The sequence below is a fragment of the Actinoallomurus sp. NPDC052308 genome (genome assembly GCF_040679195.1).
In the GTDB taxonomy this organism is placed as follows: Bacteria; Actinomycetota; Actinomycetes; order Streptosporangiales; family Streptosporangiaceae; genus Actinoallomurus; species Actinoallomurus liliacearum.
The window spans coordinates 56079-108242 of the sequence record NZ_JBFAUM010000026.1; the positions used below are offsets into that span (position 1 = coordinate 56079).

Sequence of the window (52164 nt, forward strand, 5' to 3'; positions counted from 1 at the left end):
GCCCGGCCGAGGAGCGCGGCGGCGTCGTCCATGAGCTCCTGGTCGACGCGGCCCTCCCCGAGCTCGACGAGCCGGTCGAGGGCGGCCAGGCGCCGGGTCAGCCCGGACATGTCGGGCGGCGCCGCCTCCGAATCCGGCGCGGGGTCCTGCCCGGGCGCGGTCGGCTGCTGCGGGGAGGTCTGCCGGGACGTGCCGGAGACGCCGGGGGTGGTCGTCGTCATCGGTCGCGATCCTCCTCGGTCACCGGGCGACCTCGAGGTTGTAAGTGGCCTGGTAGAGCTGGACGGGGGTGGTCTCGTCGGGCACCCCGGCGCCGTCGAGCACCTGCCCGAAGCGGATGGCCTCCTCGTCGAACAGCATGCCGGTGCGGCCGCGCAGGTCGGCCCGCGCCTTGGCGCTCATGCTGCGGAGGGACTCGGCGCCGAAGAGCGCCTTGAGCAGCCGCTGCGGCACGGCGCTGGTGCCGCCCTCGACCGCGATGTCGCTGGTGCCGAAGCCGAACAGACCGACCATCAGCACGAGTGCCAGGGCGTCGTCATCATAGGAGACGAACTTGGCCACCGAACGCTTCGTGACCCCCTCGGTGCGGATCAGGTCGGCGATGTGGTCCTGCCAGGCGCTGACGGCGCGGGTGACGCGCCGGGGCAGCTCCGCGGAGGCGCGGTCCAGCGTCTGGTCGCGCCCCTCCAGCAGCATGGCGCCGGCCGGGCGGCTCCGCCAGCGCTTCACGACCTCCTCCGCGGAGCGCTCCGCGCCGGCCACGATGAGGGACTCCAGGGCGCTGCGCAGGGCGGCCTTGAGGGCACGGACCCGGGTGGGCGTGCGCTTACGGCGGTTGCCGCGGTGCCCGGTCTGGCCGCGGCCGGCGTGCAGCGCGCGCTCGAGGTCGCCGGTGCCGGCGAAGTCCTGCCAGCGGGCGAGGACCTCGCCGCGCAGCAGGGAGCCGTTGCGGGTGGCCTCGTCAAGCTCGGCGAGACCGGTGGCGTAGGCGCCCTCGACCTCCTCGCGGAGCATCGTGCGCAGCGCGACCTGCTCCTCGACCTTCGCGGCCAGCTCGGGGACACGGATACGGAAGGTGTCGAGCACGCCACCCAGAGTAGACCTGATGACCTCGGCTCGGCCATCCTCGTCCTCGCTGATGCCGCTCAGCCAGACCTGGACCTCGTCGGCCGCCTCGGACGGCAGCATCCCGCCGGACACCGTGGTCTCGGGGATGACGAACTGCGCGGCCTGCTCGAGGCCGTTGTCCTTGAGCATCTCGGCGAAGTGGCCGACGATCTCCTCGCCGCCCTCCGGGACGCGCGACAGGACGACGCCGAGGGTGGCGCCGTGGTCGCGGGCGCGGTGCAGCAGGCGCCAGACGAGGGCGTCGGCGTAGCGGGCCGCGGTGGTCACGCAGATCCACACGTCGGCCGCCGCGAGGAACTGCGCCGCGAACTCGTGGTGCTCCTCGAACACCGAGTCGACGTCCGGGCTGTCGAGCAGCGCGAGCCCCTTGGGCAGCACGTCGCTCTTCATGATCACCAACTGGTCGCCGACCACGGCGTCCGGCGCCGGGCCGGGGACCCGTCCGAAGCCGGGCAGGACGTAGCGCTCGTCGAGCCACCAGTCCGCGTCGTCGGGATGGCAGACGAGGATCGGGCTGCTCGTCGTGGGACGCAGCACGCCCGTCGCGCTGACCCGCTCACCGACGAGCGTGTTGACCAGCGTGGACTTGCCCGCGCCGGTCGATCCGCTGAGCACCACCAGCAGCGGGGCGTCCTTGCGGCGCACCCGGGGCAGGAGGTAGTCGTCGAGCTGGTTCAGCAGGTCCTGTTGCATGACCCGGGCCTCGTCGACGCCGGGGGCGTCGAGCACGAACCGGAAGGAGGCGATCTGGTCCCGTAGATCGACCAGGGCCTCGTCGAGTGGAAGGGGTGTCGCCGCGCGTTTGATCGCGCTCTGGTCAGCCGGGGGTGTCACGGAGTCCGCCCCAAATCCGCGTTCAGCAGGTCGATCTGGCGCGCCACCTGCACGACGTCGCCCACGACGACGATCGCCGGCGGCCGCACGCCGGTGGCCGTCATCTCGTCCACAACCGTCGCGAGCGTCGCCATGAGGGCGCGCTGGGTCTGCAGCGTACCGTCCTGGATGACGGCGACGGGAGTGTCAGGCGATCGACCATAGCGCATCAGCGTGTCGGCGATGACCCCCATGCGTTCGACCGCCATCAGCAGCACGAGCGTGCCCTGGGCGCGTCCGAGGCCCTCCCAGTCGACGGTCGACGCGGGGTCCCCCGGCGCGACGTGCGCGGACACCACGTGGAACTCCTGCGACACGCCCCGGTGGGTGACCGGTATGCCGACCGCGGCGGGCACGGCGATGGCGCTGGTGATGCCGGGGACGACGGTGACCGGGATCCCCTCACGCGCGCAGTGCAGGACCTCTTCGGCGCCCCGGCCGAAGACGAACGGGTCGCCGCCCTTCAGGCGGACGACGAAGCGCCCCGCCTTGGCCTGCTCGACGAGCACCGCGTTGATGCGCTCCTGCGTGACGGAGCGACCGTACGGGATCTTGGACGCGTCGATGATCTCGACGTCGGCGGACAGCTCGTCGAGGAGCTCGCGGGGGGCGAGCCGGTCGGTGACGACGACGTCCGCCTGGGCCAGGAGCTGCCGGCCGCGTACGGTGATGAGCCCCGGGTCGCCGGGGCCGCCGCCGACCAGCGCCACGCCCACGGGCCGCCGCCGCGAGTGCCGTGCCTCGATGGTGCCGTCGCGCAGCCCGGCGACGATGACGTCGCGCAGGCCCGCCGCGTGGCGCGGGTCGCCGCCCGCGAGCACGCCGACGGTGGTCTCGCCGACCCGGCCGCTCGCCGGCGTCCAGGCCGGGGACAGCTCCGCGTCGTCGGCGCGCACGCACCACGTCCCCTGGCCCTCGGCCTCGGCGGCGACCGCGGCGTTGACCTCGCCGTCGTCGGTCGCGGCCTGCACGAGCCAGGCGCCGGCGCAGTCGCCCGGCCGGTACGCCCGGGGCTCCCACGTGATCTCGCCGCGGGCGGCCAGATCGTCCAGCATCGGCGTGGCCTCGGGCGCGATCAGCAGCACGTCGGCGCCGGCGGCCAGCAACGTGGGGACGCGTCGCTGGGCGACGCGCCCGCCACCGATGACGACGACACGGCGGCCGTCGAAGCGCAGGCCGAGAAGGTAGGGCGGCACGAAAGATCTCCTGGTCGAGATGTGGACGGTCTGGTCCGGCACCAAAGGTACCCGCGCCGGTCAGGCGCCATCCGGCGCGGCGGCGTCCTTGTCCGCGACGCCCGCCGAGTCGAACGTGGCGACCTCGTGCAGCACCCGTACGGCGCCGGCGATGAGGGGCAGGGCGAGGAGTGCGCCGGTCCCCTCCCCCAGGCGGAGCCGCAGGTCGACGAGCGGGCGCAGCCCCAGGGACGCCAGGGCGGCGGCGTGGCCCGGTTCGGCGGAATGGTGCCCGGCGAGGCAGAAGTCGCGGGCGCCCGGGGCGAGCGCGACGGCCACGAGCGCGGCGGCGCCGGCGATCACGCCGTCGAGCACGACGGGGACGCGGTGCGCCGCCGCGCCGAGGACGAAACCGGCGATCGCCGCGTGCTCCAGCCCGCCGACCTGCGCGAGGACCGCGAGGGGAGCGGCGGACGCCACCCGGGCGTCCGCGCCCGCCGTTCCGTCGTGTCCGGGCAGTTCGGTACGGGCGCGGGTGAGGGCGGCCCGGACGACCTCGACCTTCCGGGCGTGCGTGGCGTCGTCGATGCCCGTGCCGTACCCGGTGACGTCGTCGGGCGCGCGGCCGGTGAAGGCGGCGATGAGGGCGGCCGAGGCGGTGGTGTTGGCGATGCCCATGTCCCCTGTCAGCAGGCACCGGTGACCCGCCGCGACCAGGTCGCGGGCGGCCTCGATGCCGACCTCGACGGCCCGCCGGGCCTGCTCGGCGGTCATCGCCGGGCCCCGGGTCATGTCGGCGGTGCCGTTCGCGACCTTCCTGGCGAGCAGGCCGGGCGCCTCGGGCAGGTCTCCCTTGACGCCCACGTCGACGACGGTGACCTCGGCACCGACCTGCCGGGCGAAGGCGTTGACCACCGCGCCGCCCGCGAGGAAGTTGTGCACCATCTGGCCGGTCACCTCCTGCGGCCAGGGGGTGACGCCCTGGGCGTGCACGCCGTGGTCGGCGGCGAACACCGCCACCGCGGCGGGCGCGGGCGGCGGCGGCGGGCACACGCCGGCGACCCCGGCGAGACGGATCCCCAGCTCTTCCAGCTCGCCGAGCGAGCCGCGCGGCTTGGTCAACCGGTCGTGCCGTTCGCGGGCCGCCCCCATCGCCGCTTCGTCCAGCGGCCGGATCGCGGCGACCGTCTCGGCGATCAGCTCCATCTGCGTCTCCCTAGGAGGTCAGGTCGGTCAGCACGGACTTGAGCACGCCGGTGAAGGCGTCGTTGGTGGCGGCGTCCCGTACGGCGACGCGCAGCCAGTCGGGTCCCAGGCCGGGGAAGGTGTCGCCGCGCCGGACCGCGTAGCCGCGGTCGCGCAGCGCCGCGCGTACGGCCAGGCCGCCTGACGGTCCGGGGACCCGCACGCACAGGAACGAGGCCCGCGCGTCGGGCACGACGTGCGCGCCCAGGGCGCGGATCTCCGTCGCCAGCCGGGCCCGCTCGATCGCCAGGTCCCGCGCCCACGCGTCGGCCTCGGCGAGGGCACGGGGGCTCGTACAGGCCTCCGCGGCGACCAGCGCCGGGGTGGACACCGACCACAGCGGCTGCGCCTCGGCCAGCCGGGCGATCAGCGACGGCTCGGCGAGGACGTAGCCGACGCGCAGTCCCGCCAGGCCCCAGGTCTTGGTGAGGCTGCGGATGACGACCAGCCCGGGGACTCCGGTACGGGACGCGAGGCTCTCGGTCTCGCCGGGGACGCAGTCCATGAACGCCTCGTCGACCACCAGCGTCCGGCCCGGCCGGGCGAGCGCCGCGATCGCCGCCGCCGGGTGCAGCACGGACGTCGGGTTCGTCGGGTTGCCGAGCATGACCAGGTCGGTGTCCTCGGGCACCAGGCCGGCTGCGGACGTCATCCCGTCTCTGGACACCGCGCCGCCCCCGAGCACCACGCCGTCTCCAGGCACCACGCGGCCCCCCGAGACCAGGCCGTCTCCAGGCACCGCGCCGTTCCCGGACACCGCGCCGAGCCGGAAGTCGCCGTCCAGGATCACCCGGTCCGGCTCGTGTCCCGCCGCCCGCAGCGCGGCCTCCGGCTCGGTGAACTGCGGGTGCACGACGACCGGGCGCCGGGGCGTGAGGACGCGGGCGAGCAGGACGAACGCCTCCGCCGCCCCCGCTGTCAGCAGGACCTCCTCCGGAGAGCGGCCGTGACGGCGGGCCACCGCCGCCCGTGCGCGGGCGGCGTCGGGATAGGCCGCCAGCCCGGCCAAGCTGTCGCGCAGCAGCGCGGCGAGCCAGGCGGGCGGCGTCCCCGGGCGGACGTTGACGGCGAGGTCCACCAGGCCGGGCCCCACCTCCGTGTCGCCGTGGTGGCGCAGGTCGACGTCAGCGCACACGGGCACGGCTCGGATCGTCCGGATGGAGATTCGCGTGACCGTGCCCGTGCGCGGGGTCGTCCGGGTGGTGGTGCGGAACCTGCGGCGCTCCGACGCGGTCCTCGAAGCCCGGCATCGCGATGCGGTACACGCAGGTGTCGCAGTTCATCCGGATGTCGCCGGCCAGGGCCTCCTCGTAGCGTTCGAGGACCAGGTCGGCGAGCCCGTCGCAGTCGCCGATCACGTCGGCGCACCGGACCTCGACGTCCTCGTACGTGCGGGCCTGCGCCGCAACGCGGTCCGGCAGCACGCCGGGGAACAGGAAGTACGGCAGCACGACGACGCGGCGCGCGCCGAGCCGGCGGCAGCGGTCGAGCCCCTCGGGGACGCCGGGCCGGGCCAGCGACACGAACGCCGGCTCGACCATGCCGAGGCCCCGTCCCTCCCACAGCAGCCGGGCGACCTTGTGGACCTCGGCGTTGGCGTCCGGGTCGGTCGAGCCCCGGCCGACGAGCAGCACGGCGGTGTCGGCGCGCTCCGCCGGGTCGAGGACGGCGGACAGGCGCTCGTCCAGGAGGTCCAGCAGCTTGGGATGCGGGCCGAGGGGACGGCCGTAGACGTACGACAGGCCGGGCCGGCGCGCCCGCTCACGGGCCAGCGCGCCGGGGATGTCGCCCTTGCCGTGCCCGGCGGCGACCAGGACCATCGGCACGGCGGCGAAGTGCCGGTGCCCCGCGTCGTACAGTTCGGCGACGGCGTCGGTCAGCGGCGGGGGCGACAGCTCGATGAACCCTCCGGACACGTCGACCGGCAGCCGGCCCCGCAACCGCTCGACGAACCGGCCGAACTCCTCGGCTCCGCTCTCGTCGCGCGTTCCGTGCCCGACCAGCAGCAGCGGCGTCATGCGTTCCCTTCTTCTTCCTCATCGACCGTGCCCTCGTAGTAGAGGAGGGCGTTGAGGGCGGCGGCGGCCACGGCGGAGCCGCCCTTCTCGGAGACGTTGCTGACGGCGGGCAGCCCGCTCTCGCGCAGCGCCTCCTTGGACTCGGCGGCGCCGACGAACCCGACCGGCAGCCCGATCACGAGCGCCGGGTCGACGTCGCGCGCGATGATCTCCTCCAGGGCGGTCGGCGCGCAGCCGACGACCCAGATCGCGCCCCGGCCGACCTCGGCGTACGACAGGCGGATCGCCGCGGCCGAGCGGGTGATCCCCGCGGCCCGCGCCATCCGCGCGGCGGCCGGGTCGCCGACCGAGCAGATCGTCTCCCGGCCGGTGATGCCGGCGGCCACCATGGCCACGTCGGTGACGACCGGCGCCCCCGCGCGCAGCGCCCGCAGGCCGCGCCGCAGGTGGGCCTCGTCGGTGACGAGGTCGACGGCGTACTCCAGGTCGGCGCTGGCATGGATGACGCGCTCGGCGACCGCCCGCCACAGCGGCGGCATCGGGCTGAGGTCGACGCGCGACCGCAGGATCTCGTACGACTGTTCCTCGATGGGATGGATGGTCCTGGTGTTCAACTGCCGCTCCCGTAGCGCTGTTCGAACCGGCCCGCTCTCCAGAGGACGGCCGCGACGAGCCAGGAGATGACGAACACGGCGACGATTCCGTAGCCGAGGTACTCGAACCGGTCGGCGAGGGCGGCGTAGGAGTCGAGGAACGCCGCGCCGGCGTACTTGGCGAGCAGGTCGGCGAGGTAGACGCTGCCGATGAAACCGGCGATCAGCACCGTCATCGCGGTGGTCGCCATGTTGTAGTAGAGCTTGCGCGCCGGGCTGCGGAACGCCCAGGAGTACGCCCGGGTCATCAGCAGGCTGTCGCAGGTGTCCAGCGCGCTCATCCCGGCGGCGAACAGCAGCGGAAGGGTCAGCGTCGCCAGCAGCGGGAGCGCGCCCTGGCCCGCGCTCTGCGCGGCCAGCCCGAGGAGGGTGACCTCCGAGGCGGTCTCCAGCCCTAGGCCGAACAGCAGGCCGACCGGGTACATGTGCCAGGACGACTTGATCAGCGCGCGGGCCCGGCCGCCGAGCATGCGGTTCATCAGGCCGCGGTTGAGGAGCTGGATCTCCAGCTCGCGCTCGTCGAGGTCGCCGCGGGTCATCCGCCGCCACAGCCCGGCGACGCCGCGCAGCACCACCGCGTTCAGGGCCGCCACCAGCAGCAGGAAGCCCATCGCGACGACCACCGAGATGGCTCCGCCGACCTCCCGGAACGAGTCGATCTGCGCGGTCGTCGCCGCGCCCGCCGCCAGGGCGATCACGGTGGAGAGCACGAGCACGACCGTCGAGTGGCCCATCGCGAAGAAGAAGCCCACGCCGACGGACCGGCGGCCGCGCTGCAGCATCAGCCGGGTCGTGTCGTCGATCGCGGCGATGTGGTCGGCGTCGAACGCGTGCCGCATGCCGAGGACGTACGCCGTGACGCCGGCGGCGGTGAACGAGCCGGCCGCGGCGAGGTTGCGGGAGTAGTAGAAGTACAGCGACCAGCCGGTGATGTGCAGCAGCGCGATGATGCCCAGGATCCCGGACAGGCGCGCGCGTTCGGCGCGCGTCCAGGTCCCGACCGTCAGCGGCACGGGGGGTGTCGTCAAGGGGCCTCCTTCGACGGCCCGCCGACCCGGCCGGTGCGCCGGGTCACGGGAGTTCCTCGATGGCGTCGACCGGGCAGATCTCGGCGCATTCGCCGCATCCGGTGCACCGTTCGGGCAGGACCCGCAGCGGGTCGCCGCCGTGCGCGGCCCACCCGGCGTGCGGGCGGATGGCGTGTTCGGGGCAGGTGAGCAGGCAGGCTCCGCAGCCCTGGCAGCGTCCGGTGACGCGCACGGTCAGGCCCATCGGTACCCGCGCGGGGTGACGAACCGGCCGGCGACCGCGCGGCTGCGGCTGGAGCCGACGATGACGACAGTGAACATGTCGATCCGCGCCGGGTCCAGCTCGGCGAGGGTCGTCAGCGTCACGGTCTGGTCGGGGCGGGTGGCGTTGCGGACGTACCCGACCGGGGTCTCCGGCGGGCGGTGCGCGGCGAGAATCGCGAGGGCCTTCGGCAGTTGCCAGTCACGGGCGCGGCTGCGCGGGTTGTAGAAGCAGACCGTGAAGTCGCCCTCGGCGGCGGCGGTGACGCGGCGTTCGATGACCTCCCAGGGGGTGTGCAGGTCGGACAGGGAGATGTAGGCGTGGTCGTGGCCGAGCGGGGCGCCGAGCAGGTTCGACGCGGCCACCGCGGCCGTGACGCCGGGGACGCCGTCGACGTCGATGTCCGCGTCGGCGAACTCCAGCGCCGGGCTGGCCATGGCGTACACCCCGGCGTCGCCGGAGCCGACGAGCGCGACCGCGCGGCCGGCCGACGCCTCGGCGACCGCGGTGCGGGCGCGTTCCTCCTCCTGGCCGAGGCCGGAGGCGATGACGCGCGTGCCGGGCCGGATGAGGTCGCGGACCTGGTCGAGGTACTGGTCGAGGCCGACGACGACGGACGCCCGCTGCAGCGCGGCGATCGCGCGCGGCGTGAGCAGGTCCCGCGCGCCGGGCCCGAGCCCGATGATGGCGAGCCGGCCGCGCGGGGCGAGCCGGGCGACGGCGGCCGTGGCGTTGGCGGACTTGCGCTTCTCGACGACGAGTTCGGCGTCCCGGCCGTGCGTCCGCGCGCCGTGCAGCGCGGCGGCCTCGGCGACGCTGGGCGTGCCGACCTCGGCGCGGACCACCTCGGAGGGGTTGGGCACGGCGACGGCGGCGAGCGCCTCGGCCGGGTAGGTGACGACCTCCCAGCCGCGTGCCGCGGCCGCCTGGAGAATGCCCTCCTCGTCGGCCTTGAGGTCCACGGTCGCCAGGCACCGTACGGACGCGGGGTCCAGCGCGGCGGCGGCCAGGGCCTGGTCGACGAGCGTCCCGACCTCCTCGGCGGACACGCCGCGCGCCGAGCCGACGCCGACGACGAGGGACTTCGGCCGGTAGACGAGCGCGCCGCCGAACCACCCGTCGTGGCACATGCAGTCCATGGCGGCGTGGTCGGTGACGAGAATGCGGTGCGCGGCGTCCTCGGCGGCGGAGGTGACGTTGGGCGGCAGCGGGGGCAGCGGCCAGTCCTCGGCGCCCTCGATCCGCACCGGCTCGCCGGACAGCACGGCCGCGCCGACGTGCGCGAGCACGGTGGGGTCGTGCACGGTGAAGCCGAGGTCGGCGCCGTAGGAGTCGAGCGGGGTGACGTTGCTCCGGTCGCTGGCGGTGGTCACCACCGGCGTGCAGCCGAGCACCCCGGTCAGCCGGTGGGCGAGCAGGTTGCCGCCGTGGTGGCCGCCGAGGACGGCGACGGCGAACGCCATCGACTCGTCCACGCAGACGACCGCGGGGTCGGTGGTCTTGTGGCCGAGCAGCGGCGCGAGCACCCGGACCGTCGCGCCGACGGCGAGGAGGCTCACGATCGCGTCGCAGGTCCGCCACGCCTCGCGGAGCGCGTCGCCGGCCTTGTCTGCGGTCAGGACGCGGACCTCGTCCGGCCAGGCCGCGCGCAGCGTCTCGGCCGCGGTCCGGCCGCTCGCGGTCGCCGCGACGACACCGATCCGCCCCATCGTCTCCGTCACCGCGACCTCCCCGTCAGCACGAACACCGGATTCTGCGCCTCCAGCCGGAACGACCCGCCGGGCAGGTCGGCGAACCGCGACGCCGCCAGCTGTACGCCCTCGACCGCATAGGCGGCGTCGGCCAGCAGCCGCCGCGCGGCCGCCGCCCGGTCGACCGCCGCGAACGTCGCCACGACCGTCTCGGGACGGCGCGCGAGCGCACCGCCGAGCGCGTCGAGGCCGCCGCCGCCGACGAACACCGCGTCGGGGTCGGGCAGCCCGTCGTACGCCTCGGGCGCGGCGCCCGCGACGACCCGTACGCCGGAGGAGCGGGCGTTGCGGCGGATCAGCTCGCAGGCCGCCGGGTCCCGCTCGATCGCGATGACGGCCGCGTGGTGCTCGGCGCACTCGATGCCGACCGAGCCGCTGCCCGCGCCGACGTCCCAGATGAGCCTGCCGAGCGTGGGCCGCAGGCGGGACAGCACGACGGCCCGCACCTCCCACTTGGTGATCATCCCGGCGCGGTGCGCGTAGGAGTCGTCCGCGTGCGCCCAGCCGTCGGGCGGCGCGGCGGGCTGGTCGTGCACGCGGGCGGCGGCCGCGAGCCGGTCCTCGTCGAGGACGACCACGACGTTCGGGTCGGCCCAGTCGCCGGCCGCGGCCTCGGCCGGCGTACGGCGGACGACGCGCTCGCCGGGACCGCCGAGACGCTCGGCCACCCAGAGGGTCCGGTCCCAGCCGGCGAGCTCGGCCCCGAGCTCGCCGGGGCCACAGGCCGGGGAGGTCAGGACGGCGACCTTGGGCAGTGCCCGGCACGCGTTGAGGGCGGTGCGCGGGTCGCGGCCGTGCGCGCTCACCACCACCGCGTCGTCCCAGGGCAGGCCGATCCGCGCGAACGCGGTGGCCACCGAGGACACGGCGGGCAGCACCTCCGGGGCGTGACCGCGCCCGCGCAGCGCCCGCAGGATGCCGAAGAACGCCGGGTCGCCGCTGGCCAGCACGACGACGTCGCCCTCCGCCGCATCGATGTCCGCCAGCGCCGCCGGCACGTCGCCGAGCACGATGCGGCGGGCCCGCTCCGGCGGGCGTACGGACTCCAGGTGCCGCCGGCCGCCGACCACCAGAGAGGCGGCCTGGAGCCGGTCCATCGCCTCCTGCGACAGCGGAGAGCCGTCGCAGCCCACCACGGTGATCATCGGGCGAGCCGCCCGTACATCGCGATCATCCGCTTGCCGGTGAAGTCGACCAGCACGACCTGCGCCGCGATCCCGCTCGCGCCGGGCACCTGGGCCGCCTGGTCCTCGGCGAAGTGTTCCAGCACCCCGGCGACGCGGCGGCACAGCTCGCGGCCGGCGCGGCCGAGCAGCCCCGCCTCCTCCCACAGCTCGTACGCGTGGCGGGCGGTGTTGGCCTCCGCGACGCGCGCGGCCAGGTCCGCCGAGCCGCCCATGTCCCTGGTGATCTCCCCGAGCAGCGCGGTGTCGACCTTGGACCGGGTGTAGTGCGTCATCAGCACGCCGGACGCGAGCTTGGTCAGCTTGCCGGCCATTCCGACGAACACCACCTGCGTGACGCCGTGCTCCACGGCCCTGCGCAGGGCGGCGCCGGTGAAGTCGCCGACCTCGACGAAGCACACGTCGGGCAGTTTGGGCAGCAGCTTCATCGCGCCCTGCTCGGTACGGCCGCCGGTGCACAGGACCAGCGTTCTCTCCCCCTGCGCGGCCAGCACCGAGACCGCCTGCTCGACGCTCGCCCGCCACGACGCCGTCGAGAACGGCCGGACCACGCCCGTCGTGCCCAGGATCGAGATGCCGCCGAGGATGCCGAGCCGCCTGTTCGTGGTCTTGCGCGCCATCTTCTCCCCCTCGGGCACCGAGATGACGACGCGTACGCCCCGGGCGTCCACGTCCACCGACTCGCCCACCGCCTGCTCGATCATCCGCCGGGGCACCGGGTTGATCGCCGGGCCGCCGACCTCCAGGCCGAGGCCCGGCTTGGTGACGACCCCGACCCCGACGCCGCCGTCCAGCTCGATGCCCGGCTCGTTCCGCCAGGAGACGGTGGCGGTCAGGTGGGCGCCATGCGTGACGTCCGGGTCGTCCCCGGCGTCCTTGACCACGACCGCCTCGGCGCGCCCCTCCCCGAGCGCGCAGGAGTCCACCGCGAACGTCACCCGCCGGCCCGACGGCAGCGCCACCTCGACGACCTCCGGCGCGGTGCCCGTGGCCAGCGCCTCCGCTGCGGCCTTGGCCGCCGCCGAGGCGCAGGTGCCGGTCGTCCAGCCGGTGCGCAGCGCCTTGCCGCGGACCTTCATGGTCCGCGGCATGTCGGGCTCGTACGGTGTGGTCATCGTCCGCTTCAGCCGCCCCGCAGCGCCCGGCGCGCCGTACGGTCCGCCCGCCGGTGGCCGTGGAAGTGGCCCGGGTGGTACAGGTGCGACCGCGTGCCGCCGGCCGCCAGCGCCGCGCCGACCAGCACGAGGGTGTGCTTCCACAGCTTGTGCGCCTTGACCGTCTCCTCCAGGGCGTCCAGGCGGCACCGCACGATCAGCTCGTCCGGCCAGGTGCACTGGTAGGCGACCACGCACGGCGTGTCCGGCGGGTAGCCGCCCTCGAGGAGCTCATCCTGGAGCTGTTTCGAGCGCGCCGCCGACAGGAACAGCGCCATCGTCGTGCCGTGCCGGGCGAACTCCCGCACCTCCTCCCCCGGCGGCATCGGCGTCTTCCCCCCGCCGAGGCGGGTGAGGATCACCGACTGGGCGACCTCCGGGATGGTCAGCTCCCGCTCGACGGCGGCGGCGACGGCCGAGAAGCTCGACACGCCCGGCACCACCTCGGTGTCCAGGCCGAGGGCGCGGCAGCGGTCGAGCTGCTCCTGCAGCGCGCCCCACAGGGCCGGGTCGCCGGAGTGGATCCGCGCCACGGTCAGCCCCTCGGCGGCGGCGCGCTCGTAGTACGGCAGCACGCCCTCCATGGGCAGCCGCGCCGAGTCGACGATCTCCGCGTCCGGGCGGGCGTGCTGGAGCACGTCCTCGTGGACCAGGCTGGCGGCCCAGATCACCACGTCCGCCTCGGCGATCGCCTTCGCGGCCCGGAACGTCAGCAGGTCCGCCGCGCCCGGCCCCGCCCCCACGAACACCACGCGTCCACTCATGAGGTCTTCCCCCCGTTCAGCTTGCCGCCGGTGACGGTCCGGCGGCCGGGCACGATCAGCGTCGACAGGTACGGGACCGGCCCCTCGAGTCCCTTCGCCGCGCGCACGTCCTCGTCGGGCAGGCCGAGCCGCGCGCCGTACACCGCGTCGTCGAGCCGGCCGGCGTCCCGTACGGCCGCCAGGGTCTCGTCCGCGACCCGGCCGAACTTGTACGCGACGACGGTGCCGCAGGTCTCCAGGGCCGTGCGCAGACGTCCCGTGCCGCCCGTCAGCGGCAGGAGGCACAGCGACTCGTCGCCCTCGGTCAGGACCGTCCCCGACCGCGCGGCGAGGTCCTGCATGGCGGTGACGCCCGGCACGGTCTCGACCTCCACGCCCGGCTCCCGGTCGCGTACGGTCCGGGCCAGGTAGGTGAAGGTGGAGTAGACGTTCGGATCGCCGATCGTCGCGAACGCCACCGTCCGCGCGCCGCCGGCGAACGCCTCGACGACCCGGCGCGCGGCGGCGTCCCACGCGCCCACACGCCGCTCGCTGCGCCCGCCGCGGTCGTTGAGCGCGAAGACGACGCGCTCGGCCCTGTCGGTGTACGCGCGTACGACGGACTCGGCGCGGCCGGGCTCGTCGAGCGCCATCACCGGGACGAGCACGACGTCGGCCTCGCGCAGGATCCGGACCGCGCGGACGGTGACGAGCTCGGGGTCGCCCGGCCCGACACCGACGCCGATCAGCCGCTTGTCAGTGTTCACGTGAGCTCGCTCTCCAGCAGGCTGAACAGCACGGCGTCGACCCGACCGGCCGGGGTGAGGGTGGCCTCGCGGAGCACGCACTCCCGGGTGAAGCCGGCCTTCGCCGCGACGGCCTGGGAGGCGCGGTTGCCTACGGCGGCCAGCAGCTCGACCCGGTGGAGTCCCTTCTGGAAGGCGTACGCGGCGGCGGCGCGCGTCGCCTCGACGGCGTACCCCTTGCGCCGCGCCCACGGCGCGATCCAGTAGCCGACCTCGACGCGGCCGTCCGTCCAGTCCGTACGGCTCAGGCCGACGGTGCCGGCGAACCGGTCGCCGCCGACGATGGCGAAGTTGATCCCGTGGATCGGATCGACGTGGGAGTCGGTCAGGCACCAGGCCAGCGCCGTCTCGGCGGTCTGGGCGGGCGCCCACGCCATCCAGCGCAGGATCTCCGGGTCGTGGCTCGCCGCGAGGACGTCGGCGGCGTCGCCCTCCTCGAACGGGCGGAGCAGCAGCCGCTGGCTCTCCAGCAGCACACCCTGGTCGAAGGTCATCGGCACACTCCCACGAAACGGCTCGCCATCTCCGGACTACCAGCCCAATGGAGATGAAGGTAGGAGGCAAGTCGCAGGCGCCCGGCGAATCCCTCCGGATCGGCGCCCGGCCACCGCCAGGCGGGCTCGGCGCCCGGCCCGGGGCGCACCGCCGTACGGTGGAACTCGTGGCCGCGGAAGCGTTCGCCCGCCCGCGCCACCGGCGAGTCGCGCAACGCCACCGCCTCCCGGTAGCCGAGCGTGAGCCGGCCGGTCATGCGCGCCTCCGCGTCGAGGACCCCGCACATCGGCGCCCCTTCGAGGGTGCGGGCGAGGTAGAGCAGGCCGGCGCACTCGGCGTAGATCGGGCCGTCGAACGCGGCGACCTGCCGGCGCAACGGCTCATTGGCCGCCAGCTCCGCCGCGTACATCTCGGGGAAGCCGCCGCCGATCACGACGCCGCGCGTGCCCTCCGGGAGCGCCTCGTCGCGCAGCGGGTCGAACGGTACGACCTGCGCCCCGGCCGCGCTCAGCAGTTCGTCGTTCTCGGCGTACCCGAACGTGAACGCCGGTCCGCCCGCCACCGCCACCACCGGACGCGCGGGGCCCTCGGTCCGTTCCAGGGGCCGGTCGGCGCCCTCCGGTTCCCCGAGCCGCGCGGCGCCCTCCGCGCGGTCCGCCGGCGCGGCCGGGTCCCGGAGGCGGGCGTCGATCTGCGCGGCCGGGTCCCAGGGGCGGGCGTCGATCGGCGGGGCGCCGTGGGCAAGCGCGAGCAGGCCGCGAAGGTCGCAGGACTCCTCGACGAGCGCGCCCAGGCGCTCGACGGTGCGTACGGCCTCGGCACGGCGCTCGGCGGCCGGGATGAGACCGAGGTGACGCGACGGGGTGGCGACGTCCGCGTCACGCCGCAGCACCCCGAACACCGGCAGCCCGGTCTCCTCGATCGCCGCGCGGCAGATCCGCTCGTGCCGCTCCGAGCCGACCCGGTTGAGGATCACGCCGCCGATCCGCACCGTGGAGTCGTAGGTGATGAACCCGTGGACGAGCGCGGCGATCGAGCGGCCCGCCGACGAGGCGTCCACGACGAGGACGACGGGCGCCTCCAGCAGCCGGGCCACGTGCGCCGTCGAGGCGAACCCGCCCCCGGCGGCCTCGGCTCCGTCGAACAGCCCCATCACGCCCTCGACGACGGCGACGTCCGCGCCGCGCGCGCCGTGCAGGAACAGCGGCGCGACGAGGTCCTCGGAGGTCAGCCAGGGGTCGAGGTTGCGGCCCGGCCGCCCGGCCGCGAGCGTGTGGTAGCCCGGGTCGATGTAGTCCGGCCCGACCTTGTGCGGCGAGACGGCCAGCCCGCCGGCGGTCAGCGCGGCCATCAGCCCGGTCGCCACCGTCGTCTTCCCGCTCCCGGAGGCGGGGGCGGCGACGACGAGTCTCGGCATCCTCACCGGGCCGGCCCTGTCGTCGGGAATGGGCTCACCACTCGATGCCCTTCTGGCCCTTCTGGCCCGCGTCCATGGGGTGCTTTACCTTGCCCATCTCGGTGACGAGGTCGGCGACCTCCACCAGCCGCGGGTCGGCGTCGCGGCCGGTGATGACGACGTGCTGGTACCCCGGCCGGTCCCGCAACGTCGCGATCACGTCCTCGACGTCCACCCAGCCCCACTTCATCGGATAGGTGAACTCGTCCAGCACGTACAGCGTGTAGGTCTCGGCGGCGAGGTCGCGTTTGATCTGCTCCCAGCCCTCGCGGGCGTCCGCGGCGTGGTCCTCCTCCGTGCCGGGCCGCTGGATCCACGACCAGCCCTCACCCATCTTGTGCCAGTCGACCGGGCCGCCCTCGCCGGACTCGCCGAGCACCCGCAGCGCCCGTTCCTCGCCGATGCGCCACTTCGCGGACTTGACGAACTGGAACACGCCGATCGGCCAGCCCTGGTTCCAGCCGCGCAGGGCCAGTCCGAAGGCCGCGGTCGACTTGCCCTTGCCCGGCCCCGTGTGGACGACGACGAGGGGCCGGTTGCGGCGCTGCCGAGTGGTGAGCCCGTCGTCGGGCACCTGCGACGGTTTTCCCTGCGGCATGTCAGTCCTTCCCGGAACAGTGGCGGAGCGAGGTCACGGCGACGGTGGCGCGGCGGGTCACGGCGACGCCGGGGAGACCGGTCACGGCGACGGTGGCGAAGCCGGTCACGGCGACGGCGGGGAGGCGGGTCACGCCGCGGCCCGGTGGTCGTGGACGACGCCGGTGAGGGCGTCGGCGGCCAGCTCCTCCAGGCGCACGGCCTCGGCGCCGAGCCGGGCGGCGATCCCGCCCGCGAGCCCGAGGCGCACCGGGCCGCGCTCGCAGTCGACCACGACGGAGGTGACACCGCGCAGCAGGTCGGCGGCGCGCAGCGCGTCGGCCGGCGAGCCGTGCGTGGCCCGCCCGTCGGTCACCAGGACGAGCAGGGGGCGGCGCGCGGGGTCGCGCAGGCGTTCGGCGCGCAGCAGGTCGGCCGCGCGAAGCAGGCCGGCGGCCAGCGGAGTACGGCCGCCGGTGGGCAGCGTCTCGAGGCGGCGCGCCCCGGCCTCGACGGAGGAGGTCGGCGGCAGCGCCAGCTCGGCGGACGTGCCGCGGAAGGTGATCAGACCGACCTTGTCGCGACGCTGGTAGGCGTCGAGGAGGAGGCTGAGCACGGCGCCCTTGACGGCGCGCATCCGCTGCCGGGCGGCCATCGAGCCGCTGGCGTCCACGACGAACAGCACCAGGTTGCCCTCCCGGCCCTCCCGGACCCGCTCGCGCAGGTCGTCGGAGCGGACGACGAGCCCGGGACCGGAGCGGCCGCGGGCGCGCTGGTGCGGGGCCGCCGCGAGGAGGGTCGCGGTCAGGTGGACCGAACGCGTGCCCGGCCGCGCGCCGGTCGTCCGGCCGTACGGCGTCCGGGCCCGCGAGCGGCGGCCGGGCGCGCCTTCGCCGAGGCCGGGGACGGTGAAGACCCGCGTCCGGTACACCGCGTCGGCGGGCGCCGGCTCCGGGGAGTCCCCCCGGGCGCGCTTCCCGGAGCCCTCGCCGGACTCCTCGCCGGACAGGGCCTGCTCGATGTCGACCGGCGCCCCGTCTCCCGGCCCGGCCGGGTCGCCGGGTCCGTCCGGTCCGCCGCCGGGTCCGTCCGGTCCGGGGTCGTCGGGGTCGGGGTCTTCGGGGTCCGTTCCCGAGTCCGGCTTCGCGTCCGTCTCCGGGGCCGACTTCGGGTCCGGCCCGGTGCTCTGCTCGGGGACGAGGTCGGGCGCCGTGTCCTCGCCGAACCCGGGATCCTGCGGCTCCGCGGAGTCGTAGCCGCCGGTGTTCTCCAGGACCTCGTCGAGTTTGTCCTCGTCGAGGCCGGGCGCGTCGAAGGGGTCGCGGCGGCGCCGGTGCGGGAGGGCGAGACGGGCGGCGACGCGCACGTCGTCCGCGGTGACGACCGTACGGTCGTGCCAGGCGGCGAGGGCCATCGCGGCGCGCGCCATCACGATGTCGGCCCGCAGCCCGTCCACCTCGAACGCCGCGCACACCGCCGTGATCTGCCGCAGCGCGCCGTCGGGCAGGACGACGTCGGGCAGCCGGGCGCGGGCCTGTTCGATCCGCCAGGCCAGCTCGGTCTCGGCGCGCGCCCAGTCGGCCGCGAACCCCGCCGGGTCGGCCTCGTACGCCAGGCGGCGACGCACGACCTCGGCCCGCTCCTCCGGGTCGCGGGTGGCGGCCACCTCCACCGTCAGCCCGAACCGGTCGAGCAGCTGCGGCCGCAGCTCGCCCTCTTCGGGGTTCATCGTGCCGACGAGCAGGAACCGCGAGGCGTGCCGGACGGAGACGCCCTCACGCTCGACGTAGGAGTGGCCCATCGCGGCCGCGTCGAGGAGCAGGTCGACGAGGTGGTCGTGCAGCAGGTTGACCTCGTCGACGTACAGCACGCCGCGGTGCGCGGCGGCCAGCAGGCCGGGCTGGTAGGCCTGGACGCCCTCGGTGAGGGCGCGTTCGAGGTCGAGCGAGCCGGTCAGGCGGTCCTCGGCGGCGCCGATCGGCAGCTCCACGAGCCGGGCGGGCCGCACCTGCCCGCCCGCCCCGTCGCCGTGCGGCCCGTCGGGGCACCGCGGGTCGGGCGCGTCGGGGTCACAGGAGAACCGGCAGTCCGTCACCACCGCGACCTCCGGCAGCAGCGCGGCGAGCGCCCGCACGATGGTGGACTTCGCGGTGCCCTTCTCGCCCCGGACCAGCACTCCGCCGACGGCCGGGGAGACCGCGTTGATCAGGAGGGCGAGCTTGAGGTCCGCCATCCCGGTGACGGCGGAGAACGGATAGGTGTTCACCCGGTGGTCGTCCTTTCCTCGGGTTAACGCGCCCGTAGGTGGCCTGGCAATCGGCGGCCGGAGTCTCCTGGCTCCCGGATCACCGCCCGTCCTCGGCCTTCCGGCTCACGCCGTGGCCAACACCCGAGGAAGGACTTCCCGGTCACAGTTGCGCGACAGCCCCGGATTCGCACCGGGTTCCTCCGCGTACCGCCGGAGGACAGCATGACATATCCGGCCTGACGCGCGACACCGCAGGTACGGCCGTCGTCCGTGATCCGGCGCACGGGATGACAGGGCCGCCGCGGCCGGGCGCACGGCGGGTGCACGTTATCGCGGGACGGCCGGACGCTGCCGGGAGAGCGGCGATCTGCTTGAATAGAACCTGTTCTATTTTCGGGCTGGGAGGCGTGCGGATGAGGCTCGGCATCAACGTCGGCTACTGGCAACGGAATCCAGAGGACGCGACCGAGACGGTGCTCGCCGCCGAGCGGCTCGGCTACGAGTACGTCTACACCGCCGAGGCGTACGGCTCGGACGCCTTCACCACGCTCACCTGGTACGCCGCGCGGACCTCGCGCATCAAGCTGGGCACCGCGGTGGCCCAGATGTCCGCCCGCACGCCCGCCGCCACCGCCATGCACGCCCTGACCCTCGACGCGCTGTCCGGCGGCCGGCTCACCCTCGGCATCGGCGCGTCGGGCCCGCAGGTGGTGGAGGGCTGGTACGGCGTGCCGTTCGCCCGCCCGCTGGAGCGCACCCGCGAGTACGTCCGGATCCTGCGGGAGGTGTGGCGGCGCGCGGAGCCGGTCACCTCCGCCGGCCCGCACTACCCGCTGCCGCTGCCGGCCTCCGCGTACGCGCCGGGCCGGGTGACCGGCCTCGGCAAGCCGCTCAAGTCGATCGTCCACCCGGTGCGCCCGGACATCCCGGTCTACCTCGGCGCGGAAGGCCCGAAGAACATCGCCCTCGCCGCCGAGATCGCCGACGGCTGGCTGCCCCTCTTCGTCGACCCCACGCAGATCGAGACGGTCTTCGGCGCCTCACTGGCCGGCCGCCGCGAAGGCTTCGACATCGCCGCCACCGTGACGACGATCGTCACCGACGACCTGGCGGCCGCGCTGGAGTTCGCCAAGATCCCGCTGGCCTTCTACATCGGCGGCATGGGGGCCAGGGACCGCAACTTCCACCTGGACCTGATCGGACGCCTCGGGTACGCCGAGGAGGCCGCGCGGGTGCAGGAGCTGTTCCTGGCGGGCCGGCGCGACGAGGCGGTCACGGCGGTGCCGGACGAGCTGGCCGACTCGATCTCCCTCCTCGGCCCGATCGGGCGCATCAGGGAGCGGCTCCGGCTCTGGCAGGAGTCCCCCGTGACCACGCTCCTCATCGCCGGCGTCAAGGACGAGCCGACCCTCAAGGCGATCCGCGACCTCGTACAGCCCTGACCGACCGCCCACCCGCCCGGCGACCCGCCGGGTCGAGCCGGGCGCGCGGGTCCGTCAGCTCCAGGCGCGGGACAGCATCCACGTGCCGGTCGCCTGGTCGTGGCGCAGTTCGTACACCCCGACCGTCCGGTCCGGGGTCGCCTCGACGCGCCAGAACTCGCGCTCGCCGCCTTCCGGGGCCTCGGGATGGCGTTCGTGCCACCAGTCGCGGGTGGTGACCCAGCGGTCCAGCACCCGCAGGACCGTGTAGAGCCGACCGCGCCAGACGAAGCGGGAGGGCCTGCCGTCGGTGAGCCAGACCTCGACGGGGTCGCCGTACACCCGGCTCATCGCCCGCGACCCGGCGCGTCCGTACACCTCTCGGGTCCATCGCTCGCTCCGCCCACGCGGGCCGCCCACCTCTCGGATCGGTGACAAGGAGTGAACCTGGGGGAAGGCAGGCGATAGATTCGAACATATGTTCGACATGATAGTCAAGGCCTCGGTGCCGCGTCGCAGCAGGTGGGTGGCGTCGCGGCAGGCGGCGTCCCGGCCGCGAGCCCGGCCGGGAAGCGCTGAGCCTCCTCGACGACACGCCAACCCGGGAAACGGCGCCCCCTTCGACCGCGAAGCCAGGGCGGCGTCAGCGCCTGGCATCAGCGCCCGGCGTCAGCGCGGCGGCGTCAGCGGCCGAGGGTCCGTGCGATCAGCTCGGCGGCGCGGGCGGGGTCGTCGGCGTCGGCCTGGCCGCCGCCGGCCCACAGGAAGGACCATCGGATCCGGGACATCGGCATGGCGACCACCAGCAGTCCGCGCCCGCTGGCCGGGTCCACGACGCGCAGCATCAGATCCTCGGTCAGGAGCCCTTGCAGGCCGCGCGCCTCGACTTCACGGGCGAGCGCCTCCAGGTGGCGGCGCCGCGGCCCGGTCCCGGGTCCGGAAGTGGCGGCCATGGGATGCCACCCCTCTCGCGCTTTGGACGATACGACAGGAAGGGGTACGCCCTAGGACGTTAACCAGGTAAGGTGCCTATCCGGTGGCAAAAGGTGCCCAGATGGCAACGGTGAGTGACTTTCCCTGTCAGGATGTCCTGCCCCCGTTTTACGTGCAAGTATTTTCGGACCAATAGATCAGACGGATTCGGCATCACCCGTGCACAGTTCAACGGCCCTGGCGCGGCCCAGGCGAGGGTTTCGGCCCCAGCCACCGCCGCCCACCACCGGTCCCCATTCTCCTCGCAATACGCGCAGGACGCTCGCCATGGAGGTGCCCCATGACCGATGGCCGTAGCCCCACCGTCCGCCGCCGCCGGCTGGGCATGGAACTGCGCAGACTCCGGGAGGCCGCCGGCCTCATGATCGAAGACGTCGCGAAGCACCTGGAGTGCTCCATGTCGCGCGTCAGCCGCATCGAGACCGGCAAGTCCGTGGCCCGCATCCGCGACGTACGCGACATGCTGGACCTGTACGGCCTGCCCGAGGGCTCGCAGCGCGACCAGCTCCTCGGCCTGGCCAAGGACGCCCAGCAGCGCGGCTGGTGGACCGAGTACGAGGCGGTCCTGTCCGCGTCGGCGGGCCTGGACACCTACATCGGACTGGAGGCCTCGGCCGCGTCGATTCGAACGTTCCAGACCCATCTGGTGCCCGGTCTGCTGCAGACCGAGGAGTACGCCCGCGCGTTGATCAAGGCGGGCCGGCCCGGGGAGACGCCGGAGAACGTCGACCGGCGCATCGCCCTGCGCACCCGCCGCCAGGCCATGCTGCGCGATTCCGGCTCGCTGGAGCTGTGGGCCGTGCTCGACGAGGCGGTGCTGCGCCGGCCGATCGGCGGGGTGCCCGTGATGCGGTCCCAGCTGATGCGGCTGCTCGAGGCCGGCGAACTGCCGGGCGTCACCATCCAGGTGCTGCCCTTCGCCCGTGGCGCCCACCCCGGCGTCGACGGCGCCTTCACGATCATCGGCTTCCCGGACCCCACCGACCTGGACGTCGTCTACATCGACTGCCCCGCCGGGAACATCTTCCTCGAAAAGGAGAAAGACGTCCGCCGTCACACGACCTGGTTCGACCATCTGCGGGCCGCCGCGTTGCCACCCGACGAGTCAGCCGAGTTCATCACGGCAACGGCGGACGAGTTCAAGAATGCGTCCCCGTACCCACGGGGGTGATTCACGCACCAGGAAGGAGACCAGGGGATGAGTGGCCACCCCGATCTCATAGACGTCGGCTGGCGGAAGAGCAGCCGTAGTTCCAACAACGCCGACTGCGTCGAGGTCGCCGTGCTCGGCGACGCCTCCGACGACTGAGCCGGCACGACCCGAAGACGGCCGCGGGAGTCCCGCTCCCGCGGCCCACGGCCCGCCGAGGGCCGACGGCGGTCGGCGGACGTCGGGGAGACGGGGTTAGGGTCGCACCATCCGTGTCGCGCAAAGGAGACCGCATGCTGCCCTGGTCGGCCGACCTCGCCGGACGCATCGACGAACACGAGTTCACCAGCGAACTGCTGAGCGGCAACCCCCTCGGCGACCCGCATCGGCGGCCGCTGTGGGTGTACGTCCCGCCGGGGTACGACGACGAGCCCGACCGCCGCTACCCCGCCGTCTACGTGATCCAGGGCTACACCGGGTACCTGCCGATGTGGCGCAACCACACGCCCTGGCGGCAGCCCTTCCCCGAGCTGGCCGACCAGATCTTCGCCCGCGGCGAGGCCCCGCCCGTCATCGTCGTGTACGTCGACGCCTGGACGGCGCTGGGCGGCAGCCAGTACCTCGACTCCCCCGCCACCGGGCGATACCACTCCTACCTGTGCGACGAGATCGTGCCGTGGGTGGACGCGCACTACCGGACGCTGCCCGACCGCGACCACCGCGGGATCAGCGGCAAGTCCAGCGGCGGCTACGGCGCGATGATCACACCGATGCTGCGGCCCGACCTGTTCGGCGCGCTCGCCACCCACGCCGGCGACGCGCTCTTCGAGGTCTGCTACCGCCCGGGCTTCCCCACGCTCGCCCGCCTGCTGCGCGACTCCTTCGACGGCTCGATCGAGAAGTTCCTCGCCGACTTCCGCGGCCACCTCGCGGGCACCAAGGAGACCGACTTCCCGCTCATCGAGATCTACGGCTACTCGTCGGCGTACTCCGCCGACGAGGACGGCACCGTCCACCTGCCCTTCGACGACACCGGCGCCGTCATCCCCGAGGTCTGGGAGCGGTGGCTGGAGCGCGACCCGGTGCTGATGCCGCGGCGTCCGGAGTACGCCGAGGCGCTGCGCTCGATGCGGGCCGTCTGGATCGACGCGGGCACCAAGGACGAGTACCACCTCGACCTGGGCGCCCAGGCCTTCCGCCGCGCGGTCGAGGCCGCCGGCGTGAAGGACGACGCCGTGCACTTCGAGCTGTTCGAGGCGGGCCACGGCGCGATCGAGTACCGCTACCCCCTGTCCCTGGCCTGGCTCGCCGAGCGCCTCAGCCCCTGAATCCGCTCCCGCAGGGTCGATTCTCAGATCCCTGGCGACTGCTGCGAATAGGACGCAACGATCGCCAGGGATCAGGAGAGCCGGCGGCCCTCCGGGCCTGCGGCGGGGCGGCACCCCCGTCCGGATGGCCGGCGGGCGCCCCGTCAGGTCTCGGGGAGGCTTGCGCGGAACAGGGTGCCGGATCCGGTGACCTCGATCGGGCCGCCGCGGTGTTCGGCGAAGGCGGCCCGTCCCCGGGTCAGCTCCGTCGCGTCGCCGTCGCGGCGCAGTTCGACGCGGCCCTCGGTGCACAGCAGGAGCTGCGGGCCACCCGCGGGCAGCACGGCGCCGGCCGCGGCGTCGACGCGGGACAGCCGGAACTCCGGCGCGGGCGTCGGGTAGACCTCCTCGCCCGCCGTGCGGACGGGGTCCAGAACGTCCGGCCGTCCGGGGTCGAACGAGGCGACGTTCAGCAGCTCCGGCACGTCGACGTGCTTGGGCGTCAGACCCGCCCGCAGCACGTTGTCCGAGCCGGCCATGAGCTCCACGGCCGTCCCGGACAGGTAGGCGTGCGGCACGCGCGGCGGGACGTACATCGCCTGCCCCGGCGCGAGCCGCACCTCGTTCAGCAGCATCGCGAGGACGACGCCCGTGTCCCCGGGGTAGCGCTCGGCGAGCGAGGCGTACGGCTCTCCCGCGACGGCGACGGCCTCGGGCACGACCCGGTCCGCGTCCGGCCAGGTGAGCACCGTGCGCACGGCCGCGCGCACGTCCCCGGCCGCGAGCAGGTCGGCGACGGGGCGGAGCGCCGGGACCTTGCCGAGCAGTTCGGCGCTCTCGCCCGGGTCGCGCAGCCCGCACAGGGCGTGCACGTCGGTCAGCGCGCACAGCAGCTCCGGCTTGGGCCAGTCGTCCTTGTAGTTGCGCGCCGGGTCGCCGGGCGGGGTCCGCTCGGCGGCGTACCCGCGCTCGGCCTGCTCCCGGTCCGGGTGAACCTGCAGGGACAGCGGCGCGGCGATCGCCAGGACCTTCAGCAGGAACGGCAGCCGCGGCCCGAACCGGGCGAGCGCGGCGGGCCCGAGCGCGCCCTCCGGGTCGGCGGCGATGTGCTCGTCCAGGGACGCGCCGGCCGGCAGGCGTGACGGCGCGGCGGGATGCGCGCCGATCCACAGCTCGGCCTGCGGCCGCTCGGTGGGCGACGGCCGGCCGAGGAGGTCGGCGAGGACGGTGTGCGATCCCCAGGCGTACTCCTGGACGGGGTTCTCCAGCACGTGCATCGTCAGACCAGCTCCGGGTCGTGGGCGAGGGCGGCGGCGCCGAGCAGTCCGGCCTCCCCGCCGAGCTCGGAGGGGACGACGGTGACACGGCGGACGAAGGCGAGACCGGCGTAGTCGCGCAGCGCGCGGACGAGCGGTGGCTCCAGGACGTCCCAGGAGCGGGACACGCCGCCGCCGATGACGACGCGGTCGAGGTCGCACAGCGCGGCGGCGGACGCGATCCCGGCGCCCAGCCCCCGGCACGCGCGCTCGAACGCCGCCAGCGCGACCGGGTCACCGGCGCGGGCGTCGGCCGCGAGGGCGGCGCCGTCGGGGGCCGGATGGGTCCAGCCGTTGCCGAGCGCCCAGCGCACCATCGCGGGACCGGAGGTCAGCGTCTCGACGCAGCCCCGGGACCCGCACGGGCACGGCTCACCGCCGAGGTCGACCACGGTGTGCCCGATGTGCCCCGCGTTGCCGGTCGGCCCGGCGTACACCCGCCCGTCGAGGACCAGCCCGCCGCCGACGCCGGTCGAGACGACCATTCCCAGCATGGCCCGGCTGCCGCGGCCCGCGCCGTGCCGGTACTCCGCGACCGCACCGGCCACCGCGTCGTTCGCCAGCGTCACGGGCGGCCCGCCGAGCAGGGCGGCGAGCCGGTCGCGCACGGGGAAGCCCCGCCACGACGGGATGTTCACCGGGCTGACCGTGCCCGCGACGGCGTCCAGCGGCCCGGCGCAGCCGATCCCCGCCGCGGTGACGGTCTCGCCGCCCATGGCCTCGCCGACGACGGCGGCCAGGGCGGCGAAGATCGTCTCGGTGTCCCCGGCCGGGGTCGGGCGGATGGCGTGCCCGCGCAGCCGGCCGTCCGGCTCGACGAGCGCGGCGGCGAGCTTGGTGCCGCCGATGTCGACGGCGAGGACGGCGGGCACGGGCGGTCCGCCCGGGACCGCCCCTGTCGTGTCCGCGGCGGTCGCGGGAACGACGCCGGTCAATTTCGCAGCTCCAGCACGCGCACACCATACGGCCCCAGCGTGATCTCTTCATCCCCGGCACCGCCGTTGTCGGCCGTGAGCGGACGCACCGCGAGTTCGGTGTCCGCCTGGCCGACCAGCACGGCGAACCGCGTCCCGTCGGCGCGGACCAGGACGTCGGCCGACACGCGCGGGTCCTCGACCCGTACGGGCCGGCGCACGTCGGCCAGCTCCGCCAGCGCGTCGTAGATCCGGTACGTCGGCTCGGGGTTCACCCGGGGCGTGACGGCCGCCATGTGCTCCAGCGGGTAGACGCACAGCACGATCCACCCGTCGCCGCAGCGCCGGCGCAGCAGCGCGGGCCGGCCGTGGCCGTCGACCGCGACGACCTCCGCCGTCGTCGGCCGGACCGGCAGGTAGGCGCGGCTGTGCTCGGTCCCCCCGGCGCGGAACGCCAGAGTGGCGCCCTCCTTGAGCGGGCCCAGGCCGGCGGTGAGGGTGAACTCGACGACGTCGTCCTCGATCGGGTCGGTCAGCCCGTACGTCAGCCGGTGCTCGACGCCGAACATGGCGTTCAGGTCGGAGTACCACGGCCCACGCTGCCGGCCGTGCGGTCCCGCCGAGTAGGAGACGTACACGACCGCGCCGCCGCGCGCCAGCTCCTCGAGGCGGCGCCAGCCGGGCGCGGTGAGCTGCTTGGCCGACGGCACGAGGTAGAGCCGGGCGTCGCCGGCGATGCCGTCGGACTCCCGGGTGAGGCCGGGCGCCAGGTCGGCCGCGCGGGCCGCGACGTACGCCTGCCGGAGGGTGTCGAAGACGTACGTCCGGTCGTCGGGCTCGGTGAACGGGAAGGCGCCCTCCAGCACCTCCGGCACCACCAGGGCGGTGTCGGTGTCCGCCCGCGCGCAGGACGCCAGGTCGAGCCCGGCGAGCGTGGCGGCGAAGTCCCGCATCTCCCGCAGGACCGGCTTCGGCGTGCCGTCGGCGGTCGTCAGCCCGAAGTGCAGCTCGAACGGGTGGTGCCGGTACGGCGGCTGGTCGGGCAGGTCGAAGTCGGTGTTGTTCCAGGCGATCCAGCCGGTCGCCCCGGCCAGCAGGCTGTTGTAGAGCAGTTGCCGGTAGTAGTGCGCGGCGTTGTCATCGGCGACGAAGTCGGACGAGCAGCCGAACTCCTCCAGCACGACCGGCCGCCCGAACGACCCGGCCAGCTCGCAGACGAACGCCGCGCCGTAGTGCTGCCGGACCAGGTCGTCCTCCATCCGGTAGACGTGCGGGCCCACGAAGTCGGTGAGCCCGGCGAGCGCGCGGACGGAGAACCCGTTGTCGACGCCGGTGACCTCGACGCCCCAGGCGCCGTCGCCGATGGAGACCGGTTCCCGCGCCCCGGCGGCGCGGACGGCCTGCACCATGAGCTGTGCCCAGCTCGTCACCCGGTCGGCCGGGGCGGTCCCGCCGTAGATGGGCATCTCGTTGGTGATCAGCCAGCCGGCGATCGCGGGATGGCCGGTGAACCGCCGGGCCATCTGCTCGGCGAACCAGGCCTGCCGGGCCACCATCCACACGTCCGCGTACAGGTCCCGGCCCTGCCGCCAGGCGGGGTCCCAGTTCTCCCCCGACATGTGGCCGACAATGAAGGTCGGGATCGTCCGCATCCCTCGTTCGGCGTGCGCCTCGAGGAAGTCGGTGTACCGCTCGACGAGCGTCGCGTCGACGCGGTCGGGCTCGGGCATGAAGTCGGGCCAGTAGAAGAACGACCGGGTGACGTTCAGGCCGTGTTCGGACAGGACGCGCAGCTCGTCGCGGACGATCCCGGGATCGTACGACCGCCACATCAGCGGGCCGCCGGTCCGGGACCAGTAGTTCGCGCCGAGCCACGCCGGGCCGGGCAGCTTGCGGAAGTCGCGTCGCATTGAGGACCTTTCCGGCTCGAGGCCTTTCGGTGGTCAGGACTTGACGGCGCCCGCGGTGAGCCCGTGGACGAGGAAGCGCTGCAGGGCGAGGAACCCGACCACCACGGGCAGGCTGATGACCAGCGAGGCGGCCATCACCTGGTTCCAGTAGACGTTCGCCTGGGTGGCGTAGCCGCGCAGGCCGACGGCGAGCGTCCGGGTGGAGTCGTCGGTCAGCACCGAGGCGAACAGCACCTCCCCCCAGGCCGTCATGAACGCGTAGATCGCCACCGCGACCACGCCGGGCGCGGCCACGGGCAGCACCACCCGCAGCAGCGTCCGCAGCGGGCCGGCGCCGTCGACGCGCGCCGCCTCGTCGAGCTCGCGGGGGATGGTGTCGAAGTACCCCGCGATCAGCCAGATGGAGAACGGCAGCGCGAACGTCAGATAGGTGACGGTCAGGCCGGTCCGGCTGCCGTACAGCCGGACGCCGGTGTACTTCTCGACGTTGACGAAGATCAGGAAGAGTGGCAGCAGGAACAGGATGCCGGGGAACATCTGGGTCGACAGCACGGCGGTCAGGAAGGTGCCGCGCCCGGCGAAGCGGTACCGGCTGACGGCGTACCCGGCGAGGATCGCGATCGCCACCGAGAGCACGGTCGCCGAGACCGAGACGACCAGGCTGTTCACGAAGTAGCGGCCGAGCGGCACCGTGCGCCACATGTCGACGAACGGCCGGACCGTCACGTGCGACGGCAGCCAGGTGAACCGGCCCTGCACGTCCTTCAGCGGCTTGATCGACGAGACCGCCATGACGTACAGCGGCAGCACGGTGAACAGCGCCAGCAGGCCGAGGACGACCGGCCGCGCCCAGCGCAGCGTACGGGACTCACGCATGGCGGCTCCTCAGCCGTCCGACTCCGAGGTATCCGAGCGTGACCACCATCAGGAACACCAGGAGCAGCACGGACATCGCCGAGCCGAGCCCGAAGTTCCAGGTGATGAAGGACGCGTTGTAGATGTGGATCGAGATCATGTCGGCCGCCGCCGGCGGCTGGTCGAACAGGATGTAGGCGACGTTGAAGTCGTTGAACGTCCACAGGAACAGCACGAGCAGCAGGACGCGGTTGACCGGCCGCAGCAGCGGCAGCGTCACCCGCCGGAAGACGCGCAGCGAGCCGGCGCCGTCGATGGCCGCCGCCTCGTACAGCTCGCCGGGGATGCCCTGCAGCCCCGCCGTGACGGTGAGGAACGCGAACGGCCACATCCGCCAGACCGCGATGATCACCACGGCCGCGAAGCTGCGGTCGCCGAGCAGCCAGAACGGGTGGCCGTGCGCGAGCTTCAGCTCGTCGGACAGCAGGGCGTTCACCATGCCGGTGTCTCGCTGGAACATGAACCGCCAGGTGATGACCGCCGTGAACACCGGCAGCGCGTACGGGACGAGGAACAGCGTCCGCAGCGCCGCCCGGCCCCGGAAGGGGCGCTGGAGCAGCACGGCGGCGACGATCCCGAACAGCCACGAGCAGCCGACGACCACGGCCGTGATCGCCAACGTGACGAGGAACGACTGCAGCAGGTCCTTGCCGACGGGCCCGTGCGCGTTCACCGCGATCCGGTAGTTGGCCAGCCCGCCGTACGGCGCCTGCGTCCAGTTACGGATGAAGAACTGGGTGAGGTGCAGCAGGCTCATCCACGCCCCGACCAGCATCGGGACGATGTGGATGACCAGTTCGGCGACGAGGGCGGGCAGCAGCAGGAGGTACGGCAGCGCCTTGACGCGACGCCGGCGCCTGGGTGCGGGCCGCCCGGAAGCGCGCGCGGGCGCGCTCCCGGGGGCCGAAACCGTCCGAGTCACCCGTCAGCCGCCCGCCTGCATCTTCTTGTCGGCGTCGGCGAGCTTCGCGTGGATCGTCGCGTCGTCCACGGGGCGGCCCGCGGCGGCGTCGGCGATCAGGCCCTTGACGGCGTTGCCGACGAGGGTCTCGAACTCGGCCTCCTGCGGGATCATCGGCAGGGTCTCGGCGGAGTTCGCCAGCACGGCGCGGAACGTGCGGGTCGCGGGCGTCTGGAATCTCGGATCGTCGTACGCCTGCGGGACCACCGGCAGGCTCCCCCACGCCGCGTTGAGGATCTTCTGCTCCTCCGGGCTGGTCAGGAACTCGACGAGCTTCAGCGCGCCGTCCTTGTTCCCGGAGTTCTTGAACACGCCGACGTTGATGCCCGCGACGTGGCTGGTGACCCGGCGGCCGCCCTGCGGCAGCGGATCGGGCAGCGGGATCGGCGTGACGCCGTAGTCGGACTGCTTCATGCCGTTCTCGGCGACCCCGGCGGTGGCGAAGCTCTGGATCATCATCATGCCGAACCGGCCGTTCACGAAGTCCTTGAGGACCTGGTCGTCGTTGAGGTACTCCGCGTCGGCCGGGTCGACCACCTTGTCGGTACCCAGCAGGTCCAGGTACTGCCGGACGCCGGCCACCATCCCCGGGGACGCGAATCCCGGCTGCCCGCCCTGGAAGAGCCGGGCGCCGTACTGCGCGCCGAACATGAAGGCGAAGTGCGCGGCCTCGGTGTAGCTCGCGCCCTCGATGCCGACGCCGTACCGCTTCTTCGCCGGGTCGGTGAGCTTCTTCGCGTCGGTGACGAGCTCCTGCCAGGTCCGCGGCGGCTGCTTGAGTCCCGCGTCCGCGAAGAGCTTCTTGTTGTAGAACAGGCCGTACGCCAGGCCGTACAGCGGGACGAACGCCGGCGGCTTCCCTGCGGCCCCCGTCGACGTGAGCGTGGAGGGGATGAAGCGGCCCCGGCCGCCGACCTTGGCGATGGTCGCGTCGTCGAACGCCTGGAACGCCCCGGTGGCCTGCAGCGAGGCGGACCAGGTGTTGCCGACGTTGAGGACGTCGGGGCCCTTGCCGCTGGAGGTCGCGGCGAGGATGCGGTTGAGCAGATCGGGCCAGCCGATCACCTCCAGCTTGACCTTGATCCCGGTCCGCTGCTCGAACTTCTTCAGCTCGGGGCCGAGCACCCGCTGGTCCTGCTGGATGGAGCGGCCCTGGTTGCTGGCCCAGTAGGTCAGCGTCTTCGGGGAGGACTTGTCACCGCCGCCGCCTCCGCAACCGGCGGCGGCCATGACCATGAGGGCGCCCGTGACGAGCGCCGTGATTCGGCGTGCCTTCACTTGTGAACTCCCATCGGCCGTCAGGAGTGGCATCCGGTCGAGCGCAGACCGGCCGAGGACCGGGTACGGCCCGGCCCCCGGTGTTTCTCCGGCGACTTTGGAAATCCGTTCTACCGATAGGAACACTAAACCGGTTTTGCGTCAACCGTCCCTGAGGGGACGGACCCGGTGCTGCCCCGGGGGGTCAGGACCGGCATGGCGTGGCAGCCGCTCTCGACCGGCCGCCCGGCGACCAGGTCGAGCAGGCGGCGCGCCACCTCCGCGCCGTAGGAGGAGATGTCGAGCCCGACCGCGGTCAGCGGCGGGTGGACCAGCCGGCAGAGCACCGAGTCGTCCCAAGCGACGACGGACAGCCGGCCGGGCACCGGCACCCCCATCTCGGCGGCGACGGCCAGTCCGGCCAGGGCCATCACGTCGTTGTCGTACACGATGGCGGTCGGCGGGGCGGACGCGGCGAGCAGCCGGCGCGTGGCGCGCGCCCCCTCCTCGCCGGTGTAGTCGGTGGCCGCCTCGATCGTCGTCACGCCCAGCGCGCCGGCCGCGGCCGCGAACGCGGTGCCGCGCGCGGCCGTGTGCCGCAGCTCCGGCGGCCCGGTGACCCGGGCGATCCGCCGGTGGCCGAGCGCCGCGAGGTACTCCACCACGGACCGTACGGCCTCGGCCTCGTCGTTCCAGACGGCGGGCAGCCCGCCGCACCCCTCCGGGCCCCCGACGACGACCGCGGGCAGCCCCAGCTCGGCCAGCAGCCCGACCCGCTCGTCCTCCAGCCGCAGGTCGACGAGGAACACCCCGTCCACGCGGCGCTCAGCCCACCACCGGCGGTAGGTCGCCGGCTGCGCCCCGCGGTCCTCGACCATCTGCAGCAGGAGCGCGACGTCACGCGCGGCCAGCTCGCTCTCGATGCCGGCGATGAGCTGCACGAAGAACGGCTCGATCCCCAGCGTCCGCGCCGGCCGGTCCACCACCAGGCCGAGCACACCCGCCCGGCCGCCGGACAGGGCGCGGGCCGCGCGGCTCGGCTGCCACCCCATCTCCCGGGCGATGGCCAGGATGCGGTCGCGCGTCGCCGCGGACACACCGGGCCGGTCGTTCAGCGCGAACGAGACGGTGCTCTTGGTGACGCCCGCCCGGCGTGCGATGTCGGCGATCGTCGGACGCTTCATCCCCACCTCTTGCCAAACCGGTTTTGTTCCTCCACTCGAGATTATCCGAAAGGCCGTTGACACGACTTTGACCGTCGACTTAACGTGCTGTCGCCGATGGCATCCGGTCGAGCGCAGACCGTCCTCCTCCGCCACCGTCCCGCATCGGGCCGCGACCGACGCGGTCGTTCGTCCGGCACGGGCGCCGGCGTCGGATGACGCCCCGGACCCGGCCCACCCCTCCGAGCAGACACCCCCCGTGATCACGTTTTACCAGGTCAGAGGGCATTTTCATCTTCCATGGCCGCAATCTGGAGGTGTAGTATCCAGGTCATGCGGATGAGCGAAGGTGTCGAGTGGGCGCTCCACTGCTGCCTGACACTGGGGTGGCTCGGAAGCGACCGGACGGTGCCGACGGCGAAGCTCGCCGCGACCTTCGAACTGCCGCCGGCCTACCTGAACAAGCATCTGCAGGCGCTGACCCGCGCGGGCGTCCTGGCCTCGAGCCCGGGGGCCCGCGGCGGGTTCCGGCTGGCCCGGCCCGCCGAGAAGATCACTCTCCTCGACGTCGTCACGGCGATCGAAGGGCGGGACGGCGCGTTCCGCTGCACCGAGATCCGACGGCGAGGAGCCGGAGCCGGCAGAGATCCGCAGGAGTTCGCGCGGCAGTGTGTGATCACCACCGGGATACGCAGGGCGGAGATGGCCTGGCGGCGAGAGCTGGCCGCTCAGACGCTCGCCGACATGATGGCCAGAGCACCCGCCGCGGCGGTCGAGAGAACCCGGCACTGGTACGCGAAGGGCTGAGACCGCCGAGATGCCGCGCCGCCGGCGGACACCCACCGAAACAACCCGAATGTCACCTTCGTCCCGCCCCCTATGACCCGACAGCTCCGGCCGTCCCCCCGCGAAGTCGAGCAGGTGCAGCAGTGCTGAATCTCAACGCCCCTCAATCGAGCCGCCGAGACAGGGTGGTCCTGGCACTCGCGGCCGCGTTCGTCGTGACACTCCTCGGGGTGGACCTCGCCTCGCCGAGCCATATCCGGCTGAGCGACATGCTCTTCGTGGAGCCCATCGTCGTGGCCTGGTTCTTCGGGCCGCTGACCACCGGGCTCAACTGGATCCTGGCCACTGGGGCCTTCTCGGTGATCATGTCGGCCAAGGGCGTGCTGACTCATCTGACCGAGCTGGCCGCGCTGCTGATGGTGGCCGCCTTCACCACGGCCATGTGCTACGTGCGGGACCGCCGTCTCCAGGAGCTGCGGCAGGTCAGGACGGTCGCCGAGGTCGCGCAGCACGCCGTGCTCCGCCCTCTGCCGCAGCAGGCGGGCCCGTTGCGGCTGTCCGCGCTCTATCTCGCCGCGGAGGACGAGGCACAGATCGGCGGTGACCTGTACGCGGTCACGCGAGCGCAGGACAGGACGCGCCTCATCATCGGGGACGTCCGGGGGAAGGGGCTGGCCGCCGTCAACGACGCCGCGGCGCTCATCGGCGCCTTCCGCGGGGCCGCCGCACAGCGGGGGGACCTCTCCGAACTCGCGGACTTCCTGGAGGGCAGCGTTCGCTCGCAGATCGCCGACCCGGCGCAACCGAAGATGTCCGCGGAGTCCTTCATCACCGCGATGCTCATCGAGATTCCCGACGACGAGCCCGTTCTCCGGTTGGTCGACTTCGGGCATCCCCCGCCCCTGCGACTGCACGAGAAGGCGTTCTCGGTGCTCGAGGTCGATGAGCCCGCGCCTCCGCTGGGCCTGGGCGGACTGGCGGGGACCGCGCCTCGGATCGAGACGTTCGCCTTCGAGGCGGGCGACGTCCTCCTGCTCCACACCGACGGCGTCATCGAGGCCCGCGATCCCGCGGGGGGCTTCTTCCCTCTTGTCGAACGGCTCGGCGGCTGGACCGAGGATCGTGCCGGCGCGCTCGTCGACCACATCCACGCGGATCTTCTCGCCTACGTCGGCGGGCGCCTCCGCGACGACGCGGCCATCCTCGCCGTCGAACGCGCCGGTCGTTGACCCACCCGGCGGCGTGAGCGGCCCCGGCCCGGGGACACCGGATCAAGCGCCGCCTCGTCGGCCACATCGGTCCCCGCTCGACGATGGCCGGACGGCCGCCTCCGGGGATCCGGTTCGTGGCACCCTGGGGGCATGCGTGTGCGGTGCGTCGGAGCGATCGTCCATGACGCCGATGGACGGCTCCTCCTCATCCGCCGTGGGCACCCGCCCGGCGAGGGCATGTGGTCGCTCCCGGGCGGCCGGGCCGAGGCGGGCGAGACCGACGCCGACGCCGTCGTCCGCGAGGTCGCCGAGGAGACCGGGCTGCGGGTCGTCCCGGGACCGCTGGTCGGCTCCGTCGACCGCGCCGGCCCCGGCGGCGTCACCTACGACATCCGCGACTACCGGGCCACCGTCGACGGCGGCGTCCTGCGCGCCGGTGACGACGCCCGCGACGCCCGCTGGGTGGACGCCGAGCAGCTGGCCGCCCTGCCGACCACCGCCGGCCTGATCGAGACCCTCGCCGCCTGGGACGTCCTCCCCCGCCCCTCCCGAGCCTGACCGCTGCCGGGGCCTGTCTCGAAGCCCCGCTGTCCTACTGCGCGGCGCCTGTCGGCCGCAGCGGGTGCGGAGTGGTCGGCGCCCGGCCGGGCGGGCCGGAGACCCGGCTCCCGGCCGGAACGCGGACGATCCGGTCAGGCGGGCGAGCGTTCGGGGTGCAGCAGGACCGGGAGCGTGCGATGGCCGTTGGAGATGAACGACGGCAGGTGTTGCAACTCGCTCGGGTCGACCGCCAGGGCGAGGTCGGGGAAGCGGTCGAAGAGGGCCGGGATGGCGATCTCGGCCTCCATCCGGGCGAGCGGGGCGCCGAGGCAGTAGTGCGCGCCGTGGCCGAAGGAGAGGTGCTCCTTGTCGGGACGGGTCACGTCGAACCGTTCGGGGTCCGCGGGGTGCGTACCGGGGTCGCGGCCGGCGGCGGCGTACGAGGCGAGGATCGCGTCGCCACGGGCGATCGTGACGTCGCCGACCTGGATGTCCTCCACGGCGTAGCGCAGCGGCAGGTTCGCGACCGGGGCCTGCCAGCGCAGCGCCTCATCGATGACGTCCGCCCAGGCGACGTCTCCCTTGCGGGCGAGGGCGAGCTGGTCGGGGTGGGTCAGCAGCGCGGTGACGGCGTGGTCGAGGAGGTTGACGGTGGTCTCGTGGCCGGCGGAGATCATCAACATGAGCGTGCCGACGAGCTCGTCCTCGGTCAGCCGCGAGCCGTCCTCGTCCCGGGTGGTGATGAGGGCGCTGGTGAGGTCGTCGCCGGGGGCCCGCCGCTTGTCGGCGACGAGCTCGGCGAGCACGGCCCACATGTCCTGGTGGGCGGCCTGGGCCTGTTCCGCGGTCGCGGACGTGGTGAAGATGACGTCGACGTCGCCCCGGATGCGCGCCCGTGGTCCGTCGGGGACGCCCATGAGCCGGCAGATCACCTCGATGGGCAGCGGGTAGGCGAACGCCTCGCGCAGGTCGGCCCGGCCGTCGGGAAGGGCGGCGAGCCGGTCGAGGATGTCCTCGGTGATCTCCTCGACGCGCGGCCTGAGCGCGGCGGTACGGCGCGGGGTGAACGCGTGGGAGATGATGCCGCGCAGCCTCCGGTGGTCGGCGCCGTAGGCGGTGAACATGTTCTCCACCGCGACCCAGATGTAGAGCGGCCAGTCAGGCGTGATCTCGCCGTTCTTCCAGCGTGTCCAGTGCCGGCGCGGGTCCTTGGAGACGCGCGGGTCGGCCAGCAGTCGCTTGAGGGCGTCGTGGCCGGTCACCGCCCACGCCACCACCCCGCCGGGCAGCTCGACGGGCGTCACCGCGCCGCGTTGCCGCAGCCGCGCCGCCTCGGTGTGGATGTCCGTGCCGGCGGGATCGAGGACGTACGGGCACGAGCGGTCTTCCATTGGTGGCTCCTGACGGTGCGGTCGGATCGGCGCCGGCCACGACTATAAGTCAGGAACGCCGTAAATGGGCGTCGTCCAGCGGGCTACAGGGGAGAGTCACCACGTGGCTGGCGGGCACAGGGCTCGGCGAACGCATCGGGTCGCGGCCGTTTCGGGATGTTCGGTCCGCTGCCGGCGTGCGCTTCGCCGAGCTTTTCGCACGCCGCAGCGCGAGCGGCGGCTGGGGACGAGCGGTGGTCAGGCGTAGGCGGCGTCCTCGGCGACGTCGATCCGGCTGCGGTCCGGAAGGAGGGCGGTCGCGGTCAGGGTCAGGACGGCCGCCACGACCATGACCAGGGAGATCGCCCACCAGCCGTGGTCGTGCAGGAGCCAGGTCGCCAGCAGGGGCGCCGGGCCGCCCGCGATGACCGAGGCGAGCTGGTAGCCGATGCCCGCGCCGCCGTACCGGAGCTTCGTCGGGAAGACCTCGGCGATCAGCGACGCCTGCGGCCCGTACTGCAGGGCGTGCGGCACCTGGGCCAGGACGACGGTGAGGAAGACGACGACGGGGACGGCGGTGTTGAGCAGCGCGAAGTACGGGAAGGCGATGACGCCGATCAGCAGGGCGCCCGCCGCGTACACGCGCTTGCGGGACACGGTGTCGCTGAGGTGGCCGAAGGCCGGGATGAGGACGAGTTCGATGGCGGCGGCCACGGCGACGGCGTTCAGCGCGAAGGTCTTCGACAGCCCGGTGTGATCGACGATGTAGGTCAGCGCGAACGAGGTGAAGATGTAGAACGGCATCTGCTCCGAGCAGCGCAGCAGGGCGCTGAGGACGATCTCCTTCGGGTGCCGGCGGATCACTTCGAGGACCGGGACCTTCGCCACCTCCTGGCGCTCGACCACCTTCGCGAACATCGGCGTCTCCATGACGCGCAGCCGGACCCAGAGGCCGATTCCCACCAGTACGAGGCTGAACAGGAACGGGATGCGCCAGCCCCAGTCCTTGAACGCGTCTCCGCTCGCGGTGGCCAGCGAGGACATCGCGACCGTGCCGAGGATGAGCCCGATCGGCACGCCGATCTGCGGCCAGCTCGCCATCAGGCCGCGTCGGCGCTGGTCGCCCCATTCCATCGAGAGCAGCACCGAGCCGCTCCACTCGCCGCCGACCGCGATCCCCTGCAGCACGCGCAGGGCGACGAGGAGGATCGGCGCGGCGACGCCGATCGTGCCGGTACCCGGCAGGACGCCGATCAGGGCGCTGGAGACGCCCATGAGGAGGAGCGTGACGATCAGGGTGGCCTTTCGGCCGAGCCGGTCGCCCCAGTGGCCGAAGATCGCGGCGCCGATCGGCCGGGCGGCGAAGCCGACGGCGTAGGTCGCGAAGGACGACAGCGTGCCGACGTAGTCGGTGGACTTGGGGAAGAAGACGTCCTTGAAGACGACGGCCGCGGCCGTGTTGTAGAGGAAGAAGTCGTACCACTCGATCGAGGTGCCGACGATGGCGGCGGCGGCCGCCCTGCGCACCTGCGATCGGTGCTCCGTCCCGGCGACGACCATCGGATCCTCCTGTCGCCCCCGAGCCGTTTTCAGTTACGCAGGACGACTACCCGGCCCCCGGACGGCCGGAAACCGGCGACATGTGACGAAAAGCGCTGAGCGCCGCGAGAGCCCCGGAGGGCTCCTCGCGGCGCTCGGCGAGGACGCGTGAACGGCCGGTTCAGATGTGCATCGCGGCGCCCTCGACCTTGCGTCCCGCCCGGACGAGGAGGCTCAGCAGGGCGGCGACGAACGCCATCACCGCGCTGACGATGAAGGCCAGGTGCATGCCGTCGATGAACGACAGGTGGCTGGCCTTGACGATCAGCTCGGCGACCTGCGGCGGCGTGTTCTTCGGGACCGGCGCGACGCCCTGGGAGATGGCGCCCTTCATCAGGTCGACCTGGGCCGGGGTCGGCGCCGGCAGCCCCGCCTCCTTCATGTGGCCGGGCAGGACCCCGGCCACCTTGGCGGTCAGAACGGCGCCCAGCACCGAGGTGCCGAGCGCGCCGCCGACCTGCATGGCGACCTGCTGCAGGCCGCCCGCCACACCCGACAGGGCGACGGGGGCGTTGCCGACGATGATGTCGGTGGCCGCGACCATCACCGGGCTCAGGCCGACGCCGATCAGCGCGAACCAGGGCGCCATGGCCATGAAGCTCGCGTCCACTCCGAGGCGCGACATGCCGATGAACGCCACAGCGGTGAACACCATGCCGGCGACCAGGGGCGCGCGCGGCCCGACCTTGGAGATCACCCCGCCGGCGACCGGGGAGGCCAGCATCATGGCGAGCATCATGGGCAGCAGCCGTACGCCGGTGGACACCGGCGTCAGCCCGTGCACGCTCTGCAGGTAGAAGGTCAGGAAGAACATCGCACCGAACATGGCGAACGCCATGAGCGTCATCAGCACGACGCCCACCGACAGCGACACCGAGCGGAACAGCGTGAGCGGGAGCAGCGCATCCCGGGCCAGCTGCTCGCGCACCACGAACAGGACCAGCAGGACCACCGCGGCGCCGAAGAACGCCAGCGTCTTCAGGTCGGTCCAGCCGTAGGTCGGCGCCTTGATGACGGCCCAGATCAGGGCGAACAGCATCCCGGACAGCAGGAGGATGCCGGTGAGGTCGAAGCCGCCGGACTTGGCCTCGCCGCGGGCGTTCAGCAGGAACAGGCCGCCGGTGATCAGGGCCACGACGCCGACCGGGACGTTGATGAAGAAGACCGACTCCCAGTTGACGTGCTGGACCAGCAGGCCGCCCACGATCGGGCCGGACGCCGTGGACGCCGCGATGCAGGCGCCCCACAGGCCGATCGCCATGTTGAGGCGCTCGGCCGGGAACGCCGCGCGCAGCAGGCCGAGCGCGGTCGGCTGGAGCATCGCGCCGAACAGACCCTGCAGGACCCGCAGGGCGATCACCATCCCGATCGTCTTGGAGAAGCCGATCCCCGCGGAGGACAGCGCGAAGCCGGCGACGCCGATCAGGAAGACCGGCTTGTGGCCGAACCGGTCACCGAGCTTGCCGGCGGTGATCAGCGAGACGGCGAGGGCGAGGAGGTAACCGTTGGTGACCCACTGCAGGTCCGCCAGCGACGCCCCGAGGTCCTTGGAGATCGCCGGGTTGGCGATCGCGACCACCGTGCCGTCGAGGGTCACCATGATGACGCCGAGCGCCACCGCGACGAGCGTCAGCCAGGGATTTCCCATCCCCCGCCGCTTAGGCCCCGCTCCCGCGGGCAGACGTTCTTGTACCGCCGGCTGCGACATCTCACTCCCCCTTGTACAAGTGGCCGAAGGCACCTCAAAGTTATGGCAGCTACTGACAGATGACAAATCGTTTTAAGAGTCACACGCTGTCTTATGGCACACTCTGAAACAAGACGTGAGCTGGAGGTGACATGGTGGAAACTTCGGGTGTGGACACCACCGGCTTGCGGGAGCGCAAGAAACAGCGGACACGCTGGGCGTTGACCGACGCGGCGCTCGACCTGTTCCTCGCCAAGGGATACGAGGCGACGACGATCGACGAGATCGTCGCGGCGGTCGATGTGTCGCAACGCACATTTTTCAGGTACTTCGCCGGCAAGGAGGACGTCGCTCTCTCGATCCTGCGGGAGTACGACCAGGTCTTCCTCGCGACCCTGGACGACCGGCCCGGCGACGAGCCGCCGATCACGGCCCTGGCGGCCGCGATCCACCACGTCCTCGACTCCGTGCGGTCCGCCGACGAGGAGCACACGGACCGGTTCGCCAAGATCCGCGACCTGGTCGAGCGCAGTCCCGCGCTCGCGGTGGCGCAGTTGCGCTACTTCAGCGAGATGGAGCAGCAGCTCGCCGCGATCCTCGCCCGGCGGATGGACGTGGACGTCGCGACCGACCTGCGCCCGACGCTGATCGCCGCGACCTTCCTCACCGTCATACGGATCGGGTTCGACGGGTGCGCGCGCGACGGGCTGTTCCAGCCGGACGAGGTCGCCTCGCGCATCGAGGAGGTCTTCGCCGTCGCCGCCGAGACGCTCCCCCACGCCTGGTCCGCCCGCTGAGCGCGCCTACGAGCAGCGGCCGGCCGTAGCCGGGGAGCCCGCCCCGACCGCCGACCGCGTCTACGACCGGCGGCCGGTCGCCACAGCCGGGGAGCCCGGCGCGCCTACGACCGGCGGCCGGCCATCACGGCCGGGGATCCCGCCCCGCCGGGTCCGGGCCGGGCGGGACGGCCGGGTCAGCGCAACGGTTCGGGCAGGTCGCGCGCGTGCAGGACGGTCAGCCGGGAGACCGCGCGGGTGAGGACGACGTAGAGCCGGCGCAGCCCGGGCGAGCGGTCGCCGTCCGGCTCCGCCTCGACGATCGCGGCCGGTTCGACGACGATGACCTGGTCGAACTCCAGGCCCTTGGCCTGTGTCGCCGGGGTGAGGACGAGTCGCGCCGCCGCCATTCCGTCCGCGAGGCGTACGTGCTCCAGCCCGCGCGCCGTCAGGTGCGCGCCCAGCCCGTCCAGGTCGGCCTCGGCGGCGATCAGCCCGACCGACCCCTCGCCGGCCAGCGCCTCGCGGCAGGCCTCCTCCACCGCGGCGTGCGGGTCGGCGACCCGGTTAACCCGCAGCGCTCCCGGGGCGGACCGCACCGACGTCGGCGGCGCCAGCTCCGGGGCGATGCGCGGCAGCAGGCGGCTCGCGAAGTCGATGATCTGGCGCGGCACGCGGTAGCCCCGGTCGAGGACGGTCAGGTCCGCGTCCGGCTTCCCCAGGTGCCGCAGCAGCGTCGGCCAGTCGCCGACCGCCCACGGCGTGGTGCCCTGGGCGATGTCGCCGAGTACCGTGACCGAGCCGGTCTCGCAGCGCCGGCCGACCGCGCGGCACTGCATGGCCGACAGGTCCTGCGCCTCGTCCAGGACGACGTGGCTCAGGCTCGAGGTGCGGCTGACCAGGTCGGCGGCCTCGTCGATGAGGACGGCGTCGGAGAGCGTCCAGCGGGCCGACTTCGGGCCGCGCGGCGGCCGGTCCCACAGCAGCGCCGCCTGCTCGGCCGGATCGAGGAGGCCGTCGGCGGCCCGGCCCAGGAACTCCGCGTCGGAGAGCAGGCGCATCACCACGCGCACCGGGTCCACGGCGGGCCAGACCTGGTCGACCATCGCCTTGACCGGGCGGGTCCGGCGGACCGCATCGTGGGTCCGGTCGTCGCACACCTCGCCCCCGGTCTCCATCCGCACCAGGACGGCGTGCGCGATCCGGTGCCCGAGCAGGTCGCGGCCGGCGCCGTACCGGATGCCGCGGTCGCGCAGGGCCTCGGCCAGCTCGGTGATCTCGTAGCCGGGGACGCGCCAGCGGCGGGTGCCGCGCGGCACCACGAGCGCCTCGGACGGCTGGCCGAGGTGGCTCCAGACCGCGCGGCGCAGCACCTCCGCCATGCGTGCGTCGCCCTTGATCCGCCCGACGGCGGCCTCGTCCCGGGCCGTCACCGGGACGGCGGCCACGACCTGGTCGAGGGTGCGCTGCTCGACGTTCACCTCGCCGAGGGCGGGCAGCACGCCGCGGATGTAGTCGAGGAAGGAGGCGCTCGGGCCGATGACGAGGACGCCGCCCCGGCGCATCCGCTCCCGGTGGGCGTACAGCAGGTAGGCGACCCGGTGCAGGCCGACGGCGGTCTTGCCGGTGCCCGGCGCGCCCTGGACGCACAGCGTGTGGTCCGCGTCGGCGCGGACGATGTCGTCCTGCTCGGGCTGGATCGTGGCGACGATGTCGCGCATGGGGCCGACGCGGGGCCGCTCGATCTCCTCGATCAGCAGCCGTGACTCGACGGTGGCGGAGAAGTCCTCGTCCTCGAACGCGGTCAGCTCGCCGCCGGAGTACCCGAACCGGCGGCGCAGCACGAGCCCCATCGGGTCCGCGGTGCTCGCCTTGTAGAACGGCCGCGCCATCGGCGCCCGCCAGTCGATGACCAGTGCCCGGCCACCGTCGTCGTGCACGTGCCGCCGCCCGACGTACAGGCGTTCGTCCGGATGGTCGACGCGCCCGAAGAACAGGGCGGTGGTGGGGTCGTCCCGCAGCGACTCGGCGCGCTTGGCGAGCTCGGCGCTCAGCACCTCGGCCGAGACCCAGTCGCCGGCCACGGACGCGTCGAGGGCCAGGACGTTCTCCCGCATGCGGTGCAGTGCCTCCCGCGAGAGCGTCAGGTGCGCGCGTTCGGCGGATATCTCGGGGTCGGTGTCCTCCGCCTCTCTTGTGGGCATGACGAAAGCCTTTCGATCGGTGGGAAGCGCGAAGTTCCGAACTTAGTACGTGGGCGCGCCTGCCTCAGCCCGTTTTTCCCGTGCCCGGACCGGCGCGCTAATGTTCGATGGGAATCGAACGTAAGGAGGTCGCGATGCGCGCGATCGTGATGACCGAGCACGGCGGACCGGACGTGCTGAGGCTCACCGAGGTCCCGGATCCGCAGCCGGGCCCGGGCGAGGTCGTCATCGAGCTCGCCGCCGCGGGGGTCAACTTCAAGGACGTGTACGAGCGTCAGGGCGTCTATCCGAAGGAGACGCCGGCCGTTCCCGGCTCCGAGGGGGCCGGCCGCGTCACGGCGGTCGGCGACGGGGTGACCGACGTACGGGTCGGTGACGTCGTGGCGTCCGCCGAGCTGAGGGGGGCGTACGGCGAGCTCGCCGTCGCACCGGCCGACCGGGTCGTCCCGGTGCCCGACGGAGTGGCCCCCGACCTGGCCGCCGCGGTGCTGCTGCAGGGCCTGACCGCCCACTACCTGACGCACTCGACGTACGAGGTCAAGCCGGGCGACACCGCGCTCGTGCACGCCGCGGCCGGCGGCATGGGGCTGCTGCTCACCCAGATGATCAAGTTGCGGGGCGGCCGGGTGATCGGCACCGTCTCCACCGACGAGAAGGAGAAGCTCGCCCGCGACGCCGGGGCCGACGAGGTCCTCCGCTACGACGGCTTCGCCGAGGAGGTCCGTTCGCACACCGGCGGCGTGCCGGTCGTCTACGACGGCGTCGGCAAGACCACCTTCGACGGCAGCCTCGCCTCCCTGCGGCCGCGCGGCCTGCTCGCGCTGTACGGCGCCGCCAGCGGGCCGGTGCCGCCGGTCGACCCGCAGCGGCTCAACGCGGGCGGCTCGCTGTTCCTGACGCGGCCCACGCTGGTGCACTACGTCGCCACCCGCGAGGAGCTCCTGTGGCGGGCCGACGACCTGTTCGGCTGGATCGCCTCCGGTGAGCTGTCGGTGCACGTCGGCGGGCGGTACCCCCTCGCCGACGCGGGCCGGGCCCACGAGGACCTCGAGGCCCGCCGGACGACCGGCAAATTGCTGCTCGTCCCGTAAGTCCGGAACCGCCCGGCCCGCCCACTAGTCTTATCGCTCATCGAGCGACAGGAGGGGCGGGCCGCCGTGACGGGAACGAGCTCGATCGATCGGCTGCGGCCCGAGGACCCGCCCCGGCTCGGCGACTACCGGCTCGTCGGCCGGATCGGCCGGGGCGGCATGGGCACGGTCTACCTCGGGGAGAGCGCGAGCGGGGAGCGCGTCGCGGTCAAGGTCATCAACCCGGAGCTGGCCGACGACGAGATGTTCCGGGACCGGTTCCGCCGGGAGGTCGAGTCCGCCCGCCGGGTGCGGCGCTTCTGCACCGCTCCGGTGCTGAACGCCCGGATCGACGGCGAGCCGCTGTTCGTCGTGACCGAGTTCGTCGACGGACCCGACCTGGACGCCTTCGTACGCGACGGCGGGCCGATGCGCGGGGCCGCGCTGGAACACCTGGCGGTCGGGGTCGCCACCGCGCTCACCGCGATCCACGCGGCCGGCGTGGTGCACCGTGACCTCAAGCCCGCGAACGTCCTGCTGTCGTCGGTCGGCCCGCGCGTCATCGACTTCGGGATCGCCCGGGCGCTGGACACCGTCTCCGGCGCGACGCGGACCGGGCAGTTCATCGGGACGCCCGCCTACATGGCGCCCGAGCTGGTGATGGGCGAGACCGCGACGCCGGCCTCGGACATGTTCGCCTGGGGGTGCGTCGTCGCGTACGCCGGGACGGGACGGCCGCCCTTCGACGGCCCGACCGTGCCCGCCGTCCTCTACCAGATCGCGCACGGCGAGCCGGACCTCACGGACCTGGACGAGGGGATGCGCGAACTGGTCGTGCGGGCCCTCGAAAAGGATCCACGGCGACGCCCGTCCGCGCAGGAGCTCCTCGACCGCCTCACCGGGCGCCCGCACGAGGACACCGCGCACGCCGCCGAGATCCTCGGCCGTACGTGGGCCCTCCCGGACGACCGGACGTCACCGCCTCCGGCGGACCGCACGGTGTCCGCGGCCATGGGGCCCTCCCGGGACCGGGCGCGGCCGGACGGCCACGAGACGCGCCCCGACGCTCTCCGCGTCGCCGCCCCGCGGCGACGACGCCGGCTGCTCGCCGCGGGCGGGGCCGCCGGGGTGCTGGTCGTCGGCCTCGGCACCGTCTTCGCGCTGACCGGCTCCGACGGGCCGCCGTCGAATACGGTCCCCTTCTACGCCGACGACTTCTCCAACACGTCCTCGGGCTGGTCGGGCTCCACCTGGTACGCCGGGAGCGGCTACTACGCGAGCGGATACCGCATCGACGCCGGCACCAGCATCTACACGCGCCGGGCGGAGAAGGCCCGGTCCGACAAGGTCGCCCAGGACGCGCCCAAGCGGGCGCTCGTCAGCGTGGACGCGACGGTGCTGGGCGGCCCGGCGTACGGGATGCTGGGCGTCTTCTGCCGGAGTACCGGCACGAGCGACGACACCGCCTACTACGAGTTCCTGGTCCGGGCGGACGGCCAGGGCGTGCTGATCCGGAAGGCCGCCGGCAAGGCCGGCACCCGGGAGCTGGTCAAGAAACAGTCCGCCCCCGGTTTCAAGCACCGAAAGCGGAACCGCCTCCAGGCGGCGTGCGAGGAACAGGACGGCGGAGTACGGCTGCGCCTGTGGCTGAACGGCAGCCTCGCCGCCGAGACCTCCGACAAGAGCGGCGCCCTCGCCAACGGCGCGGCCGGGCTGGTCGCCGCGCAGGAGAACGGCGGAAGCGGCGGGGACGTCCGGGTGTGGTTCGACAACTTCGACCTGTCCGCGATCCGCTAGCGCCGCGCAGCCGGACAGGGATTCGTCGGACACGCCCTAGAGTTCGAACCAGAAGGTCAGGCCGTCGTCGTGCCGGCGCATGCCGCAGGCCGCCGAGAGCTCCTCGATGAGGAAGACCCCTCGCCTGCCCTCGCGCAGTTCGTAACCGTCGTACATCGTCGGGAGCGTGTCACCGCCCTCGTCGCTGACTTCGACCCGCACGCCGGTGGGCGTCTCGAGCACCACCACCGTCACCATCGCGCTGTCGGTGTGGACCACGGAGTTGGTGACCGCCTCGCTGGTCAGCAGCACGGCGGTGTCCACCTCCGGACGGCCGGCGAGCGCCTTGGCGACGAACCGCCGGGCCGCCGCCACCTCTCCCGGACGCCCGGGGACGGTGATCGCCCCCAGCACCGACCGGGCCATCAGCCCGTCACCGAGGTGTGACGGAATGTGGCGAACTTGTCGGTAATCCCACCCCTCTGGGCCTCCCCTGTAGCAAGATGGGCAGGGTGATCGAGACGAACACGCATGGACCAGAGCCCTCTCAGCGGCGGCCTTTAGGGGGCCTAAACGGGATAGGGTGTGAGCATACGGCGACTTTGTGTAATCGTGCAATAGCGAGGTGGAGGCTCGTTCGAGCGAGAGAGGCCGCAGCGCCATGAGCCACAGCAGACTGCGGGAGATCGCCGCTCTCACCGACCCGATCGAGCGCGCCCGCGTCCTCGGCACGGTCATGGCGGAGCAGCAGGCGCTGGTCGAAGAGGCGGCCCGGATGCGCCGGCAGGCGATCGCCGAGGCGCGGGAGAACGGCCACCGCCTCGAGGACCTCGCCAACACGCTCGGAGTCTCGCCCGGCCGGATCTCGCAGATGCGCAAGGGCTCGGCCGCGCGCGCACCCGAGCCGCTCGCGCCGGTCCCCGAGCCGCTCGCCACGCGCGCTCCCGAGCCGCTCGCAGAGCGCATGCCGCCGGTCGTCGTGCGGCGGTCGCTGCCGACCGAGCCGCCGGCGAGCGGCGTCGGGTGGACGTTCGTCAGCATGACCGAGCGGGACGACATCCGCACCGAGCTGCGTCTCCTCGGCGTCGACCGGGAGCCCGCCCGTGAGCACATCGCGACCTGCCTGCGTGTACAACCCGGCGAGGACGTCATCGCCCGCCGCCGCCTGATCCTCGCCGACGACGTCCCGGTACGCGCCGCCGTCTCGTACTTCCGCGTCGACCTGTTCGCGGACACCTCCATCGTGAAGCCCGAGCTGCTGGCGCCCTCCCTGCACGAGGCGGTCGCCGCCCACGGGCACGCGTTCGGGCACGCCGAGGAGACGTTGATGGCACGGCCGGCCACCGAGCCGGAGACCGGCCTGCTCCGCCTCGATCCGGGCGACTGGGTCGTGCAGGTCCTCCGGGCGTCGTACTCCACCGAGGACACGCCGGTGCACGTGCTGGAGACCGTCTGCGCCGCCCCGCGCCACGTGTTCTCCGTCAGCCAGGCCGGCGGGAGCGACCAGTTCTGAAGGCCCCGGCGCGGAGACGGTTCTGAACGCCCGGCTCAGAGGTAGGCGGTCAGCCAGCGTTCCAGTTCGTCGAAGACCTTCGCCCGTACGGGCGCGGCGGACAGCACCAGGTCGTGCAGCCCGTTCTCGACCCGCACGCAGGTGACGTGCCGGCCGAGGCGCGTCGACCAGCGGGCGATGTCGTCGGCGTTCAGCACGCCGTCGCCGGTGGAGAAGTCGCCGTTCCTGCCGCGTACCGTCGTCGTGGAGGCCATCACGAGGACCGGCACGTCGATGTCGAGGCCCGCCTTGACCTGCCGCTGCGCCTTGATGATCGCCGACAGCCAGCCGAGCCGCACGCCGAAGCCCTCGGCCGGCTTCCAGGCCAGGTCGAAGTCCCACTCCCCGTCGTGGTCACGGTGGATGCTGCGGACGTACGCCGTGCTGACGCCGGCCGGGATGGCCATCTTCGGGCGGCCCTTGGCCAGCGCACGGACGACGGGGCCGAGCGTGCGGCGGGCCCCGGCGGGGACGTTCAGCTCCAGGAACGGGCTGTTGAGGAACAGGCCGTCGACGACTCCCCGGCCGCGGACGCAATCGGCCCACAGGGCGGCGACCAGCCCGCCCGTCGAGTGGCCGTTGACGAGCAGCGTGTCGTTCTCCGCACGGATGAGGCGGGCCGCCTCATCGATCTCCGGGAAGTAGTCGGACATGCTGTGGGCGAAGTTGGGCGTCTGGTGGTCGAGCAGCGAACGCCCGTACTTGCGCAGGTCCAGAGCGTAGAAGGAGTACCCGCGTTCGACGTAGAAGTCGGCGAGGTGCGTCTGGAAGAAGTAGTCGACGAACCCGTGGATGTAGAGCACGGCCTTCCGGCTTCCGGGGCAGGGCCGCCGGACGAGCGTGGCGACCACCTCGCCCTCGGCGTCCTCGTCCAGCGTCAGCCGGATCGCCTCATAGTCCACTCCGAGCACATCCTGTTCCATGGCGGCACAGCGTAAGGCGTGGCCCCGGACCGCGCCACGGCCGATCCCTGGGCCATACGGTCGAACGGTCAGGATTATGCTCGTTTCTGCACCGAAGCCTTGCGAACAGAGCATGAATGAGCAATCCTCAGTCCTGACCGATGGAAGGAGAGCTCTTTCGCGTGCTGGCGTCAGTCCTGCGGATCCATATGGGCGACGCCACCCTGGCCGCCGCGGAGATTCCGGGGCCGGCGCGTACGGGGAGTGCGGAACAGCACGCATGCCGCCCCGTGTTTCATCGACTCACGAGGAGCGCCCATGCGCGAAAGAGCACGTCTCGTCATCTCCGCCCTCAGCGCGGCACTCATCGCCTGCCTCGGCCTGGTCCTCCCGGCCGACGCGGCGACCCTGCCGAGCCCGGTCTCCTGCAGCGGCTGCTGGAAGCCCGCCCTGAACACGAGCTGGCAGTGGCAGCTGTCCTCCGTACCGTCCGCGCCGTACCTTGACGTGGCGATGTACGACATCGACGGGTTCAACGCCACCGCCGCCGACGTGTCGAACCTGCACTCGAGCAAGTCCGGCCGCAAGGTCGTCTGCTACATCAGCGCCGGAACGTACGAGGACTGGCGGAGCGACGCCGGCGACTTCCCGAGCAGCGTGCTCGGCAACAATCTCGACGACTGGCCCGGTGAGCGCTGGCTGGACATCCGGCAGTACGGCGGCACGCTCGGCACGATCCTCACCAAGCGCATGGACATGTGCAAGGCGAAGGGCTTCGACGCGATCGAGTTCGACAACGTCGACGGCTACACCAACAGCCCCGGCTTCCCGCTGACCGCGACCGACCAGCTGGCGTTCAACACCTGGCTGGCCAACGAGGCGCACAAGCGCGGGCTGTCCGCGGGCCTGAAGAACGACACCGACCAGCTGAAGGCGCTCCAGCCGTACTTCGACTGGGCGCTGAACGAGGAGTGCTGGACGAACAACGAGTGCACCACGGCGCAGACCGGCTACGGCTATGACAAGTACGTGGCCGCGGGCAAGGCCGTGTTCAACGTGGAGTACACCTTGAGCACCTCGAAGTTCTGCACCAAGGCCAACGCGCAGAACTTCAACTCCCTGAAGAAGAACCTCGATCTCGACGCCTACCGCGTGCCCTGCCGCGGCGTCTGACCCACCCCTGTAACCCGGCTGTACCGGCCGGCGGCGGTTCTCGTACCCGCGGGGCCGCCGCCGGCCACCCCCGTAAGTGGAAGGTTCACCCTGTATGTCCCCGTCCATCCGTATCGCGTTCATCGGCGCCGGCTCCGTCGAGTTCACCCAGCAGCTCCTGCGCGACATCCTGTCCTTTCCCGAGCTCGCGGATGTCCGCCTCGCGCTGCACGACATCGACCCCGAGCGGCTGTCGGTCGCCGAGGCGCTCGCCCGGCGTACGGCGGAGCAGTTCGGCGCCAAGCCGGAGATCGTCGCGGAGCTCGACCGCCGGGCCGCACTGGACGGCAGTGACGTCGTGGTGAACATGGTCGCGGTCGGCGGTCACCGCGCCACGACCATCGACTTCGAGGTCCCCGCGCAGTTCGGGCTGCGGCAGACGATCGGCGACACGCTGGGCATCGGCGGGATCTTCCGGGCGCTGCGGACGTTCCCGCTGCTGGAGGGGCTGGCCGCCGACATGGCCGCCGTGTGCCCCGACGCGTGGCTGCTGAACTACACCAACCCGATGGCCATGAACCTGCAGTACCTCGCCACGGTGGCGCCGCGTCTCAAGGCCGCCGGCCTCTGCCACTCGGTCTACTGGACCGTGCGCGGGCTGTCCGACATCGTCGGCGTCCCGCATGAGGAGGTCGACTTCCTGTCGGCCGGGGTCAACCACCAGGCGTGGATCCTGCGCTGGGAGCACCAGGGCCGGGACCTCTATCCGGCGCTGGACGCGGCGATCGAGAGCGACGCCGAGCTGCGCCGGCGGGTGCGCGTGGACATGTACCGGCGGCTCGGCTACTACCCGACCGAGACCAGCGAGCACTCCTCCGAGTACGTCCCCTTCTACCTGCGGCATCCCGCCGAGATCGAGCGGCTGCGCATCCCGGTCGGCGACTACCTCGGGATCAGCGCGGGCAACGTCGCGGAGTACGAGTCGATCCGGGAGCGCCTGGCAGCCGGGCTGAACCCGGAGCCGCGCGAGGAGGAGGACGCGACCGAGTACGCCCCGCAGGTGATCCACAGCCTCGTCACCGGCACGCTGCGCTCGATCCAGGTCACCACCGCCAACACCGGTCTGATCACCAACCTGCCGGCGGGCGCGGGCGTGGAGGTCCCGGCGACCGTCGACCGGCTCGGCGTCCACCCGCACGGCGTGGGGGCGCTGCCGCCGCAGCTGGCCGCCCTCAACCGGAGCTTCCTCAACGTCGTCGAACTGGTCGTCGCCGCCGCCGTCGAGGGCGACCCCCGGCACATCCGGCACGCGGCGATGTCCGACCCGGCCGCCGCGGCCGCGCTGACCGTCGACCAGATCTGGGAGCTGTGCGACGCGATGGTGGCCGCGCACGGCGACGCCCTGCCCCCGGCCCTGCGGGCCCAGGTCTCCCCGGGGTCGCGGTGACGGCCGCGGGGCGCCGGTCCGGCGCCCTGGACCTCCTGGTGGTCGGCGACGCGAACCCGGACGTGCTGGTGTCGGGGGCTCCGGAGACGCCGCCCGCCGGCCAGGCCGAGACGCTCGTGGACAGCGGCGCCCTGGCGCTGGGCGGCTCGGCGGCGATCGTCGCGCACGGCGCCGCCCGGCTCGGCCTGTCCACGGCGCTGGTCGCGATGGTCGGCCGGGACCCGGCGGGGGACTTCGTCCTCGACACGCTCTCGGCGGCGGGCGTGGACATCAGCGGATGCACGCGGCACGACACCCTGCCGACGGCGCTGACGGTCTGCCTCAACCGGCCGGACGGCGACCGGGCGATCCTCACCGCGCCCGGCTGCCTGCCCGCCTTCGGTCCCGAGCACGTTCCGGACCTGACCGCCCGCCACGTGCACGCCGCGTCCTACTTCCTGCAGCCGCGGCTGGCGGCCGGCCTGCCGCGGCTGCTGGCCGACGCGGCGGCCCGCGGCGCGTCGACGTCGCTGGACACCAACGACGACCCGTCCGGCGCGTGGCGACTCGCTCCCGGCCTGCTCGCCGCCTGCACGTTCCTCCTGCCCAACGAGGCGGAGGCGCTGTCGCTGGCCGGCGTGCTCGGGGCCCGAGGAGACGGGTCGGACCGGGGAGCCGACGAGATCGACGGGTTGGACGACGCGCTCGGCGTCCTCCGCGCGGCGGGGCCCGTACCGGTCGTGAAGCGCGGCCGCCACGGAGTGGTCGCCCGGACCGGCACGGAGACCGTCACGGCGCGCGGCCCCGAGGTCGTCCCGGTCGACACGGTGGGCGCCGGTGACGGCTTCGACGCGGGCTTCCTGGCCGGGTGGCTGGCCTCCGGAGCGCTCCCGCAGGCGCTGGCCTGGGGGTGCGCCTGCGGGGCGCTGTCGACCCGCGCCGCCGGTGGCACGGCGGCGCAGGCCGGCCCCGACGAGGCCGCGGCGCTGGCCGCACGGGTCGAGGTCGGCGTCGCCCCCCTGACCGCGGTGTGACGCGTGTGCGGAGGCGGGACCAAGTGAGCAACGCCGTGAGCGATTTGCCCCGAAATTAATCGTTCACGAGCGGCCGTGATCGCCTTATAGTGATCGAATGCGGCAAGAGGAGCGTCTCGGTCTGATCCTCGACCGGTTGGCCCGGGACGGTTCCGTCTCCGTGGCGGACCTCACCGGCGACCTGGGCGCGTCCCCCGCCTCCGTCCGCCGTGACCTGCGTGTTCTCGAAGAGCAGCAACTGCTCAAACGCACCCACGGTGGCGCCGTCTCGGCCGAGGTCCTTTACGAACTGCCGATCCGCTATCGCACGGGCCGCCATCATGAGGAGAAGCTGCGCATCGCGCAGGCCGCGGCCCGGCTGGTGACCGACGCCGTGCACGCGGTCGGCCTGGGCGGCGGCACGACGGTGACGGAGCTGGCCCGGATCCTCGGGGCGTCGGCACGCCCGCTCAAGGTGATCACGAACGCGCTGAACATCGCCGGGGAGCTGTCCGTGCGCCCCGCCATCGACCTCGTGGTGACCGGCGGCAGCGTGCGCTCGGCGTCGTACGAGCTGGTCGGCCCGCTCGCCGAGCAGGCCCTCGCCGGGATCAACCTGGACATCGCCTTCATCGGCGTCGACGGCATCGAGGCGGGCCGGGGCGTCAGCACGCACGACGACGTGGAGGCGCAGACCGACCGCAGCTTCCTGCGCACCGCCGAGCAGGTGGTCGTGCTGGCCGACGGGTCGAAGGTCGGCAAGCGCGCGTTCTCCCGGATCGCGGGCATCGAGGAGATCACCATGGTGGTCACCGACTCCGGCGCCGACCCGGCCGAGCTGGACCGGCTCCGCGCGGCGGGCGTCGAGGTCACCATCGTCTGACCGCCCGGCGCCGGACGCCGTGGGGGGCGCGGGGCCAGAGCCCGGCGTCGGGGTGGTTGCGGCCTGATGCGCGGGGGGGGAGTGGATATTGGGGGGCGCCCGGAACTTGGGAGTG

The 52164-nt window shown here is 73.2% G+C and carries 49 protein-coding genes and 1 riboswitch (1 of these 50 cut by a window edge); of the genes, 15 read left to right on the forward strand and 34 right to left on the reverse strand.

Going from position 1 to position 52164, the window contains the following annotated elements; translation table 11 throughout:
• The 19 genes in view from AB0L00_RS37065 to AB0L00_RS37155 are tightly spaced (at most 60 nt apart) and all read right to left on the reverse strand, a layout consistent with a single transcriptional unit that may run on beyond the window.
• Nucleotides 1-221, reverse strand: the 5' portion of a protein-coding gene (locus tag AB0L00_RS37065) for an ABC transporter (RefSeq protein WP_364442078.1). The gene continues 1519 nt to the left of window position 1, outside the view; the window shows 221 of its 1740 coding nt (coding positions 1-221); the start codon lies at nucleotides 219-221; its stop codon lies beyond the left edge, outside the window.
• A 19-nt stretch (nucleotides 222-240) separates the two neighbouring features.
• Nucleotides 241-1962, reverse strand: coding sequence for an AAA family ATPase (locus tag AB0L00_RS37070; protein WP_364442079.1), 1722 nt, complete (start codon nucleotides 1960-1962; stop codon nucleotides 241-243).
• Entirely contained in the window at nucleotides 1959-3197 is a 1239-nt protein-coding gene (gene cobA / locus AB0L00_RS37075) for a uroporphyrinogen-III C-methyltransferase (protein WP_364442081.1), read from the reverse strand. The genes AB0L00_RS37070 and cobA overlap by 4 nt, the downstream gene beginning before the upstream one ends.
• Nucleotides 3198-3257: 60 nt before the next feature.
• Nucleotides 3258-4382: a nicotinate-nucleotide--dimethylbenzimidazole phosphoribosyltransferase gene (cobT, locus tag AB0L00_RS37080; RefSeq protein ID WP_364442083.1), complete on the reverse strand. Its 1125-nt coding sequence runs from the start codon at nucleotides 4380-4382 to the stop codon at nucleotides 3258-3260.
• Between the two features lie 10 nt (nucleotides 4383-4392).
• The gene (locus AB0L00_RS37085; protein ID WP_364442084.1) at nucleotides 4393-5562 is read right to left on the reverse strand and encodes an aminotransferase class I/II-fold pyridoxal phosphate-dependent enzyme; all 1170 of its coding nucleotides are present in this window, start codon (nucleotides 5560-5562) and stop codon (nucleotides 4393-4395) included.
• Nucleotides 5546-6439, reverse strand: a complete 894-nt coding sequence (locus AB0L00_RS37090; protein WP_364442086.1) for a sirohydrochlorin chelatase — start codon at nucleotides 6437-6439, stop codon at nucleotides 5546-5548. Before AB0L00_RS37090 ends, AB0L00_RS37085 begins: the two co-directional genes overlap by 17 nt.
• Nucleotides 6436-7053, reverse strand: coding sequence for a precorrin-8X methylmutase (locus AB0L00_RS37095; RefSeq protein WP_364442088.1), 618 nt, complete (start codon nucleotides 7051-7053; stop codon nucleotides 6436-6438). Before AB0L00_RS37095 ends, AB0L00_RS37090 begins: the two co-directional genes overlap by 4 nt.
• Entirely contained in the window at nucleotides 7050-8120 is a 1071-nt protein-coding gene (locus AB0L00_RS37100) for a HoxN/HupN/NixA family nickel/cobalt transporter (protein ID WP_364442089.1), read from the reverse strand. Before AB0L00_RS37100 ends, AB0L00_RS37095 begins: the two co-directional genes overlap by 4 nt.
• 43 nt (nucleotides 8121-8163) lie before the next feature.
• Nucleotides 8164-8364 (reverse strand): 4Fe-4S binding protein, encoded by a 201-nt coding sequence (locus AB0L00_RS37105; protein ID WP_364442091.1) that lies wholly within the window; start codon nucleotides 8362-8364, stop codon nucleotides 8164-8166.
• Nucleotides 8355-10103: a precorrin-3B C(17)-methyltransferase gene (gene cobJ, locus AB0L00_RS37110; RefSeq protein WP_364442092.1), complete on the reverse strand. Its 1749-nt coding sequence runs from the start codon at nucleotides 10101-10103 to the stop codon at nucleotides 8355-8357. The genes AB0L00_RS37105 and cobJ overlap by 10 nt, the downstream gene beginning before the upstream one ends.
• Nucleotides 10100-11278 carry a precorrin-6y C5,15-methyltransferase (decarboxylating) subunit CbiE gene (cbiE, locus tag AB0L00_RS37115; protein WP_364442093.1) on the reverse strand — a complete coding sequence of 393 codons (1179 nt, stop codon included), beginning with the start codon at nucleotides 11276-11278 and terminating at the stop codon, nucleotides 10100-10102. The genes cobJ and cbiE overlap by 4 nt, the downstream gene beginning before the upstream one ends.
• Entirely contained in the window at nucleotides 11275-12432 is a 1158-nt protein-coding gene (locus tag AB0L00_RS37120; RefSeq protein WP_364442094.1) for a cobalt-precorrin-5B (C(1))-methyltransferase, read from the reverse strand. Before AB0L00_RS37120 ends, cbiE begins: the two co-directional genes overlap by 4 nt.
• An 8-nt stretch (nucleotides 12433-12440) precedes the next feature.
• Nucleotides 12441-13235, reverse strand: a complete 795-nt coding sequence (cobM, locus tag AB0L00_RS37125) for a precorrin-4 C(11)-methyltransferase (RefSeq protein ID WP_345362830.1) — start codon at nucleotides 13233-13235, stop codon at nucleotides 12441-12443.
• Nucleotides 13232-13981, reverse strand: a complete 750-nt coding sequence (gene cobI, locus AB0L00_RS37130; RefSeq protein ID WP_364442095.1) for a precorrin-2 C(20)-methyltransferase — start codon at nucleotides 13979-13981, stop codon at nucleotides 13232-13234. The genes cobM and cobI overlap by 4 nt, the downstream gene beginning before the upstream one ends.
• Nucleotides 13978-14514 carry a GNAT family protein gene (locus AB0L00_RS37135; protein ID WP_364442096.1) on the reverse strand — a complete coding sequence of 179 codons (537 nt, stop codon included), beginning with the start codon at nucleotides 14512-14514 and terminating at the stop codon, nucleotides 13978-13980. The genes cobI and AB0L00_RS37135 overlap by 4 nt, the downstream gene beginning before the upstream one ends.
• Nucleotides 14511-15932 carry a cobyrinate a,c-diamide synthase gene (locus AB0L00_RS37140; protein WP_364442141.1) on the reverse strand — a complete coding sequence of 474 codons (1422 nt, stop codon included), beginning with the start codon at nucleotides 15930-15932 and terminating at the stop codon, nucleotides 14511-14513. The genes AB0L00_RS37135 and AB0L00_RS37140 overlap by 4 nt, the downstream gene beginning before the upstream one ends.
• Before the next feature lie 34 nt (nucleotides 15933-15966).
• A complete protein-coding gene (gene cobO, locus AB0L00_RS37145) occupies nucleotides 15967-16569 on the reverse strand; it encodes a cob(I)yrinic acid a,c-diamide adenosyltransferase (RefSeq protein WP_345362824.1) in 603 nt (200 codons plus the stop codon).
• A gap of 1 nt (nucleotide 16570) precedes the next feature.
• Nucleotides 16571-16702, reverse strand: coding sequence for a hypothetical protein (locus tag AB0L00_RS37150; RefSeq protein WP_364442097.1), 132 nt, complete (start codon nucleotides 16700-16702; stop codon nucleotides 16571-16573).
• The gene (locus AB0L00_RS37155) at nucleotides 16699-18813 is read right to left on the reverse strand and encodes a putative cobaltochelatase (RefSeq protein WP_364442099.1); all 2115 of its coding nucleotides are present in this window, start codon (nucleotides 18811-18813) and stop codon (nucleotides 16699-16701) included. Before AB0L00_RS37155 ends, AB0L00_RS37150 begins: the two co-directional genes overlap by 4 nt.
• Nucleotides 18814-18873: 60 nt before the next feature.
• Nucleotides 18874-18996, reverse strand: a riboswitch (cobalamin riboswitch).
• A 212-nt stretch (nucleotides 18997-19208) separates the two neighbouring features.
• On the opposite strand from AB0L00_RS37155, the gene AB0L00_RS37160 reads away from it, so the two are divergent.
• Nucleotides 19209-20237 carry an LLM class F420-dependent oxidoreductase gene (locus AB0L00_RS37160; RefSeq protein WP_364442101.1) on the forward strand — a complete coding sequence of 343 codons (1029 nt, stop codon included), beginning with the start codon at nucleotides 19209-19211 and terminating at the stop codon, nucleotides 20235-20237.
• A gap of 54 nt (nucleotides 20238-20291) precedes the next feature.
• On the opposite strand, the gene AB0L00_RS37165 is transcribed toward AB0L00_RS37160, so the two are convergent.
• Both AB0L00_RS37165 and AB0L00_RS37170 read right to left on the reverse strand, forming a co-directional pair.
• Nucleotides 20292-20567, reverse strand: coding sequence for a DUF6504 family protein (locus tag AB0L00_RS37165; RefSeq protein WP_364442142.1), 276 nt, complete (start codon nucleotides 20565-20567; stop codon nucleotides 20292-20294).
• 332 nt (nucleotides 20568-20899) lie between these two features.
• Nucleotides 20900-21169 (reverse strand): hypothetical protein, encoded by a 270-nt coding sequence (locus tag AB0L00_RS37170; RefSeq protein WP_345362815.1) that lies wholly within the window; start codon nucleotides 21167-21169, stop codon nucleotides 20900-20902.
• Between the two features lie 320 nt (nucleotides 21170-21489).
• On the opposite strand from AB0L00_RS37170, the gene AB0L00_RS37175 reads away from it, so the two are divergent.
• The 3 genes from AB0L00_RS37175 (at nucleotide 21490) to AB0L00_RS37185 (ending at nucleotide 23687) form a co-directional block, all read left to right on the forward strand.
• Complete coding sequence (locus AB0L00_RS37175) at nucleotides 21490-22380, forward strand: helix-turn-helix transcriptional regulator (protein ID WP_345362812.1); 891 nt, start codon at nucleotides 21490-21492, stop codon at nucleotides 22378-22380.
• Between the two features lie 27 nt (nucleotides 22381-22407).
• Nucleotides 22408-22518: a DUF397 domain-containing protein gene (locus AB0L00_RS37180; RefSeq protein ID WP_345362809.1), complete on the forward strand. Its 111-nt coding sequence runs from the start codon at nucleotides 22408-22410 to the stop codon at nucleotides 22516-22518.
• A 134-nt stretch (nucleotides 22519-22652) separates the two neighbouring features.
• Entirely contained in the window at nucleotides 22653-23687 is a 1035-nt protein-coding gene (locus AB0L00_RS37185; RefSeq protein WP_364442103.1) for an alpha/beta hydrolase-fold protein, read from the forward strand.
• 143 nt (nucleotides 23688-23830) lie between these two features.
• Here the strand turns inward: AB0L00_RS37185 and manA are convergent, their stop codons facing one another.
• The 7 genes from manA to AB0L00_RS37220 all read right to left on the reverse strand — a co-directional run bounded on the left by manA (nucleotide 23831) and on the right by AB0L00_RS37220 (nucleotide 32123).
• A complete protein-coding gene (gene manA / locus AB0L00_RS37190; RefSeq protein ID WP_364442105.1) occupies nucleotides 23831-24943 on the reverse strand; it encodes a mannose-6-phosphate isomerase, class I in 1113 nt (370 codons plus the stop codon).
• 2 nt (nucleotides 24944-24945) lie between these two features.
• Nucleotides 24946-25917: an ROK family protein gene (locus AB0L00_RS37195; protein WP_364442106.1), complete on the reverse strand. Its 972-nt coding sequence runs from the start codon at nucleotides 25915-25917 to the stop codon at nucleotides 24946-24948.
• A complete protein-coding gene (locus tag AB0L00_RS37200) occupies nucleotides 25914-27806 on the reverse strand; it encodes a cellulase family glycosylhydrolase (protein ID WP_364442107.1) in 1893 nt (630 codons plus the stop codon). Before AB0L00_RS37200 ends, AB0L00_RS37195 begins: the two co-directional genes overlap by 4 nt.
• Nucleotides 27807-27839: 33 nt before the next feature.
• Nucleotides 27840-28682, reverse strand: a complete 843-nt coding sequence (locus AB0L00_RS37205; RefSeq protein WP_364442109.1) for a carbohydrate ABC transporter permease — start codon at nucleotides 28680-28682, stop codon at nucleotides 27840-27842.
• Complete coding sequence (locus AB0L00_RS37210; RefSeq protein ID WP_364442110.1) at nucleotides 28675-29643, reverse strand: sugar ABC transporter permease; 969 nt, start codon at nucleotides 29641-29643, stop codon at nucleotides 28675-28677. Before AB0L00_RS37210 ends, AB0L00_RS37205 begins: the two co-directional genes overlap by 8 nt.
• Nucleotides 29644-29646: 3 nt before the next feature.
• A complete protein-coding gene (locus AB0L00_RS37215; protein WP_364442112.1) occupies nucleotides 29647-30960 on the reverse strand; it encodes a sugar ABC transporter substrate-binding protein in 1314 nt (437 codons plus the stop codon).
• A gap of 125 nt (nucleotides 30961-31085) precedes the next feature.
• Nucleotides 31086-32123, reverse strand: a complete 1038-nt coding sequence (locus AB0L00_RS37220) for a LacI family DNA-binding transcriptional regulator (protein ID WP_364442113.1) — start codon at nucleotides 32121-32123, stop codon at nucleotides 31086-31088.
• 312 nt (nucleotides 32124-32435) lie between these two features.
• On the opposite strand from AB0L00_RS37220, the gene AB0L00_RS37225 reads away from it, so the two are divergent.
• The 3 genes from AB0L00_RS37225 (at nucleotide 32436) to AB0L00_RS37235 (ending at nucleotide 34657) form a co-directional block, all read left to right on the forward strand.
• The gene (locus tag AB0L00_RS37225; protein WP_345362781.1) at nucleotides 32436-32909 is read left to right on the forward strand and encodes an Rrf2 family transcriptional regulator; all 474 of its coding nucleotides are present in this window, start codon (nucleotides 32436-32438) and stop codon (nucleotides 32907-32909) included.
• 164 nt (nucleotides 32910-33073) lie between these two features.
• On the forward strand, nucleotides 33074-34117 hold the full coding sequence (locus AB0L00_RS37230) for a PP2C family protein-serine/threonine phosphatase (protein WP_364442115.1): 1044 nt from the start codon (nucleotides 33074-33076) through the stop codon (nucleotides 34115-34117).
• A 132-nt stretch (nucleotides 34118-34249) separates the two neighbouring features.
• Nucleotides 34250-34657: an NUDIX domain-containing protein gene (locus tag AB0L00_RS37235; RefSeq protein ID WP_364442116.1), complete on the forward strand. Its 408-nt coding sequence runs from the start codon at nucleotides 34250-34252 to the stop codon at nucleotides 34655-34657.
• A 134-nt stretch (nucleotides 34658-34791) separates the two neighbouring features.
• Here the strand turns inward: AB0L00_RS37235 and AB0L00_RS37240 are convergent, their stop codons facing one another.
• The 3 genes from AB0L00_RS37240 to AB0L00_RS37250 form a co-directional block, all read right to left on the reverse strand.
• Nucleotides 34792-36030, reverse strand: coding sequence for a cytochrome P450 (locus AB0L00_RS37240; protein WP_364442118.1), 1239 nt, complete (start codon nucleotides 36028-36030; stop codon nucleotides 34792-34794).
• A gap of 237 nt (nucleotides 36031-36267) precedes the next feature.
• Nucleotides 36268-37569 (reverse strand): MFS transporter, encoded by a 1302-nt coding sequence (locus AB0L00_RS37245; protein WP_364442119.1) that lies wholly within the window; start codon nucleotides 37567-37569, stop codon nucleotides 36268-36270.
• Nucleotides 37570-37729: 160 nt separating this feature from the next.
• Nucleotides 37730-39256, reverse strand: coding sequence for an MFS transporter (locus tag AB0L00_RS37250; RefSeq protein WP_364442120.1), 1527 nt, complete (start codon nucleotides 39254-39256; stop codon nucleotides 37730-37732).
• A 191-nt stretch (nucleotides 39257-39447) separates the two neighbouring features.
• On the opposite strand from AB0L00_RS37250, the gene AB0L00_RS37255 reads away from it, so the two are divergent.
• A complete protein-coding gene (locus tag AB0L00_RS37255) occupies nucleotides 39448-40092 on the forward strand; it encodes a TetR family transcriptional regulator (RefSeq protein WP_364442121.1) in 645 nt (214 codons plus the stop codon).
• 176 nt (nucleotides 40093-40268) lie between these two features.
• On the opposite strand, the gene AB0L00_RS37260 is transcribed toward AB0L00_RS37255, so the two are convergent.
• Nucleotides 40269-42275, reverse strand: coding sequence for an AAA family ATPase (locus tag AB0L00_RS37260; protein WP_364442123.1), 2007 nt, complete (start codon nucleotides 42273-42275; stop codon nucleotides 40269-40271).
• Nucleotides 42276-42409: 134 nt separating this feature from the next.
• Between AB0L00_RS37260 and AB0L00_RS37265 the strand changes: the two genes are divergently transcribed.
• The gene (locus AB0L00_RS37265) at nucleotides 42410-43366 is read left to right on the forward strand and encodes a quinone oxidoreductase (RefSeq protein WP_364442125.1); all 957 of its coding nucleotides are present in this window, start codon (nucleotides 42410-42412) and stop codon (nucleotides 43364-43366) included.
• A 66-nt stretch (nucleotides 43367-43432) separates the two neighbouring features.
• Nucleotides 43433-45142 (forward strand): serine/threonine-protein kinase, encoded by a 1710-nt coding sequence (locus AB0L00_RS37270; RefSeq protein ID WP_364442126.1) that lies wholly within the window; start codon nucleotides 43433-43435, stop codon nucleotides 45140-45142.
• Between the two features lie 36 nt (nucleotides 45143-45178).
• Here the strand turns inward: AB0L00_RS37270 and AB0L00_RS37275 are convergent, their stop codons facing one another.
• Entirely contained in the window at nucleotides 45179-45547 is a 369-nt protein-coding gene (locus tag AB0L00_RS37275) for an ATP-binding protein (RefSeq protein WP_364442128.1), read from the reverse strand.
• Between the two features lie 235 nt (nucleotides 45548-45782).
• On the opposite strand from AB0L00_RS37275, the gene AB0L00_RS37280 reads away from it, so the two are divergent.
• Nucleotides 45783-46634: a UTRA domain-containing protein gene (locus tag AB0L00_RS37280; protein ID WP_364442130.1), complete on the forward strand. Its 852-nt coding sequence runs from the start codon at nucleotides 45783-45785 to the stop codon at nucleotides 46632-46634.
• 35 nt (nucleotides 46635-46669) lie between these two features.
• Here AB0L00_RS37280 and AB0L00_RS37285 read toward each other — a convergent pair whose 3' ends face one another.
• Nucleotides 46670-47596 carry an alpha/beta hydrolase gene (locus tag AB0L00_RS37285; RefSeq protein WP_364442131.1) on the reverse strand — a complete coding sequence of 309 codons (927 nt, stop codon included), beginning with the start codon at nucleotides 47594-47596 and terminating at the stop codon, nucleotides 46670-46672.
• A gap of 297 nt (nucleotides 47597-47893) precedes the next feature.
• Between AB0L00_RS37285 and AB0L00_RS37290 the strand changes: the two genes are divergently transcribed.
• The 4 genes from AB0L00_RS37290 to AB0L00_RS37305 all read left to right on the forward strand — a co-directional run bounded on the left by AB0L00_RS37290 (nucleotide 47894) and on the right by AB0L00_RS37305 (nucleotide 52049).
• Nucleotides 47894-48748, forward strand: coding sequence for an endo alpha-1,4 polygalactosaminidase (locus tag AB0L00_RS37290; protein ID WP_364442133.1), 855 nt, complete (start codon nucleotides 47894-47896; stop codon nucleotides 48746-48748).
• 94 nt (nucleotides 48749-48842) lie between these two features.
• Nucleotides 48843-50174, forward strand: coding sequence for an alpha-galactosidase (gene melA / locus AB0L00_RS37295; protein ID WP_364442134.1), 1332 nt, complete (start codon nucleotides 48843-48845; stop codon nucleotides 50172-50174).
• The gene (locus AB0L00_RS37300) at nucleotides 50171-51187 is read left to right on the forward strand and encodes a carbohydrate kinase family protein (protein ID WP_364442135.1); all 1017 of its coding nucleotides are present in this window, start codon (nucleotides 50171-50173) and stop codon (nucleotides 51185-51187) included. The genes melA and AB0L00_RS37300 overlap by 4 nt, the downstream gene beginning before the upstream one ends.
• 97 nt (nucleotides 51188-51284) lie before the next feature.
• Entirely contained in the window at nucleotides 51285-52049 is a 765-nt protein-coding gene (locus AB0L00_RS37305; RefSeq protein ID WP_364442137.1) for a DeoR/GlpR family DNA-binding transcription regulator, read from the forward strand.
• The last annotated feature ends 115 nt before the right edge of the window (nucleotides 52050-52164 follow it).

What these genes read in the sequence shown, in the direction of transcription:
- AB0L00_RS37275 (WP_364442128.1), bottom strand. Translation starts at nt 45,547, where the DNA reads ATGGCCCGGTCGGTGCTGGGGGCGATCACCGTCCCCGGGCGTCCGGGA.
- AB0L00_RS37240 (WP_364442118.1), bottom strand. Translation starts at nt 36,030, where the DNA reads ATGGAAGACCGCTCGTGCCCGTACGTCCTCGATCCCGCCGGCACGGAC.
- AB0L00_RS37225 (WP_345362781.1), top strand. Translation starts at nt 32,436, where the DNA reads ATGCGGATGAGCGAAGGTGTCGAGTGGGCGCTCCACTGCTGCCTGACA.
- cobO (WP_345362824.1), bottom strand. Translation starts at nt 16,569, where the DNA reads ATGCCGCAGGGAAAACCGTCGCAGGTGCCCGACGACGGGCTCACCACT.
- cobM (WP_345362830.1), bottom strand. Translation starts at nt 13,235, where the DNA reads ATGAGTGGACGCGTGGTGTTCGTGGGGGCGGGGCCGGGCGCGGCGGAC.
- AB0L00_RS37290 (WP_364442133.1), top strand. Translation starts at nt 47,894, where the DNA reads ATGCGCGAAAGAGCACGTCTCGTCATCTCCGCCCTCAGCGCGGCACTC.
- AB0L00_RS37135 (WP_364442096.1), bottom strand. Translation starts at nt 14,514, where the DNA reads ATGACCTTCGACCAGGGTGTGCTGCTGGAGAGCCAGCGGCTGCTGCTC.
- AB0L00_RS37140 (WP_364442141.1), bottom strand. Translation starts at nt 15,932, where the DNA reads ATGCCGAGACTCGTCGTCGCCGCCCCCGCCTCCGGGAGCGGGAAGACG.
- AB0L00_RS37185 (WP_364442103.1), top strand. Translation starts at nt 22,653, where the DNA reads ATGCTGCCCTGGTCGGCCGACCTCGCCGGACGCATCGACGAACACGAG.
- AB0L00_RS37165 (WP_364442142.1), bottom strand. Translation starts at nt 20,567, where the DNA reads ATGAGCCGGGTGTACGGCGACCCCGTCGAGGTCTGGCTCACCGACGGC.
- cobT (WP_364442083.1), bottom strand. Translation starts at nt 4,382, where the DNA reads ATGGAGCTGATCGCCGAGACGGTCGCCGCGATCCGGCCGCTGGACGAA.
- AB0L00_RS37105 (WP_364442091.1), bottom strand. Translation starts at nt 8,364, where the DNA reads ATGGGCCTGACCGTGCGCGTCACCGGACGCTGCCAGGGCTGCGGAGCC.
- AB0L00_RS37180 (WP_345362809.1), top strand. Translation starts at nt 22,408, where the DNA reads ATGAGTGGCCACCCCGATCTCATAGACGTCGGCTGGCGGAAGAGCAGC.
- AB0L00_RS37250 (WP_364442120.1), bottom strand. Translation starts at nt 39,256, where the DNA reads ATGGGAAATCCCTGGCTGACGCTCGTCGCGGTGGCGCTCGGCGTCATC.
- AB0L00_RS37305 (WP_364442137.1), top strand. Translation starts at nt 51,285, where the DNA reads ATGCGGCAAGAGGAGCGTCTCGGTCTGATCCTCGACCGGTTGGCCCGG.
- AB0L00_RS37220 (WP_364442113.1), bottom strand. Translation starts at nt 32,123, where the DNA reads ATGAAGCGTCCGACGATCGCCGACATCGCACGCCGGGCGGGCGTCACC.
- cbiE (WP_364442093.1), bottom strand. Translation starts at nt 11,278, where the DNA reads ATGATCACCGTGGTGGGCTGCGACGGCTCTCCGCTGTCGCAGGAGGCG.
- AB0L00_RS37175 (WP_345362812.1), top strand. Translation starts at nt 21,490, where the DNA reads ATGACCGATGGCCGTAGCCCCACCGTCCGCCGCCGCCGGCTGGGCATG.
- AB0L00_RS37260 (WP_364442123.1), bottom strand. Translation starts at nt 42,275, where the DNA reads ATGCCCACAAGAGAGGCGGAGGACACCGACCCCGAGATATCCGCCGAA.
- AB0L00_RS37255 (WP_364442121.1), top strand. Translation starts at nt 39,448, where the DNA reads ATGGTGGAAACTTCGGGTGTGGACACCACCGGCTTGCGGGAGCGCAAG.
- AB0L00_RS37245 (WP_364442119.1), bottom strand. Translation starts at nt 37,569, where the DNA reads ATGGTCGTCGCCGGGACGGAGCACCGATCGCAGGTGCGCAGGGCGGCC.
- AB0L00_RS37205 (WP_364442109.1), bottom strand. Translation starts at nt 28,682, where the DNA reads ATGCGTGAGTCCCGTACGCTGCGCTGGGCGCGGCCGGTCGTCCTCGGC.
- AB0L00_RS37280 (WP_364442130.1), top strand. Translation starts at nt 45,783, where the DNA reads ATGAGCCACAGCAGACTGCGGGAGATCGCCGCTCTCACCGACCCGATC.
- AB0L00_RS37285 (WP_364442131.1), bottom strand. Translation starts at nt 47,596, where the DNA reads ATGGAACAGGATGTGCTCGGAGTGGACTATGAGGCGATCCGGCTGACG.
- manA (WP_364442105.1), bottom strand. Translation starts at nt 24,943, where the DNA reads ATGCACGTGCTGGAGAACCCCGTCCAGGAGTACGCCTGGGGATCGCAC.
- AB0L00_RS37200 (WP_364442107.1), bottom strand. Translation starts at nt 27,806, where the DNA reads ATGCGACGCGACTTCCGCAAGCTGCCCGGCCCGGCGTGGCTCGGCGCG.
- AB0L00_RS37120 (WP_364442094.1), bottom strand. Translation starts at nt 12,432, where the DNA reads ATGACCACACCGTACGAGCCCGACATGCCGCGGACCATGAAGGTCCGC.
- AB0L00_RS37160 (WP_364442101.1), top strand. Translation starts at nt 19,209, where the DNA reads ATGAGGCTCGGCATCAACGTCGGCTACTGGCAACGGAATCCAGAGGAC.
- AB0L00_RS37170 (WP_345362815.1), bottom strand. Translation starts at nt 21,169, where the DNA reads ATGGCCGCCACTTCCGGACCCGGGACCGGGCCGCGGCGCCGCCACCTG.
- melA (WP_364442134.1), top strand. Translation starts at nt 48,843, where the DNA reads ATGTCCCCGTCCATCCGTATCGCGTTCATCGGCGCCGGCTCCGTCGAG.
- AB0L00_RS37090 (WP_364442086.1), bottom strand. Translation starts at nt 6,439, where the DNA reads ATGACGCCGCTGCTGCTGGTCGGGCACGGAACGCGCGACGAGAGCGGA.
- AB0L00_RS37265 (WP_364442125.1), top strand. Translation starts at nt 42,410, where the DNA reads ATGCGCGCGATCGTGATGACCGAGCACGGCGGACCGGACGTGCTGAGG.
- AB0L00_RS37235 (WP_364442116.1), top strand. Translation starts at nt 34,250, where the DNA reads ATGCGTGTGCGGTGCGTCGGAGCGATCGTCCATGACGCCGATGGACGG.